This is a genomic window from Streptomyces sp. NPDC031100 (genome assembly GCF_055570785.1).
The window spans coordinates 169,309-210,505 of record NZ_JBVIGN010000006.1 but is presented as its reverse complement, the minus strand read 5'-3'; the positions used below and the strand labels follow the sequence as shown (position 1 = coordinate 210,505).

Annotated in this window: 42 protein-coding genes and 2 pseudogenes (1 of these 44 cut by a window edge); 22 read left to right on the top strand and 22 right to left on the bottom strand. The window is 72.5% G+C overall.

Annotated elements, in window-relative coordinates; all coding sequences use genetic code 11:
- Positions 1–319: 319 nt before the first annotated feature.
- On the top strand, positions 320–1,099 hold the full coding sequence (locus ACZ5DS_RS19165) for a lysozyme (protein WP_468240340.1): 780 nt from the start codon (positions 320–322) through the stop codon (positions 1,097–1,099).
- Between the two features lie 28 nt (positions 1,100–1,127).
- Here ACZ5DS_RS19165 and ACZ5DS_RS19160 read toward each other — a convergent pair whose 3' ends face one another.
- Complete coding sequence (locus ACZ5DS_RS19160) at positions 1,128–1,493, bottom strand: MerR family transcriptional regulator (RefSeq protein ID WP_468239784.1); 366 nt, start codon at positions 1,491–1,493, stop codon at positions 1,128–1,130.
- 106 nt (positions 1,494–1,599) lie between these two features.
- On the opposite strand from ACZ5DS_RS19160, the gene ACZ5DS_RS19155 reads away from it, so the two are divergent.
- The gene (locus tag ACZ5DS_RS19155) at positions 1,600–2,079 is read left to right on the top strand and encodes a hypothetical protein (protein ID WP_468239781.1); all 480 of its coding nucleotides are present in this window, start codon (positions 1,600–1,602) and stop codon (positions 2,077–2,079) included.
- A gap of 130 nt (positions 2,080–2,209) precedes the next feature.
- Here the strand turns inward: ACZ5DS_RS19155 and ACZ5DS_RS19150 are convergent, their stop codons facing one another.
- Positions 2,210–3,469 (bottom strand): MFS transporter, encoded by a 1,260-nt coding sequence (locus tag ACZ5DS_RS19150; protein ID WP_468239778.1) that lies wholly within the window; start codon positions 3,467–3,469, stop codon positions 2,210–2,212.
- A 254-nt stretch (positions 3,470–3,723) separates the two neighbouring features.
- Between ACZ5DS_RS19150 and ACZ5DS_RS19145 the strand changes: the two genes are divergently transcribed.
- Entirely contained in the window at positions 3,724–4,725 is a 1,002-nt protein-coding gene (locus ACZ5DS_RS19145) for a LacI family DNA-binding transcriptional regulator (RefSeq protein WP_468239775.1), read from the top strand.
- 71 nt (positions 4,726–4,796) lie between these two features.
- On the opposite strand, the gene ACZ5DS_RS19140 is transcribed toward ACZ5DS_RS19145, so the two are convergent.
- Positions 4,797–5,735: an alpha/beta hydrolase fold domain-containing protein gene (locus ACZ5DS_RS19140; protein ID WP_468239772.1), complete on the bottom strand. Its 939-nt coding sequence runs from the start codon at positions 5,733–5,735 to the stop codon at positions 4,797–4,799.
- Between the two features lie 276 nt (positions 5,736–6,011).
- The gene (locus tag ACZ5DS_RS19135; protein ID WP_468239769.1) at positions 6,012–6,710 is read right to left on the bottom strand and encodes a hypothetical protein; all 699 of its coding nucleotides are present in this window, start codon (positions 6,708–6,710) and stop codon (positions 6,012–6,014) included.
- Between the two features lie 145 nt (positions 6,711–6,855).
- Here ACZ5DS_RS19135 and ACZ5DS_RS19130 point away from each other — a divergent pair, with 145 nt between their 5' ends.
- Complete coding sequence (locus ACZ5DS_RS19130) at positions 6,856–7,080, top strand: DUF5959 family protein (RefSeq protein ID WP_468239766.1); 225 nt, start codon at positions 6,856–6,858, stop codon at positions 7,078–7,080.
- Between the two features lie 160 nt (positions 7,081–7,240).
- On the opposite strand, the gene ACZ5DS_RS19125 is transcribed toward ACZ5DS_RS19130, so the two are convergent.
- Positions 7,241–11,227 (bottom strand): CHAT domain-containing protein, encoded by a 3,987-nt coding sequence (locus tag ACZ5DS_RS19125; RefSeq protein WP_468239764.1) that lies wholly within the window; start codon positions 11,225–11,227, stop codon positions 7,241–7,243.
- A gap of 82 nt (positions 11,228–11,309) precedes the next feature.
- Between ACZ5DS_RS19125 and ACZ5DS_RS19120 the strand changes: the two genes are divergently transcribed.
- Entirely contained in the window at positions 11,310–11,708 is a 399-nt protein-coding gene (locus ACZ5DS_RS19120) for a hypothetical protein (RefSeq protein ID WP_468239762.1), read from the top strand.
- A 1-nt stretch (position 11,709) separates the two neighbouring features.
- A complete protein-coding gene (locus ACZ5DS_RS19115; RefSeq protein WP_468239760.1) occupies positions 11,710–12,663 on the top strand; it encodes a hypothetical protein in 954 nt (317 codons plus the stop codon).
- Between the two features lie 123 nt (positions 12,664–12,786).
- Here the strand turns inward: ACZ5DS_RS19115 and ACZ5DS_RS19110 are convergent.
- A pseudogene (locus ACZ5DS_RS19110) lies at positions 12,787–13,505 on the bottom strand (IS5 family transposase).
- 81 nt (positions 13,506–13,586) lie between these two features.
- On the bottom strand, positions 13,587–14,129 hold the full coding sequence (locus ACZ5DS_RS19105; RefSeq protein WP_468239757.1) for a HEAT repeat domain-containing protein: 543 nt from the start codon (positions 14,127–14,129) through the stop codon (positions 13,587–13,589).
- 123 nt (positions 14,130–14,252) lie between these two features.
- On the opposite strand from ACZ5DS_RS19105, the pseudogene ACZ5DS_RS19100 reads away from it, so the two are divergent.
- From ACZ5DS_RS19100 to ACZ5DS_RS19070, 7 genes and pseudogenes are all read left to right on the top strand, one after another.
- A pseudogene (locus ACZ5DS_RS19100) lies at positions 14,253–14,871 on the top strand (transposase family protein); the annotation flags it as partial.
- 435 nt (positions 14,872–15,306) lie between these two features.
- Positions 15,307–15,930, top strand: coding sequence for an RNA polymerase sigma factor (locus tag ACZ5DS_RS19095; RefSeq protein WP_468239755.1), 624 nt, complete (start codon positions 15,307–15,309; stop codon positions 15,928–15,930).
- Entirely contained in the window at positions 15,927–16,685 is a 759-nt protein-coding gene (locus tag ACZ5DS_RS19090; protein WP_468239753.1) for a hypothetical protein, read from the top strand. Before ACZ5DS_RS19095 ends, ACZ5DS_RS19090 begins: the two co-directional genes overlap by 4 nt.
- 13 nt (positions 16,686–16,698) lie before the next feature.
- Positions 16,699–16,875 (top strand): hypothetical protein, encoded by a 177-nt coding sequence (locus ACZ5DS_RS19085; protein WP_468239751.1) that lies wholly within the window; start codon positions 16,699–16,701, stop codon positions 16,873–16,875.
- Between the two features lie 127 nt (positions 16,876–17,002).
- A complete protein-coding gene (locus ACZ5DS_RS19080) occupies positions 17,003–17,530 on the top strand; it encodes a hypothetical protein (RefSeq protein ID WP_468239749.1) in 528 nt (175 codons plus the stop codon).
- Positions 17,512–18,042, top strand: coding sequence for a helix-turn-helix transcriptional regulator (locus tag ACZ5DS_RS19075; protein ID WP_468239746.1), 531 nt, complete (start codon positions 17,512–17,514; stop codon positions 18,040–18,042). Before ACZ5DS_RS19080 ends, ACZ5DS_RS19075 begins: the two co-directional genes overlap by 19 nt.
- 118 nt (positions 18,043–18,160) lie before the next feature.
- Positions 18,161–18,289, top strand: a complete 129-nt coding sequence (locus ACZ5DS_RS19070) for a hypothetical protein (protein WP_468239743.1) — start codon at positions 18,161–18,163, stop codon at positions 18,287–18,289.
- Between the two features lie 65 nt (positions 18,290–18,354).
- Here ACZ5DS_RS19070 and ACZ5DS_RS19065 read toward each other — a convergent pair whose 3' ends face one another.
- The 4 genes from ACZ5DS_RS19065 to ACZ5DS_RS19050 form a co-directional block, all read right to left on the bottom strand.
- Positions 18,355–19,386 (bottom strand): AI-2E family transporter, encoded by a 1,032-nt coding sequence (locus ACZ5DS_RS19065; RefSeq protein WP_468240337.1) that lies wholly within the window; start codon positions 19,384–19,386, stop codon positions 18,355–18,357.
- 269 nt (positions 19,387–19,655) lie between these two features.
- Positions 19,656–20,090 carry a DUF2267 domain-containing protein gene (locus ACZ5DS_RS19060; protein ID WP_468239740.1) on the bottom strand — a complete coding sequence of 145 codons (435 nt, stop codon included), beginning with the start codon at positions 20,088–20,090 and terminating at the stop codon, positions 19,656–19,658.
- Positions 20,091–20,106: 16 nt separating this feature from the next.
- Positions 20,107–21,537 carry a carotenoid oxygenase family protein gene (locus tag ACZ5DS_RS19055; RefSeq protein WP_468239737.1) on the bottom strand — a complete coding sequence of 477 codons (1,431 nt, stop codon included), beginning with the start codon at positions 21,535–21,537 and terminating at the stop codon, positions 20,107–20,109.
- Between the two features lie 33 nt (positions 21,538–21,570).
- Complete coding sequence (locus tag ACZ5DS_RS19050) at positions 21,571–21,732, bottom strand: hypothetical protein (protein ID WP_468239735.1); 162 nt, start codon at positions 21,730–21,732, stop codon at positions 21,571–21,573.
- Positions 21,733–21,955: 223 nt separating this feature from the next.
- On the opposite strand from ACZ5DS_RS19050, the gene ACZ5DS_RS19045 reads away from it, so the two are divergent.
- The 7 genes from ACZ5DS_RS19045 to hypE all read left to right on the top strand — a co-directional run bounded on the left by ACZ5DS_RS19045 (position 21,956) and on the right by hypE (position 29,947).
- A complete protein-coding gene (locus ACZ5DS_RS19045) occupies positions 21,956–23,668 on the top strand; it encodes an enoyl-CoA hydratase-related protein (protein WP_468239733.1) in 1,713 nt (570 codons plus the stop codon).
- Entirely contained in the window at positions 23,665–24,246 is a 582-nt protein-coding gene (locus ACZ5DS_RS19040) for a hydrogenase maturation protease (protein ID WP_468239730.1), read from the top strand. The genes ACZ5DS_RS19045 and ACZ5DS_RS19040 overlap by 4 nt, the downstream gene beginning before the upstream one ends.
- Positions 24,247–24,308: 62 nt before the next feature.
- Positions 24,309–25,031: a hydrogenase nickel incorporation protein HypB gene (gene hypB, locus ACZ5DS_RS19035; RefSeq protein ID WP_468239728.1), complete on the top strand. Its 723-nt coding sequence runs from the start codon at positions 24,309–24,311 to the stop codon at positions 25,029–25,031.
- A complete protein-coding gene (gene hypF, locus ACZ5DS_RS19030) occupies positions 25,028–27,436 on the top strand; it encodes a carbamoyltransferase HypF (protein ID WP_468239726.1) in 2,409 nt (802 codons plus the stop codon). Before hypB ends, hypF begins: the two co-directional genes overlap by 4 nt.
- A 3-nt stretch (positions 27,437–27,439) precedes the next feature.
- Positions 27,440–27,730, top strand: coding sequence for a HypC/HybG/HupF family hydrogenase formation chaperone (locus tag ACZ5DS_RS19025; RefSeq protein WP_468239723.1), 291 nt, complete (start codon positions 27,440–27,442; stop codon positions 27,728–27,730).
- Positions 27,727–28,872, top strand: coding sequence for a hydrogenase formation protein HypD (hypD, locus tag ACZ5DS_RS19020; RefSeq protein ID WP_468239720.1), 1,146 nt, complete (start codon positions 27,727–27,729; stop codon positions 28,870–28,872). Before ACZ5DS_RS19025 ends, hypD begins: the two co-directional genes overlap by 4 nt.
- On the top strand, positions 28,865–29,947 hold the full coding sequence (gene hypE, locus ACZ5DS_RS19015; protein ID WP_468239718.1) for a hydrogenase expression/formation protein HypE: 1,083 nt from the start codon (positions 28,865–28,867) through the stop codon (positions 29,945–29,947). Before hypD ends, hypE begins: the two co-directional genes overlap by 8 nt.
- 95 nt (positions 29,948–30,042) lie before the next feature.
- On the opposite strand, the gene hypA is transcribed toward hypE, so the two are convergent.
- From hypA to ACZ5DS_RS18970, 9 genes are all read right to left on the bottom strand, one after another.
- A complete protein-coding gene (hypA, locus tag ACZ5DS_RS19010) occupies positions 30,043–30,399 on the bottom strand; it encodes a hydrogenase maturation nickel metallochaperone HypA (protein ID WP_468239715.1) in 357 nt (118 codons plus the stop codon).
- Between the two features lie 7 nt (positions 30,400–30,406).
- Positions 30,407–30,556 (bottom strand): hypothetical protein, encoded by a 150-nt coding sequence (locus tag ACZ5DS_RS19005; RefSeq protein ID WP_468239712.1) that lies wholly within the window; start codon positions 30,554–30,556, stop codon positions 30,407–30,409.
- Positions 30,557–30,614: 58 nt separating this feature from the next.
- Positions 30,615–30,821, bottom strand: a complete 207-nt coding sequence (locus ACZ5DS_RS19000) for a hypothetical protein (RefSeq protein ID WP_468239709.1) — start codon at positions 30,819–30,821, stop codon at positions 30,615–30,617.
- 20 nt (positions 30,822–30,841) lie between these two features.
- Positions 30,842–31,438 (bottom strand): DUF5947 family protein, encoded by a 597-nt coding sequence (locus ACZ5DS_RS18995; protein ID WP_468239706.1) that lies wholly within the window; start codon positions 31,436–31,438, stop codon positions 30,842–30,844.
- A complete protein-coding gene (locus tag ACZ5DS_RS18990; protein WP_468239704.1) occupies positions 31,435–32,007 on the bottom strand; it encodes a NifU family protein in 573 nt (190 codons plus the stop codon). The genes ACZ5DS_RS18995 and ACZ5DS_RS18990 overlap by 4 nt, the downstream gene beginning before the upstream one ends.
- Complete coding sequence (locus tag ACZ5DS_RS18985) at positions 32,000–33,793, bottom strand: nickel-dependent hydrogenase large subunit (RefSeq protein WP_468239701.1); 1,794 nt, start codon at positions 33,791–33,793, stop codon at positions 32,000–32,002. Before ACZ5DS_RS18985 ends, ACZ5DS_RS18990 begins: the two co-directional genes overlap by 8 nt.
- Before the next feature lie 67 nt (positions 33,794–33,860).
- A complete protein-coding gene (locus ACZ5DS_RS18980; RefSeq protein WP_468239698.1) occupies positions 33,861–34,922 on the bottom strand; it encodes an NADH-quinone oxidoreductase subunit B family protein in 1,062 nt (353 codons plus the stop codon).
- A gap of 57 nt (positions 34,923–34,979) precedes the next feature.
- A complete protein-coding gene (locus tag ACZ5DS_RS18975; RefSeq protein ID WP_468239694.1) occupies positions 34,980–36,587 on the bottom strand; it encodes a hypothetical protein in 1,608 nt (535 codons plus the stop codon).
- A gap of 147 nt (positions 36,588–36,734) precedes the next feature.
- On the bottom strand, positions 36,735–37,631 hold the full coding sequence (locus ACZ5DS_RS18970; protein ID WP_468239691.1) for a LysR family transcriptional regulator: 897 nt from the start codon (positions 37,629–37,631) through the stop codon (positions 36,735–36,737).
- A gap of 61 nt (positions 37,632–37,692) precedes the next feature.
- Here ACZ5DS_RS18970 and ACZ5DS_RS18965 point away from each other — a divergent pair, with 61 nt between their 5' ends.
- The gene (locus ACZ5DS_RS18965) at positions 37,693–38,043 is read left to right on the top strand and encodes a DoxX family protein (RefSeq protein ID WP_468239689.1); all 351 of its coding nucleotides are present in this window, start codon (positions 37,693–37,695) and stop codon (positions 38,041–38,043) included.
- 121 nt (positions 38,044–38,164) lie between these two features.
- Here ACZ5DS_RS18965 and ACZ5DS_RS18960 read toward each other — a convergent pair whose 3' ends face one another.
- Together ACZ5DS_RS18960 and ACZ5DS_RS18955 are read right to left on the bottom strand one after the other, a co-directional pair.
- Positions 38,165–39,295 carry a PP2C family protein-serine/threonine phosphatase gene (locus ACZ5DS_RS18960; RefSeq protein ID WP_468239687.1) on the bottom strand — a complete coding sequence of 377 codons (1,131 nt, stop codon included), beginning with the start codon at positions 39,293–39,295 and terminating at the stop codon, positions 38,165–38,167.
- On the bottom strand, positions 39,292–40,413 hold the full coding sequence (locus ACZ5DS_RS18955) for an FUSC family protein (protein ID WP_468239684.1): 1,122 nt from the start codon (positions 40,411–40,413) through the stop codon (positions 39,292–39,294). The genes ACZ5DS_RS18960 and ACZ5DS_RS18955 overlap by 4 nt, the downstream gene beginning before the upstream one ends.
- Before the next feature lie 212 nt (positions 40,414–40,625).
- Here ACZ5DS_RS18955 and ACZ5DS_RS18950 point away from each other — a divergent pair, with 212 nt between their 5' ends.
- On the top strand, positions 40,626–41,197 hold the 5' portion of the coding sequence (locus ACZ5DS_RS18950; RefSeq protein WP_468239682.1) for an extracellular catalytic domain type 1 short-chain-length polyhydroxyalkanoate depolymerase. It continues 397 nt past the right edge of the window; 572 of the gene's 969 nt are visible here — the first part of the coding sequence; it begins with the start codon at positions 40,626–40,628; the stop codon falls past the right edge of the window.

The window sequence follows — 41,197 nt, the reverse complement described above, 5'->3', positions numbered from 1 at the left end:
CCCCACCCCCCCTAACTCGGCCCGCCCCCGCCCCCCCCCCCCCCCCCCCCCCCCCCCCCCTCCCCCCCCCCCCCCCCCCCCCCCCCCCCCCTCCTCCTTCCCCCCCCCCCCCCCCCCCCCCCCCCCCCCCCCCCACGACCATGCGGGCCCGGTCGCCGAGCCACCCGCCTGGCCTAAAGACCGGCCCGGAATGGCCGCGTTGGACGGCACCCGGAGTGCGGTGCGGACCCACGGCGGGTCAGATGGATGCGTGACAAGCGACATATCCCTTCGCCGCCGCTCACGCTGGTCCGTCACCGGCGTCCTGACCGGCCTGCTGCTGTCCCTGTCGATCCCCGCGGCCGTGCCCTCGCCGGCCGAGTCCCCGTCCCAGTCCCTGCCCCGGCGCGGCAGCGCCTACATGGGCATGGGCGTGCTCACCCACGACGGCGTGGACATCACCGAGGACGACTCGGTGAACGTCCCCCGCGCGACCCAGACCGAAGGCGTGGACGTCGCCAGTTACCAGGGCAACGTCTCCTGGTCGACCCTGTGGGGCAGCGGCGTCCGATGGGCGTACATGAAGGGGACGGAGGGGACGTACTACAAAAACCCCTACTTCGCCCAGCAGTACGACGGCTCCTACGGCATCGGCATGATCCGCGGCGCCTACCACTTCGCGATCCCGGACGCCACGGGCGGCGCCGCCCAGGCCGACTACTTCGTCGACCACGGCGGCGGCTGGTCCAAGGACGGCAAGACCCTGCCCGGCGTGCTCGACATCGAGTGGAACCCGTACGGCGACGACTGCTACGGCAAGTCCCAGAGCGCCATGGTCACCTGGATCCGCGACTTCCTGAACCGCTACAAGTCCCGCACCGGCCGCCACGCCGTCATCTACACGGCCACCAGCTGGTGGACGCAGTGCACCGGCAACTACGCGGGCTTCGGCGCGACCAACCCCCTCTGGATCGCGCGGTACGCCTCGGCGGTGGGGACGCTGCCGTCGGGCTGGTCGACGTACACGATGTGGCAGTACACCTCCTCCGGCCCGACGGTCGGGGACCACGACAGGTTCAACGGCGCGGTGGACAGGGTCAAGGCCCTCGCCAACGGCTGACCCGCCGTCGGGTCAGGAGGTTCACTGCTCAGCCGGCCCGGCCGGCCGCCCGCAGCGGGCATCCGGTACCGACGCGCGCTTCGAGGTCGGCCCGCAGAACCGCAAGCTCGGCCATGCGCGCGTCGATGACCTGGATCTTCTCCTCGAACAGCGCGGACAACGCCTCGGCCGCGTCCGGCGCGTCGCTCAGTTCCTCGCCGGTCCGCGCGATCTCGGCCAGCGAGAAGCCGAGCGTCTGTGCGGTGCGGACATAGTGCAGCCAGGTCACCGTCTCCGGCGGGAAGTCGCGGTAGCCGTTGGCCAGCCGTCGACCTGTGACGAGGCCGATCTTCTCGTAGAAGCGAATGGTGTCCTTGGTCAGACCCGCTTGCGCGGCGAGCTCTCCGATGCGCATGACCCTCCGCCGAACCGGGACTTGAGGACTTGAGGACTTGACCTTGGAGAGTACTCCACTGTTTACCGTGAGGCGTCGCTTCCACGAGACCGGCAGGAGCCTCGTCGTGATCCGTTCTTTCGTCCCCTCCGGCCACGCCTATCTCCGCGTCGTCCGCGCGAGCGCCTGGTACGACCTCGTCGTCACAGCGGGATTCGCCACGCCCTGGACCTACGCGCTGGTGCACGACGCGCTGTCCTCGCTGGGCGGCGCCCTCGGGCTGGGCGGCCTGCCCGCCCTCGACCCGATGCAGACCCTGTACGCGAATCTGATGGGTTCGGTCGTGGTGGTCTGGGCGCTCCTGCGGATCGTCAGGCCGCTTCCGGTGCACGGACTGCTCGACGGAGTGGCGCGCACCCTGTTCGCCACATGGCAGGCGTACGCCGTGGGCCACGGTGCACCGCGGCTGCTGTTGCCCTTCCTCGTGGTGGAGGCGGCCTTCGGTCTCGCTCAACTCGCGCCGTGGCGGCGGGCACGGCGCACCGACCTCATGGCCGACCCCGCCGGCCCGGCCGCCGCTCACCCGGCCGGCGCCGACGCCCGGTGATGCCCGGACGGCCTCGACCGACTCGGCGCCGCCTCCCGGCCGGGCGGGGCCGTCCGCCACGCTCACCTTCCAGGTGCCGTCCGTGCCTCCTCGAAGGGGTCGCCGTAGGGGGAGGAAGCGGGCGGCGGGCTCAGCGCACGCCGCGGATGGGCAGGATGGCCAGCGCGCCGAGCAGCGACAGGGCGCCGCCGAACAGGAACAGCGGGGTGTAGCCGCCGAGCGCGGTGACCACGGCGGACGCGACGAACGGCGCGACGATCTGCGGACCGGCGTTGGCGATGTTGAGCACGCCCATGTCGCGTGCGGCATCCTCCGCGCGGGGCAGGACGAGCGTGACCACGGCGGTGTCCACGGCCATGAAGCAGCCGAACGCGAGCCCGTTGAGCGCACTGAAGACGAGCATGCCCGGCCAGGTGGGCGCCAGCACCGGGACGACCATGACGAGACCGGCGAGCGCCGCGGACACGCCCACGAACACCTTGCGCCGGTTCCAGCGGTCCGACAACAGACCCCCGACCACGGTGGAGACGGCCATCGCCGCCATCGACACGGGGGTGAGAACGGCCATCGCCTCCGCCGGCCGCAGACCCTCGGGCAGCCTGATGTGGTCGTCGAGGATGTAGAGCTGGTAGCCGACGACGGAGAAGTAGCCCAGCACCATCAGCGCCCGGCCGATGAACGCCCAGCGGAAGTCGCCGCTGCTCAGCGCGGACAGAAAGACCGTCACCCGGCGGCGCAGGGGCAGCGACGGCGCGGGCTCGGCGCTCGGCTCGCGCGGGACGTCCCGGCACAGCGCCGTCAGCAGGACCGCGGCCCCGGCGGCGACGAGGCCGAGGGTGAGGTAGCCCGCGGAGAGATGGTCGGCGGTTCTGGAGGCGATCAGCACGCCCAGCGTGCCGCCGACGGGCAGCGCGAGGCCCACCAGGGCGGAGGCCGTGCCCCGGCGGTCGGCCGGGACGCGGTCGGGCACGATGGCGGTGACGGCGGCCTGGTAGACGTTCATGGTCGCCTGGACGAGACACCAGGCGATCCCGACCAGCAGGGCCGTGCGCACGCTGCCCAGGAGCGCGAGACCGGCCAGCGAGGCCAGAGCCCCGCCCAGCACCCAGGGGTTGCGACGCCCGGAGCGGTCCGACAGGGCCCCGGCGACGGGGTTGCACGCGGTGGCGAACACCGAGCTGACACCGCCGATCAGGCCGAGCAGCGCCACCTTGTGATGCGGGTCGATCGCCTCGACCTGCGTGGGCAGCAGGACGGACCCGACACCCATGTAGACGGCGTACATCGAGGCGTTGGCGACCAGCAGCAGCGCCATCAGGCCCCGCCGCCGGGACTCGGGGGCCCCGGCGGCGGCCGGCCGGACGTCTTCTGTCGGGGAGAGCGGGGTCATGTCGACTCCTGGGAATGAGGGGTTCGAGCAGGGAGAACGAGCCGGTGGGGGCGGCTCTGCGGGGGGAAACCGTGGGTGTCGGCTCATTGATTACACGAGTAACCTCAACGAGTGGGTCTTGTGTAGCACCCCGAGGGTCGGCATGAACAGAGGTGGTACGTCGATGAGGCCGGGTCGTTGCTTACTCGTGTTGCCAGACCCGCGTGTAACCTGGGGCTGTCCCGGGAACCGGCTGCCGGGGGCGGAAGGGAAGCATGGCGAGGAAACCGGCCGCTGCCGTCACCAGCGCCGATGTGGCACGGCTGGCGGGCGTCTCACGCGCCACCGTCTCCTTCGTGCTCAACAACACCCAGGCCCACCGGGTCAGTGGGGCGACCCGCGCGAAGGTCCTCGCCGCCGCGGACACGCTCGGGTACGTGCCGCACGCGGCGGCCCGCTCACTGCGCGCGGGGCGCAACAACCTGGTGCTGATCCCGGCCGCCGTGTCCGCCGTCGGCCGCCTGGTGAGCGGCTGGATCGACGACCTCCACACCGAGCTGGACCACTACGGCTACACCGCCGTCCTGCACGCGGGCCGGTACGCCGACCCTGTCACCGCGGCCCGCGCCTGGGCGGAGCTGCGCCCCGGCGCCGTGCTCGGGCTGGACGGCTCCAGCCTCACCGCCGGCAGCGTGGAGGTGCTGCAGCGGGCCGGTGTCCGCGCCCTGATGGCGTTCGCGCCGCAGCCCGTCGAGGGCGTCCATACGGTCGCCTTCGACGATCAGCGCGTGGGCGTGCTCGCCGCCGAGCACCTGGTGGCGAACGGCCGACGGCGCCTGGCCGTGCTCATGCCCAGGGAGCGGGGCCTGTCCGCGTTCGCCGCCCCCCGGCTGGCCGGCGCGCGCAGCGTGGCAGCCCGGACCGTGGCGACCGTGACCCCGGTGGAGATGGAGTACACGTACGCGTCCGCCGCCGAACTCGCCCGCAACTGGGCGGAGTCGCAGCTGGACGGCGTCTTCGCCTACAACGACGAATACGCCGCGCTGCTGCTGCGCGCCCTGCAGGACGAGGGCGTCGACGTCCCCGCGGACGTCGCTGTGGTCGGCTCCGACGACCTGGTGACGGCGGCCCTGCAGCGGCCGTCCCTGACGACGATCCGGCTGGACCCGCCCTCGGCCGCCCAGGTGGCGGCGACGCTGCACGCACTGATCGAGTACGGCACCGCCGAACCGCTGCCCGGCATCGAACCGGCCCTGGTGCGCCGCGAGTCCGCCTGACCGCCCGGCCGGCGGCACACGCTCACCGTCGGCCGGGCGGCGACGGATCAGGTGGCCGGGCGGTCAGGCAGTCAGGCGGTCAGATGGCGCCGCAGGAAGTCGACGCTCTCCGCGACGATGGCGGGCACCTCCGCCGAACCCAGGAAGATGTGGTCGGCCCCCTCCACGACGCGCAGTGTCACGTCGCCGCCCGCCCGCTGCAGCGCCGCGGCCAGCGCCTCGCTCTGGCTGAACGGGACGACCTGGTCCTCCCGGCCGTGGATCAGCAGGAACGGCGGCGGAGTCGTCCCGTGCACGTACGTCACCGGACTCGCGACGCGGGCGCGCTCCGGCCGGTCCTCCTCCGTTCCGCCGAGCAGGGATGCGATGGGGTCGGGGTACGGCGGCCCGCCCGGGACGGGCGGCAGGGTGGGCTGCGCGAGCAGCGGCTCGATGTCCGAGACGCCGTACCAGTCGACCACCGCCCGCACACCGCTGTCCTCGTCCGGTACGCCGTCCAGCCCTTCGAGGGCGGCTCCGCCGGCGTCCGCGCGGACGAGCCCGGCCAGGGCCGCAAGATGGCCGCCCGCCGACTCGCCCCAGGCGCCGATCCGCTCCGGGTCGATGCCGAAGAGGCCGGCGTGCCGCCGTACGTACCGGATGGCCGCCTTGACGTCGTGCAGCTGCGCGGGGAAGGGCGCTTCGAGGCTGTGCCGGTAGTCGATGCTCACCAGGGCCAGGCCGGCGCCGAGGACCGCTCCGTGCAGCAGCTCCACGGGCACGGTCGGCGGCGGATAGCGACGGTCGCCTTCCAGCCAGCCGCCGCCGTGGATCCAGACGACCGCCGCCACGGCGCCCTCCGCGGCCGGGACGTGGACGTCCAGCAGGCGCGGACGGTAGCCCGGCGTCCGGGCGTAGGTCAGCCCGTGGAAACGCCGTACGCCGTGGGTGTCGACGAAGGGCGGGGTGGGCGCCAGGAACGGGGGCGGGGGCCAGCCCGTGTCGACCGGGGCGGGCGCGGTTGAGGTCATGTCCGGGGCCTTCCGTGATCAGCCGGAGCGACTGCTCGGGTCTCGTGCTGGCGAGGATGTTACACGTGTAACTCTCGTCTTACGAGAGGGCGCGCGAGGGGTTCCGGAATCCGGTGGCGAGGGGTCCGGAATCCGGTGGAGAGCGGAGCGCGTCCTGGAGTCCTGACTGGGCTCACGTCAGCCCGCAGTGAGGTGGACGTAATCACCGCTGTACGTGGTGGTGCCGGCCTTGCGGAACTGCAGCTCGGCGCTCGCCGCCGTGTTCGCCGGGGTCCGTCAACGTCCGCTGCCGCGGCGGAACCAGCCCCGCTTGGGCGCACCGGCGGTGGGCGGCGCGCCGTACGGTGCGGTCGGAGGAGCCGGGTGCGGGGGCTGGTCCGGGCCCGGGAACGGGGGGAGTTGCCGGAAGCGTTCGTCGAGCGTGACCGTCGGGGTGATGCGGTTCAGCGCAGCCCGCACCAGTGTGAGCGGGTGGTCGGGGAACCGGGCGTCCCACTCCTCGTCGTCGGCCACGTGGCACGGCAATCCGCCGAACTCGCCCCCGGCGGAGTACGGGTGGGGCCGGAAGTAGCTTTCCGGCCCCACCTGGTCCGCCACTACGGCCTCGCGCAGACCGGTCATCCCGCCTTCCGCCGCCTGCACCTTCAGGACCGTGCTGCACCCGGCCTTGGGTATGGTCCACGAGCCGAGGAACGCCTGCCCGTGCGGTGCGCCGGGCAGGCGCACCTTGATCAGCTGACGGACCGCCGGGACACCGTGCACCGTGCCGGGCGCCGCCTCGATGAGCCCGCCCCCGTGCCGGCCCACGCCCGCCGCGAGCGCGGTCCGCAAGTGCTCGAACTCGTCCAGCGGGGCGGGCAGATCGGGGACGAGGGGAAAGAAGTGGACCGACAGCACGAGTCCTGTCGTGTCCGTCCACACGCCGGGCTCACGCGCGGTGAAGCCGGTCAGGTCCAGGCCGGTGATCGGAGTCATGGTGATCATCATGCCGGGTGTGGCGTCGCGCCGACACGGCCGAGGCTCAGTCGCAAGCCGCCTGAGAACTCCTGACGAAATGGGGTGGCAGCTGCGCTCCTGACAGAGCGACGATCTCCCGGTACTCGCCGATGACGGGGCAGCCATGGGCGACATCGCTCCGAGGGAGCTCATCTCTCTCGCTGATGACGAGGGGAACAGCGTCACCGTCGATGTGCTGGGGCACGATCCGGGACGGAGCGCCGGACTGGAGGCCGAGATCGTGGTCCAGACGCCCTTCGTGGAGGACGAGTCGGGGTCCATGGTCACCGTGCGGGTGCCGCTTGTTCCTCCGGACGACTGCGCCACTGGTCGTACGCCTGGTACCTGATCCACGAGATCGTCATCCGGGTCGTGGTGGGCCGGATCTGTGACACGCCGGTGACGTGGGCGCTCGTCCTCGCCCTGAGCCTCACCCTGTCGGCGGCCGCCTACCACTGGGTCGAGCACCCGCTGGAGCGGTGGCTGCGGCGGGTGGGGCCGGGGGTGGGTCAGGCGCCCGCGTGCAGGTACCCGGCCCAGAGCGACGGGGTGCCGGGGAACTCGTCGCGCAGCGCCAGGACCGACGTCCGGAGCGCGGCCGCGGAACGGGCGCAGTGCAGGCCCTCGGCGTCCGACAAGGACGCGTAGAAGCCCTTCGCCACCGTCTCGGAGATCACGTCGTCCACCTCCCACAGCGTGCCCACCACATGCCGGAAACCGGCCAGTTGGAACGCGCTGGTCAGGTGGATGGCCTCGTCCAGGAGATCCGGCGCGGCGGTGTACGTCGTCCGGCAGGCCGACAGATAGGCCAGCTCGGCCCGCTCCAGCGCCACGGAGGCGACCCCGGCGACGTTCAGCGCCCTCGTCTCGTGGTCCCACAGCAGCAGTCGGCTGCGCGAGGGATCGACGGCATCGGTGACCGCATGACACGCCAGGTGGATCACCCGGGCGTCGATGAGCCCGGCCAGGACCGCCGCCCGCGTGGCCGCACCGGTGACGACCGTCGGGTCCGGCAGCACCGCCGCCACCGCGGCCGCCTCCTCCGAGGCCCCGAACAGCGGAGGGGCACCCGGGGTGGCCGGCATGGCGACGATCAGCGAGCGCCCCGGCCCGCCACCGGCCGGCCGCGGGCGCCGGGCGTGCCGCAGGGCACGGATCGTGGGCGTGTACGAGGACACGACCCGGTCCAGGACCGTACGGTCACCGCCCCCGGCGGACTCGGCGTGGTGCCCGGCGGCGTGCAGCGGCAGCGAGCCCAGCAGGCCGCCGGGGGACCACCACACACGGGGCGGCTCACCGCCGCGCCCGGAACCCGGGCCGATGCCCAACGCCAGCAGGACCGGCTCCGCGGCCACGTCCCAGAGCCACCCCAGGATGCCGCTCAGGGTCCGCTGCGCCTCCCGTTGGGCACGCCAGTCGGTCTCCGGGTCCGCGACGACGGCGAGCGTGTGGTGGAAGAGGTCGGCCTGTGAGGTCAGCTCCGCGTGCGTGAGGCGGGGCAGCGGCAGGTGCCGCACACCGCCGCTGGTGACCAGGAGGGCGTCGCAGCGTGTCTCGTCGCAGTTGAACACCACGATCGGTCCCGCTTCCGCCGTGGCGAGGAGCGCCTCGGGCTCCGGCGGCCGGGCGAACGAGGCGAAGCCCTCCAGGCCGCGGATCTCCTCGATCGTGGCCGTGAGTTCGGTGGCGGCCCGGGGGCGGTCCAGGGTCCCGTCGTCCTCGCTGTCGAGGAGGTTGCGCAGGTGTACGAAGCGGTCGGCGAGCCCGGGATGGCTCCGCCGCAGGTCCGAGATGTCACCGCGGGTGTCCAGCATCTGGCTGAGGAGGACCGTGCGCCCCTGTTCCAGGATCTGGAGGGCGCTGCGCGCGGCGTACGGCAGGAGGGGCAGGTACGGCGCGTCCGGGCGCCGCTGCTCACCCGCGTCGAGGGCCGCGGCCGCGGTGAATGTGACCAGGGCTGAGTGGTCCTTCACCGCGTGTTGCTGATCGGCCCGCGCGATCCGGCGCGGGGCGGCGAGGGGGATCAGTTCGACGGCGTACTCCAGGAGCTCGAGAGCGGCCAGCACGTCCACGGGATAGAGCGTGAGCGCGGCCGCCCGTGCCGAGCGGATGCGATGGGACGCCGCGAGGGTCTCGCTGCCGGCCGCCTTTTCGAGATCGGCGACGGCCTCCACGATGCCGAAGGGGACCACCGTCCCGCCAGCGAGCTCGCTGAACGCCCGGAACAGCGGGTCCGGTTCGGTTGCCTCGGCCTGTTCCTTGTGGGCGATCCCCAGGTTGTGGTGGAACATCCCGAGGGCGGCGTGGTCGGGCGGTGCGAGGTCGACGACGCGCCGGCACAGGGCGACGAGGTCGTCCACATCGACCCGTTCGGGATTTCGCCGCCGCTCCTCCAGGAGTGCGCCCACCAGAGAGGTGAGCGTCGGCAGCGCGACCGGATCGTTCGCCGGTACCGCGTCGGCGGCGCGCCGTGCGTACACGAGGGCCTCGTCCAGATCGGCCGGTCCACCGCTGTGGCCATAACGGCGCAGGAGCGCGCTGCTGAGCCCCGACAGCACGATCGGCGCCTCGGATTCGTCCGGTTCGCACGACTCCACCGCGCGCCGCAGCATGTCCACGGCCTCGTCCAGTTGTGTGGAGTCACGGGTGCGGTCGAAGAGCTGCTTGAGCGCGAACCCGAGCCCGTGCAGCTCCCGGGCCCTGATGGCAGCGGCAGTGGCGTGCAGCCGCCGCAGCGTCCGCACGGCGTCGTTCAGGTCGTCGAGGCTGCCGGTGCGGGCGCCCCGTTCGGCCAGGGCCGTGCCGAGGAGGTACAGGGCGTCCACCCCGGCGGGGCCGTGGAGCTGGTCCTCACCCACGGCCCGCACGGCCTCGCGGTCGCGGTCGACCGCCTCGTCCAACGCGGCCAGGTCACCGGTGTGCTGGTAGAGGTAGACCAGCGACATGCCGAGCTGCACCAGCACACCGGGGCGTGCGGGATGGACGTCCGGGGCCGCCCCGAGCGCCTCGCGGCAGGCGGCGACCGCCTCCCGGAGTGCGTCGAGCCCCTGGCCCGCGCGGTACCGGGCGCGGTGCACCTGGGCGGCCAGCCAGCCGAACAACAGCACGCCGTCGGCCGAGGACACCTCGCGGACGGCGGCCGAACCCAGAAGCTCAGCGGCCTCGTCGAGGTCCTCGTGCCGGCGCGCGAGGACGTACCGGAACCACAGGGCCCGGGGGAGCGCCCGGGTCAGGACGGCCCGGAGGTGGGGCGACGCCTGGTGGCCGTCCCGGTCGGCCAGTCCGGCACGGATCACCGTGACGGCCCGCTCCACGTCGTCGGCGGCCGGCTGCCGCTCGATACGCTCCAGGAGGGCGATGGCCAGTTTGCGGAGAAGGTCCCAGCGGAGGGTGATGTCGTTGTCCGGGATGAGGGCCAGCGCCTGCTCGTGGGCGTCGACCACGACGTCCAGATCGTCCGGCCGTTGATCGTGCTGGTACCGCAGCCAGTAGGCGTTGGCCCGCCTCATCGTCACGTACGCACGTTCGTGCACCGTGTATGTGTCCGGCACCTCGCGCTGAAGCGCCGTCCACTGCCGGATCGCCTCGTCCAGGTCCGCCCTGTCGGCGCCCGTCGTGAAGCGCTCCTCCAGGCCTTCCGCGACCGCCTCCCGCGCGTACGAGCGCAACTCGGGGAAGTCCAGGACCGCGCGGCCCGCCGCCAGCACGTCGTCCCACCGATGTTCCGCCCGCGCACGAAGGACCCGGTCGCGCAGCAACGAGGCGAGCATCCCCATGAGACCGTCCCGGTCAGCGGTGGCGAGGGGCTCCCGCAGCGCGAGGACGCACGCCTCGAACGCGGTGCGCAGGTCGTCAGCGGACCCGGTGAGCCCGTGGCGACGGGCCAGGGCGATGGCGAGGTTGCCCCGGATGCCCGGCCCGCTCGGGTGGCCGGCCGGCGTGACCCGCGCGGCCCGGCTCAGGAGGCCGATGGCCTGCAACAAAGCATTGACGTCGCCCAGGACGTCGAACCGCGTGTACAGCACCGTTCCCAAGCCGCCCAGATGGACGCCGTACTGGTCGTTGTCCGGGTCGGCGTGCTCCAGCAGGAACCAGCACCATGCGGCGAGCTCGGACAGGTTCTCCCCGACGTCGCCCTCGCCGGTGAGGGCCTGGGCGAGCCGGGTGTGCACGTGCGTGCTGTGCGCGTCCGCGATCTCCGTCCTGAGACCGTCGGGGATGAGGAACATCCGGTCGGGGAAGAAGTGCGGAGCCAGCATGCGCACCGCGTCGTCGAGATCGGACTGCGCGCCGTGCCGTTCGTACCGGTGCCAGTACAGATGGCCGAGGACGGCCGTGACCTGCTCGTCCGTGGGATCGTCGGCGACCAGCCGCGCCAGGTCGGCCGTCAAGGCGGGGTCCGGGTCGGGGGAGGGCCCCGCCCACAGCGTCTGCAGGGCCCGTACGGCCCGCGCCAGCAGCTCGTCACGTGATTCCCGGCCCGGTTCGCCCGCCACAGTTCGCCCCCCCAACTACCTTCCACCGCCGCCCCGTTCATGCATGATGCCCTGAAAGCACCAGTGCGCGGAGGGAGTCGGGATGACGGAGGAAGAATCGACCGCAAGGGTCAGGCGAGGCCTGTCGTACGTCTGCGAACACCTCGACGCGCTGCGCGAACACCTGGCCGAACTGGGCCGGACCGAGGAACTCGACCGGTTGAAGCGAGCCGTCGTCGACGGGAACGAGGACCCTGCGACGCCGCTCGACGCCATCGACCGGATCGTTCGCGCGGACGGCGACGCGCGCGGCGCCTACGGGGCGAGCGCCCGCACGGTCCCCGAGCCCGGGCTCGTCGGCGTGGGGCCCGCCGCCGAAGCCGATGTCGCCTTCCTCTGCCCCCTGGGCGCCTGCGCACGCGTGGAGTGGGCGGAGCCCACGATGCGGGAGGCCCCGCGCTGCCGGATGGGCGGGGTTCCGCTGCGCTGGGTCAAGGGCTGAGATGGGCGGCCTGCTGACGGAACTGGGCAAACGCCTGGCGGAGCGATGGATGTCCCTGCTGGTGCTCCCGGGCGCGCTGTTCCTGGCCGCCGCCTTCGCCGCCCGGACGCTCGGCCACGCCCACGCCGTCGACCTGGACCTCCTGGTCGGCGAGGCACAGGCGTGGCGCCCGGCGCCCGGTGCGGGAGCCGGAGCGCGGCTCGCGGTGCTCCTGCTGGTCGTGGCGCTGCTGGCCGCCGCCGTGGGCCTCGTGGCCCAGACGCTCGGCTCACTCGTGGAGCGCCTGTGGTTCGCGGCCGACTGGGGCTCCTGGCCCCGGCCGCTGCGTGCCCTCGCGCGGTGGCGGGTGGCCAGGCGCCGGCAGCGGCGCGCCGGTGCCGTGGCCGCGTACGAGCGGGAGCGGCTGCGTTTCGGTGAGCTGCTGGCCTCCGGCACGCCCGGCGGCGGGAGGGACCTGGGGCCGGCCCGGCTCGCCGTGGCCCGCGTCTCGCCCGAGGAGCCCCATCGGCCCACCTGGTCCGGTGACCGGATGCACGCGGTCACCCTGCGCCTCGCCCGCGACCTGGACCTGGACCTGGCCACGGTGTGGCCCGCCCTGTGGCAGCTCCTCCCGGACGCCCCGCGCCAGCAGATCGAAACGGCCCGCGAAGCCCTCGACCGGGCCACCACCCTGGTGGCCTGGGCGGTCCTGTACGCGGTTCTCGCGGTCTGGTGGTGGCCCGCACTGCCGCTGGCCGTCGCCACGTACGTCACCGCCCGGCTCCGTATTCGCAGCGGTGTGGACGCCTACGCGGCCCTCATCGAGGCGTCGGTCCACGTGTACGTCGCCGAACTGGCCGAGCGCCTGCACGTGCCCGCCCAGGGGGTCGTCGGCAGGCGCACGGGCTGGGAGGTCACCTGCCTGCTGCAGGGCAAGCGTCACCTCATCGACCTGACGGCCCATGAACCCCAGTAGTCAGCGCCGGCCAGGCGGCGGGGGAGACGGTGGACCGCCCTTACGAGGTGTCCTCCGGACGACTGGATTGCTGACCACCGGCAGCGTTTGCAGCAGGTGCTGGATTACTGGGTTCCGATGCTGTCAGCGTAGAGAGACAAGCCGTCGCCGGCAGATGAGTGCGCATCCCAGGGTGAGGAAGGCTTCGTGGATGTCGTCGCGGATCTCCCGGCGGATCCGCAGACGGCGGAACCAGTGCAGGTGGGCGAAGGCTCGCTCGACCACCCAGCGTTGAGTGCCGAGTCCGGAGCCGTGTTCGGTGCCGCGTCGTGCGATCAGTGGCTTCATGCCGAGCGCGCGGACGAGGCGGCGGTACTTGTCGTGGTCGTAGCCGCGGTCGCCGAGCACGATGTCGGGGCGGCGCCGGGGCCGGCCCGGCTTGCCCCGAACGGACGGCACTGCCTGAAGCAGCGGGATGAGCTGAGTGACGTCGTTGCGGTTGCCGCCGGTCGGGGTGACGGCGAGCGGGATGCCGGTGGCGTCGGTGATCAGATGGTGCTTGCTGCCCGTCCTGCCCCGGTCGACAGGGCTTCGTCCCGTCTTGGACCCCCTCTTGACGCCCGGATGTGGGAGCCGTCGACCGCCGCCCGGGAGAAGTCCAGGGCGTTCGCGCTGCGAGCTCCTGCGGCAGGTGTTCCCAGGCGATCCCGGTATGCAGCACGAACAGGATGCCCTGGAACACCAGCCGGACCGGATGACGCTTGCGTCCCGGATGCCGGGCCCGCCGCTCGACCTTCGGTAGCAGCGGCTCGATCACCGGGCCACAACTCGTCATCCACCTGCCACGCCTTCGGCCGAGCCACCTCATACCCCCGGATCAACGCCCGCCGAGTGATCCAACCACCCCGAACATCATTTCGTTAGGAGTTCCAAGGGCTGTCCCGTTACCTGGGCGCGCGTGGGACGGTCCGTTCGTAGATGGTCCCTCCGGGGATGAACCAGCCAGCCTTCTTCCGGACGGCCGGGCTCGGGTCTTGCGCCTGGGACGCCCGCAAGGCGGCGACGGCTCGGGCATCGGTATGGGCGAACTTGCCGACGAGTTCGGCGGCCCTTACCCGCACCTGCGGGTCGGGGTCGGAGGCCAGGTGTTGCAGTGCGGGTTCGAGGACTCGGTCCGCGCCCGGCGCACACGTTTCGCCCTTGCACCGGTCGCAAGCCAGGGCATGGAACGCGGCGATCCTGACCTGGGTGTCGGGATCGTCGGCCATGGTGATGAGCTGGCCCATCGACTCGGTGTCGACCAGGTGGTCCAGAAGCCGGCAGCAGCCCGCTCGGACAGCCGCGCTCTCGTGGGACAGGCCGGCGCGGATGGCGCCCAGCGCGTCCTCCTTGCGACGCAGCAACTCCCAGTAGGCCGCCACGGCCCGTTGCGGGTCGCCCAAGCACGAGACGAGGGCTTCGTTGTCGGTCCTGACGAATCCGAGCATGACCTCAGTGTCGAACCGCGCAGGACAGCCAGGCAAAGGGATTTCGCCTCAGAAGAGGGAAGCGCGCCGTGCCACCGCCCAAGGCTGCCGTGCAGGTTGATCGTGCGGTGCGATGATCTCGGCGTGGCTGGTGTGATCACGGCGTCGGAGCCGTCCTGGATAGCCCCGTTCACCGGGCTGAGTCCGCGCACCTTCGGCCGGCTGGTAACAGCTCTGCGCCGCAAAGGCGCCGACACCGTGCGGCCTGGCCGGCCGTGGAGCCTGTCGTTGGAGGACCGGGTTCTGCTGGCGGCGGCCTGCTGGCGCACGAACCTGACGATGTGACAGCTCGCCCCCTTGTTCGGAATGTCCAAGTCGACCGCCGGCCGGGTCATCGATCACATCGGCCCACTGCTGGCACTCAAGCCGCGGCACCGTTTCCGCAAGGGCACCGTACTGATCGTCGACGGCACCCTGGTCCCTACCCGTGACCACACCATCGCCGAGCAGTCCAAGAACTACTGGTACTCCACCAACCACCAGGTCGTTTTTGGTCATCCCCCACCGCCGACCGCGCGGCGGCGAGCTGACCGAGTGGCAAGCCGAGCACAACCGCGAGCAGAAGCAGATCCGCGCCCGCGTAGAGCACGTCTTCGCCCGGATGAAGACCTGGAAGGTCCTTGGTGACTGCCGCCTCAAGGGCGACGGAGTCCACCACGCCATGCTCGGCATCGCCCGCCTTCACAACCTTCTCCAGGCCGCGTGGGCCAACCCGCCGACGGCTTGGCCATGTCCCGATCCGCCTGGAGATCGATTACGGGACGGCCCTTGGTCACTCTTCCTGATGCTTAGGGGTGTGCAGGGGAGTTCGCGGGCGGGAGGGGTGCTGGGCGGCAGGTGGGTGTGACGCAGAACACGACAGGGGTGCGTATTGCTGTTCGCCCGTTCCCTCCAGCGGGTTACACCTGGTCAGCGCACTACCGAGGGTGACTAGCGGTGCTTGTTGAAGGCTGCATGGTGCCCTTGTGTCGGGACGCTCGGTGATTTTTCCGGGACGGCCATGAGTGATCCGTCCGCCGAATCACTTAGGTAGGTGTCAGGCCCAACAGGCCGTCGGCGCACATGAGTTGGCGCCGGTCCCAGCCGACCCTCAATGGAGAGGAAGCCTGCGCATGTGCCTTGCCCACGGGAGGCCCGCGTGAGTCACGACGACGCCCTGGAGGGCGCTCCATCCCCTGCCCAGGGTGCCGGGCTGTCGCAGTCCATGTACCTGCCGCTGGGCCTGCCGCTGGACTTCGAGGCGTTCTACCTCGGTCACCAGGAGGTGTTCCACGCCTATGCCGAAGTCCACTTCGGTACCCGTGAGGCGGCCGAAGAGGTCATCCACGAGGTGTTCCTCCAGATCCATGCCGGCTGGACCGAACTGCTGAGCGCGGGCAACCTCGAGCAGGGCGCCTGGGCGATCGTCCGACGAGCCGTGCACGACCGCCTCGATCTGGAGGGGCGCGCGCCGGCCTTCGTCATCAACGGGCCCATCGCACAGGCGATGAACAAGGCACTGGCCACGGCCCGGGACAAGCTGCAGAAGATGGAGTCCAGCAGCGGCCTGTACGAGGCGATCGCGGACCTGCCCAACCGGCAGTTCGAGGTGATCGTGCTCCGCTACATCCTCGGCTACCCCACCTCCAAGGTCGCCTGGTACATGGGCATCGACGAACGCACCGTCGGCCACCACCTGCGCCGCGGCAAGGAACGCCTGCGCATCAAGCTGGGCCTGCCCGACGAACGCAAGAAGCCCAAGCAGAGGAGAGAAGGACCGTGACCACCACCCTCGACACCCTGCTGGCCGAAGCCCGGCTGCCCGTGACCGGCCCGCGCCGCTTCGACGTCGCCGCCGGCCTGCGGCGCCTCGCCGCCGACGCCTCCGTCCGCACTCCCACCGCGGAGATCGCCCGTGCCGCGCAGGCCGGCCAGCGCCTGGGCGTGGTGTGCCGGTGGGTGCTCAACGAACCGGCCGCCGCCGACCATGTCGCCAAGATCGCCGAAGACGCCGACCGCGGACCGCTGACGGAAGACCGCATGGACGTCGACGGCGCCCTCGTCTTCGCCTGCCTGCTCTACCTGACGGGGCATCCGGAGTCCGCCCAGTTCTGGTGGCAGCTCGCTGCGGGCGCCGGCAGCCGCGCCGCCGCCTACTGCCTGCACCTGCACCACCTGGCCGTCGGTGAATCCAAGCGGGCCTGGCACTGGTTCCACCAGCTCACCCACTCCATGGCGGACACCGCCCCGCCCGACGCGGCGTTCATCGAGGGCCTGGAGATCTTCGCCCGCTACGTCCGCACCAACGGCTCCCGTGCGCTGCCCCCCACCGGCCGCCTGGAGAACGAGGTCGACCGCCTCGCGGCGCGCACGCCCGGCTGCTCCGTCATCGTAGCCCGGCCGGACCGCCAACTGGTCGCCCGCCTGCAGGAGTTCACTGCGGGCAGCCGAGTCGGGCACCGAACGCAGGGGGATCCTGTCCCGGCCACCGGGTCCGAGGCCACCGGCCAGGCGGACTCACGCCACGACACCATCTGAGAGGGACGCTTCCATGAACCCCAGCCCCCGCCTGCCCCTGGCCGGCAAGAATCGGCGGGCCGCCGCCCGGACATGGTTCGCCCGCCGTCGGCGTACCGCGCTGGCGCACATCCTGCGCGGGACCTGCTACGGCATCGGTACCGGGGTCACCGGCCTCGTCTTCATGTGGGTGGAGCAGCGCCTGCTGTGACCTGCGCAGGGTGCAGACCGGCCCCAACCCTGGGCGGAGCCGGGTGAGACGGTCAGTGCGATCCGCGCCCGCACCACGGCCGACAAGCGCAGCGGCCTCACTGATCGGCAGGCCCGGAGACGCAGGGATGGATGAGGCGCGGGTCGTTGAGGTGTGGGTTCCCGGCGCCGAGCGGGTGGGCAGCGGATATCTCCTGTCCACACGCCTGGTGCTGACGTCGTATCACGTCGTGCAGGGCCTGGCCCCGGGTGATCCGGTCGAGGTCCGGCCCCTGGAGGTGCCGCAGCACACCTCGTGGCTGTCGGCGACCCTGCACTGGCCACGAGATGCGGTGGATCTGGATGCGGCACCCGAACAGGGCGCCGCCCTGCTGGTGATCGACGACGCGTCCGGCCCGATCAGCCCGCTGGTCGGGGCTGTTCGCTTCGGCCGGATCACGGTTGCGGACCGGGTCCCGTGCAGAGGGCTGGGCTTCCCCGAGGCGGAGGCGCGTTCCGGCAGACGACGCGACACCATGCCGGTGCGCGGCCACGTCGACGCCCTGCAGGCGCGTAGGTCCGGCATGCTCACCGTGCAGAAGGCCCTCCAGACCCGAACGCTTCATCAGGGCATTGCTGAGCGCGGTACGGTCGGCCCATGGCTGACGCGCGGCTGACCACCTCCTCCTTCCTGGTCCTCGGCATCATCGACAAGCTGGGCGAGGCCAGCGCGTACGACGTGAAGGTGGAGGCCGGCCGTACCGTCGCACCCTTCTGGTCGGTGCCGCACGCGCAGGTGTACGCCCAGTGCGACCGGCTGCTCGCGGCCGGGCTGCTGACCCAGGTGCGCCGGGAGAGCGGGCGCAACCGACGGGTGCTGGCGCTGACCGACCGGGGTCGGCAAGCCCTGGGACAATGGCTCGCCGACCCCGAGTTCGTCCCCGTCGAGGCCCGGGAGCGCGGCATCCTGAGACTGTGGTTCGGGGCCCGTCCGGAACTGCTCGCGCCCGTCCAACTCGCCGAACACGAGAAGACGTTGGGTGAGTACGAGCAACTGGCCCAGGACGTCGGTGAGATGCTGGCCCCCGGCCAGCGGGAGGCGCTGGAGTTCGGCATCCGCTACGAGCGGATGATGGTCGACTTCTGGGACTGGGTCCGGCGCCGGGACGAACGCACGACGGGTATCTGACCGTCCGCGGCTGACGGACCGTTGACCTCTGCGACAACGCCCTCTACCGTCGGTAACCCTTCGATAGTCCAGAAGAGACTATGACGGGTCCGATCGGGGCCCGAGAGGGGGAGTCGCCGTGCGTCCTTGGACGAGCAGTACCTGGCGCCGTGTCGCCACCGTGGCCGTGACCGCGGTGTGCGTCGGCTACGCGCCCCTCGCGATGGCCGACCTGAAACAGGACGGTACGACGGCAGGGAACGGCTGATCCCGTGTTCGGGTCGACGTCCATCAACTACTCGAAAAAAACGGGGTAGTTACGACGAAGCCCGCTTACGGCGGCGCCGCCCGCAGCGCGCGCAGCACCGACCAGAGCACCGAGATGAACGGCACGGCCACGACCGCCCCGATCACCCCCGCGACGATGCTGCCCGCGATGACCGACACCGCCACGACCAGCGGGTGCAGCCGGACCGCCCAGCTCATCACCAGCGGGTGCAGCACATGCCCTTCGAGCTGGCCGATCACCACGATGAGCACCAGCACCGCAGCCGCCGTGAGCGGCCCGCGCCCGGCCAGGGCGACCACCGTGGCCACCCCGAGCGCCACCGGCGAGCCCACCAGGGGCACGAACGCCGCGAAGAACTCCAGCAGGGTCAGCGGCAGCGCGAGCGGCACCTGCAGCACGATCAGGGCGATGCCGACGAGCACGGCATTGGTGGCCGCCACGATGATGATCCCGCGCGTGTACCCGGCGAACGTCCGCCAGGCCGCATGCCCCGCCCGGTCCCAGGCCGGACGGGCGCCGCTCGGCAGCAGCTGGTCGCGCGCCCAGCCCCACATGCGCTCGCCGGAGTGGATGAAGAAGACGGACGCGAAGAGCGCGAGCGCGCCGCCCGTGACCAGCTCGACGACGCGACCAAGACCCGAGAGGGCGCTGCTCAGCAGACTGGCCCGGTGCCCGGAGATGTAGTCGGTCACCTGACGCTGCAGCTCCGCGAGCCGGCCGGGACTGAGCCGGAACGGCGGACGCTGCAGCCACTCCTCGATCCGGTGGATCCCGCCGCGGAACTCGCTCGCGAGCTTGGCCGACTCGCCCGCCACCGCATTGCCGACGAGCGCCAGCAGGGCCAGCACGATCAGGAGGCTCCCGACGACGGCGACGGCGACGCTCAGCCGCCTGGGCAGGACGCGGTTGAGGAGATCGGTGAGGGGACGCAGCACCGACGTGCCGACCAGGGCGAGGAACAGGGCGACGGCGATGAGCTGGAACCGGCCGAGGACGCCGAAGACGCCGTACACGACGATGCCGACGAGGATGAGACGCCAGGAGTAGGCCGCGGCGATCCGCAGCCACGGCACCATGTGCAGGGCCACCGCAGCGTCCGGCCCGGAACGGGCGGCCTTCGGCAGCCGCACGGAGTACGCCGGCCGGCTGCCCGGCACCGCCGCGCCTGCCCGACGCCCCCGGCCCGACCGCCGGCCCGCATCGCCCACCACGCCTCCCGTCTCCGCCGTGCAACCGGATCCTGACTGCCAGTCACATGGAGAGAACGGTAAGCGCAAGCAGCGGGAGGGGACTGTGCAACGCGCGGTCGCGGGTGCATCGCTGCCGGGGGAGCGTCCGGTGGGCCTCAGCCCCGCTCCCCACCGCTCTCGACAGCGCGCTCCACGGGCAGCAGCTCCCGGATGTCCGCCGGCAGCGCCCCGGCGATCCGCTCGGTCAGCTCCGGGGCGAGGGCTGCGTCCAGCACCTCCAGTACGGCGGCCGCGTCGCGCAGGGCCATGTCCTCGTCCGTGCCGGCCCGGTCGGCGATCCGTCCGGCGAACACGGTCAGCCCGAACACCTCGCCCGAGGTGCCCGCGTCGGGGCCGGTCGAGGCGTCCGCCGCCTGGCGCATGTCCGCGGCCAGGTCCGGCGGCAGCTGAGCGGCCACATGGCGGGCCAGCCCGGACGGCAGCCGTTCCGCCAGCGTGGTCACCACGGCGTGTGTCGTCCGCTCCGCCGACCTCCGGTCGGGCAGCTGGACGAGCTCCTGCACCTTTGCGATCAGCTCGTCGTGATGCATCAGGCCGCTCCCTTCCTCACTCCTGCGTGGGCAGCCACGTCCCGTGCAGACCGAGAGGGACGCGGACGGGGATCCGCACGCGCGCGAGCGGTCCGGCGACGGGATCCTGCGCCGGGAAGACGAGCAGCCAACTGCTCGCGTCCGTACGGTCGGTGGCGAAGGTCAGCCAATAGCCCTCCCGGTCGTCGGCGCAGCCGGGGGCGGGTGCGAACGCCGGCTCGCCCACGGAGAGGTCGCCGCCCTGCCATGTCCGGGACGGCACGGCCGCGTCCCCGGTGTCGTACCAGCGCAGTGCGTCGAACTCGCCCGGCAGCAGCCCCGGGGTCCGTCCGCTGTCCGCGGCCGCGGCGACCTGACGGTGCCGGCGGCCGATCCGGCGGTCGTCGATGCGCGGGAACTCGATGCGCGCGTCGTCCAGGGGCGTACGGCGCATCCGGCCCGTGGCCGGGTCGATCACGGCGCTCCTCAGGTGGCTGCGGTTGGCCTCCCCTTCGGCCTCTTCACCCAGGGACAGCCGCGACCACTGCACGTACTGGAGGACCACCGTGCCGTCGCCCTCCGCGTCGTACGCGTTCACCGTGTGCCACAGCCAGAATGCCTCGTCGTGGGCCCAGCGCACCGGTGAGCCGTCGCGCGGGACCAGCGCCACCCGGGTGCCCGTCTCGGGGCGCCAGTCGATCAGCGAGCCGCCGCTCAGCGCCGCGGAGAGGTCGAAGAAGACCGGGGCGAGGACCAGCACCAGGTAGCGGGCGGTGAGCGCCATGTCGTGGATCATCATCGGCTCGTCGAGCCCGTCCACCGGGGTGGGCCCCCGGGCGACCGCACCGCTCGGCGCGATCAGCGACCAGGTCAGATACGGCGGCTGAAGCGCGTAGCAGAACACCGCCATCTCCCCGGAGACCGGATCGATCTTCGGGTGCGCGGTGATACCGCAGTGCAGGGCGCCGCCGAAGGTCTCCTTGCCGACCGTCTCCAGCTCCGGCGTCATGCGGAAGGGGCACGCGGACTCGGCGAGTGCCAGCAGCCGGCCGGCATGGCGGACCACGTTGATGTCCGGCAGGTCCTTGAAAGTGTGGGCGAGCTGCGGACCCACCTCGTCCAGGCCCGGCATGATCAGTGATTCGACGCCACCCCACAGGGCGCGGCCTGCCTTCTCCTCGGCGAGCAGGGCGGGGGTGCGCACGAAGCGGTTGCGGTAACCGGCCCGGCCCTGCTCGAAGCGGACGGCGTGCAGCATGCCGTCGCCGTCGATCGGATACAGGTACGAGCCGATCGGGGTGAACCGCGGATTGGGGCCGTTGCGCAGATAGACGCCGTCCAGGTCGCCGGGCAGCTCACCCTCGACCGCCAGGCCGGTCTCGTCCACCTCTTCCGTGACGGGGGCGAAGCGGCCCGACAGGTGGGCCACCCGTGAGGGGTCGAAGGGCCGTACGGCCGATGCGGTCATGGTGCCTCCCGGGACGGGGGCCGTGCGGACCGGTCAGGGCCGGCCGCGACGGGACTCGGGGTGGCGGCGGGTGAAGGCGACGGCCCGCACGAGCAGCGCCACCGGCAGGACCCGGTTGAGCCGGTCGTCCGCGACGGTGTCTGCACGGCCGACCGGTGCGGCCGTCCGGTCCCTGGTCGCGGAATCCTGTGCCATGGGATCACTTCCAGCGCGGGACGCGGGCCCGTGCGGGACCCGACCCGTTCTTCCATCGTGCCGCCGCGTCCCGGCACCCGCATCCGCGCCCGTACGGTGCGTCCGGCACCTGCTCGGGCCCCTCGCGCATGCGATCCGGATGGCGGAAGCGACCCGGCCGAGGTGGACGAAACGCCGCAGCGGTTCTTCACGGCACCCCGCGGAAGGACGAACATGCCGTGTCATGGACATTTTGCTCGTCGCGAGCGCGTTCAACAGCCTCTCCCAGCGGGTGTACGCCGAGCTCTCGGACCAGGGACACCGGGTGGACGTCGTCCTCGCCACGCACGGAACCGACGCGGTCCGGGCCGCGGTACGCGAACGGCGCCCGGAGCTGATCATCGCCCCGATGCTCAGGGCGGCCCTGCCCGAGGACGTCTGGCGGGAGCACACCTGCCTGATCGTTCATCCCGGCCCGCCCGGCGACCGCGGACCCTCCTCACTGGACTGGGCGATCGCCGAGCAGGCGCCGCTCTGGGGTGTCACGGTGCTCCAAGCCGAGGCGGCCATGGATGCCGGGGACATCTGGGCTGCGGAGCCGTTCCCCGTGCCGCCCGTCGGCAAGAGCGACCTGTACCGGGGCGAGGCCTCCGACGCCGCCGTGGCCGCCGTCCTGCTGGCCGTACGCCGGTACGCCGACGCCTCCTACAAGCCCCGACCGCAGACCGACGACTCCGTGCACGTCGTATGGCGCGACTTCTTCCGGCAGGAACGGCGCCGTATCGACTGGGCGGACGACAGCACCGAGACCGTCTTGCGCAAGCTCCGCGGCGCCGACTCGCAGCCGGGCGTCCTGGACGAGCTCCTCGGGCGCGAGGTGTTCCTGCACGGCGGGCACCCCGAGGACCGGCTGCGCGGCCGCCCCGGCGAACTCATCGCGACCCGGGCGGGCGCGGTCTGCCGGGCCACCCGCGACGGCGCCGTGTGGATCCCGGAGCTGCGCCCGCGCAAGAACTCCGGCGACCCGGCCCCCTTCCGGCGACCCGCCGCCTCCGTGCTCGCCTCGTACCAGCCCTCACTCAGGCTCCCGGCAGCCCCCCTGCCGCTCGAACTGTCCCCGGACCGCCGTACCTGGACCGACATCCGCTACCGGCAGCGCGGCGACGTCGGCTTCCTGACCTTCTCCTTCCCCGGCGGGGCCATGAGCACCGACCAGTGCCGCAGGCTGCTCGCCGCCTACGAGTCGGCCCTCGCCCGCCCCACCTCGGTCCTGGTGCTCGGCGGAGCCCGCGACTTCTTCTCCAACGGCATCCACCTGAGCGTCATCGAGGCGGCCGCCGACCCGGCCGAGGAGTCCTGGGACAACCTCAACGCGATGGACGACCTCGTCGAAGCGATCCTGCTCACCACGGACCGGCTGGTGGTGGCCGCGCTCGCGGGCAACGCGGCCGCGGGCGGCGCCATGCTCGCTCTCGCCGCCGACGAGGTGTGGTGCCGTACAGGCGCCGTTCTCAATCCTCACTACCGGCGGATGGGCCTGTACGGCTCGGAGTTCTGGACGTACACGCTGCCGCGTCGCGTCGGAGCGGACACGGCCCACCGGCTGACGACCGAGGCGCTGCCGGTCAGCGCCGCGAGGGCCGAGCGGATCGGGCTGGTGGACCGGCTCGTGCCGGCCGGGGCGCAGGACTTCGAGGCAGAGGTCGAGCGGATGGCGGCCGAGGCCGCCGCCGCTCCGGACCTCAAACGGCGCATCGCCGACAAGGCGGCGGCCCGCCGGTCGGACGAGGAGGCACGGCCACTGGCGAAGTACCGGCAGGTCGAACTGGCCCGTATGCACGCCGTCTTCTTCGACCCCGAAGCCCCCTACCACGCGCTGCGGTCGGCCTTCGTCCGGAAGGTGCCCGGCGGCTCCGTCCGCCCCCTCGCCACACCGGCCGCCGGAGACGTCCGTTGACCCCGCGGTTGCTGGTGGCCGGCGTCGGCAACATCTTCCTCGGGGACGATGCGTTCGGGCCCGAGGTGATCCGCGCCCTCGACCGGCGCCCGCTGCCGCCCGAGGTGCGGGTACGGGACTTCGGCATCCGCGGCATGGACCTCGCCTACACCCTGCTCGACGGCTGCGCCACCGCCGTCCTGGTCGATGCGGCACCGCGCGGACACCGCCCCGGCACCCTCACCCTGATCGAGGCGGAACCACCCGACGCAACGGCCGTACCCGAAGCCCACGGCATGGACCCGGAGAAGGTGCTGGCCCTGGCCGCGCACCTGGGCGACGATCCGTTGCCGCGGGTCCTCGTGCTGGCCTGCGAGCCCGGCGTCCTGCCGAGCGGCGACGAGGACATCCTGCCCGGGCTCAGCACACCGGTGCGCGAGGCGGTCGACCGGGCCGTGGACGCCCTGCACACACTGATCCCCGTCCTGCTGGCCGATCCCGCCGCCCCGGCGCCGCCGTTGGGCCGCCCGATGGAATCCGGGCCCCCGCACGCGGCTGCGCTGCCCGGCCTCGCGGCCGACGGAGCCGAAGATCGGTGAGACCCCGGGGCCGCACACGACGCGGCCGGGGCTTTCGCCTACGACTCCGAGGAGCTGCGCCCATGTGCCGGTCCGACGTCAAGCAGGCCGTCCTGGCGAAGAACGACGACCTGGCCGCGCGCCTGCGGGACGATCTGACCCGGCAGGGCGTGACGGTGGTCAACCTGCTGTCCAGCCCGGGCAGCGGCAAGACGGAACTGCTCGGCCGGATCCTGGCCCACGCGGTGGAGCGGGGCGTTCCGGTCGCCGCGCTCACCGCCGACCTCGCCACCGAGAACGACGCCGTCCGCCTCGCGCGTTCGGGTGCGCCGGTCCAGCAGCTGCTCACCGACGGACTGTGCCATCTGGAGGCCCGGCAGGTACGCGGGCGCCTGGAGGGCTGGCTGCCCGCGGACACCGCGCTGCTCTTCGTGGAGAACGTCGGCAACCTCGTCTGCCCGGCCGCGTACGACCTCGGCGAAACCCTGCGGATCGTGCTGATGGCGGTGACCGAGGGCGAGGACAAGCCGCTGAAGTACCCGACCGCGTTCGGCTCCGCCCATCTGGTCGTCATCACCAAGACCGACCTGGCCGAGCCGGCCGGGTTCGACGAGGCCGCCTTCCGGGCGAACGTTCAGCGGGTCAATCCGGGCGTGGACATCCTGGGGTCGTGCGCCCGCACCGGCGACGGCGTCGACACCCTCCTCGCCCACGCGCTCGCCGCCCGGAAGGGAGCCCCGCCGCACCGGCCTCCGCTCGCCCCGCAGCCGCACGGGCACCACCACGCCTCCGCCCCCGTCGCGTGACCGCGCCCGTCACCGGCCCGGTCCGCCGCCGCATCACCGTGCGCGGCACGGTGCAAGGCGTCGGCTTCCGGCCGTACGTGCACCGGCTGGCCGCCGACCTCGCGCTGGCCGGGTTCGTGAGCAACACCTCGCACGGCGTGCTCATCGAGGTCGAAGGACCGGCGGGCCAAGTGGGGCTGTTCTGCGACCGGTTGGCCGTCCAGCCGCCCCCGCTGGCGACCGTGACCGGCGTCGGCTGCGAGGACCTCCCCACGACCGGCGCCGCCGGCCCGTTCACCATCCGCCCCACCGAGCAGTCCACGGGCCGCACCCAGCTCCCGCCCGACACCGCGACCTGCCCCGACTGCCTGCGCGAGCTGGCAGACCCGGCCGACCGCCGCCACCGCCACCCGTTCGTCACCTGCACCCACTGCGGCCCCCGCTTCACCATCGCCACGGGGATGCCGTACGACCGCAAGGCCACCACCATGGCCGGCTTCCCGATGTGCCCCTCCTGCGCCCGGGAGTACGGCGATCCCGTCGACCGGCGCTTCCACGCCCAGCCCGTCGCCTGCCCCGACTGCGGCCCGAGGCTCCGCGTGTTCCCCGCCGACGGCGCGGGCCTCCGCCCGGCCCGGGACACGGACGCCCTGGCGACGGCACGGGCGCTGCTGGCCGCGGGCCGGATCGTCGCCGTGAAGGGCATCGGCGGCTACCACCTGGCCTGCGACGCCACCGACGCACGGGCCGTCGCCACCCTGCGCACCCGCAAGGAACGCGGCGGCAAGGCCTTCGCCGTGATGTGCGCCGACCTCGACACGGCGGAGCGCATCGCGGTCCTCACCGACGCCGCACGGGCCGCGCTCACCAGCCCCCGGCGCCCCGTCGTCCTGCTGCGCAGACGCGCGCAGACGGACGGCCTCCGCCTCGCCGACCAGGTCTGCCCGGGCAGCCCGCACGTCGGCGTGATGCTGCCCTACACCCCCGTGCACACCCTGCTGTTCGGGCTGCCCGGCGACACCCCCGGCCCCCGGGTCCTCGTCATGACCAGCGGCAACCGCTCCGGCGAACCCATCGTCACCGACGACGCCGAGGCCCTGACCCGGCTGGCCGGACTCGCCGACGCCTGGCTCGCCCACGACCGGCCCATCGCCTCCCCCTGCGACGACTCCCTGCTGCGCGTGCGCCCCGACGGCACCGAACAGGTGCTCCGGCGCTCCCGCGGCTACGTCCCGCGCCCGCTGCGCCTCCCGCTCCCGGTCCGCCCCGCGCTCGCGGCCGGCGGCGACCTGAAGAACACCCTCTGCCTGGGCGAGGGGGACCTCGCCTGGTTCGGGCCGCACATCGGAGACATGGGCGACCTGGCCGCCCTCGCGGCCGCCGAGCGAGCCGAACGGCACCTCACCCGCCTCACCGGAGTCACCCCGCACCTGGTGACCGCCGACCGGCACCCCGGCTACCGGTCGACGGGCTGGGCGCGGCGACGATCGTCCGAACTCTCCCTGGATCCCCCGACGTTGGTCCAGCACCACCATGCGCACATCGCCTCGGCGATGGCGGAACACGGTCTCGACGGCACCACGCCCGTGATCGGCGTCGCCTTCGACGGCACCGGATACGGCGACGACGGCACGGTGTGGGGCGGCGAGGTCCTGCTCGCCGACTACACCGGCTACCGGCGCTTCGCCCATCTGACCCCCGCCCCGCTGCCCGGCGGGGACGCGGGCGTGGCCAACCCGTGCCGGCTGGCACTGGCCCGGCTGTGGGCGGCGGGGCTGCCGTGGGAACGGGACCTGCCCAGCGCCGTCGCCTGCTCGGACCTCGAACTCGCCGTGCTGAAGCAGCAGTTGGAACGGCAGGTCGCCTGCGTGCCGACGTCCAGCATGGGCCGTCTCTTCGACGCCGTGTCGTCCCTGGTCGGTGTGTGCCACCGCGCCGGATACGAGGCGCAGGCCGCGTTGGAGCTGGAGGCCGCGGCGACGGAGGCGTGGCATGCGGACGCCGTGGCGTTCCGCTTCGGGCTCAGGACCGTCCGGCCACCCCGAGGGGGCCGGGGCCGAGCCCCGTCGCGCCTTGGCCGACTGAGCCGGGCGGGCACATGGGAAATCGAGCCCCCGCTCCAAGCCATCCTCGCCGACCGGCGGCGCGGCACCCCCGCCCCCGTGCTCGCGGCCCGCTTCCACCGGGGCGTGGCTCGGGCCGTCGCGGAGATCTGCCGGCGGGCCCGCGGAACGACCGACCTGACCGCAGTCGCCCTCACCGGGGGAGTCTTCGCCAACGCCCTGTTGGAGGAGGAGTGCACCGCCCTGCTGGCCCGGGACGGGTTCACGGTCCTCCGGCACGGCGAAGTGCCCCCGAACGACGGAGGGTTGGCGCTCGGCCAGCTCATGGTCGCGGGAACAGCAACCAACCACGAGACGGAGTGACCCATGTGTCTGGCAGTGCCCGGCAAGGTCGTGGCGATCGATGACGGCGCCGACCCGCTCACCGGGCTGATCGACTTCGGCGGAGTACGCAAGCAGGCGTGCCTCGAGTACCTGCCCGATGTGCGGGTGGGGGAGTACGTCATCGTTCACGTCGGGTTCGCGCTGCAGCGCCTGGACGAGGAGTCGGCCCGGGCGTCCCTGGAACTGTTCGAGCAACTCGGGCTGCTGGAGGAGGAGTTCGGCGACGCCTGGCAGCAGGCGGCCCGGCAGGAGAGCGGGAGTGAGGTCCGGTGAAGTACATCGACGAGTTCAACGACCCCGACCTGGCGCGCCGGCTGCTGGACGAGATCCGCGCCACGGTCACCCGGCCGTGGGCGCTGATGGAGGTCTGCGGCGGCCAGACCCACTCCATCATCCGTCACGGGATCGATCAACTCCTGCCGGAGGAAGTGGAGTTGATCCACGGTCCCGGCTGCCCGGTGTGTGTCACGCCGCTCGACGTCATCGACCAGGCGCTGGAGATCGCCGCACGCCCCGAGGTGATCTTCTGCTCGTTCGGCGACATGCTGCGGGTGCCCGGCACCGACCGCGACCTGTTCCGGGTCAAGGGCGAGGGCGGTGACGTACGGGTCGTGTACTCGCCGCTCGACGCCCTCGACCTCGCCCGCAGGAACCCCGGCCGGCAGGTCGTCTTCTTCGCGATCGGCTTCGAGACCACCGCCCCCGCCAACGCCATGGCCGTGTACCAGGCCCGCCGGCTCGGCCTGGACAACTTCAGCCTGCTCGTCTCCCACGTCCGGGTCCCGCCGGCGATCGACGCCATCATGTCGGCCCCCGCCTGCCGGGTGCAGGGCTTCCTCGCCGCCGGGCACGTGTGCAGCGTGATGGGCACCGCCGAGTGCCCGGACCTGGCGGAGAAGCACCGGGTGCCGATGGTGGTCACCGGTTTCGAACCGCTCGACATCCTGGAGGGCATCCGCCGCGCGGTTCACCAGCTGGAGCGCGGGGAGCACCGGGTGGAGAACGCCTACCCCCGGGCCGTGCGCGACCAGGGAAACCCGGCGGCCCTACGCATGCTCGAGGAGGTGTTCGAGGTCACCGACCGCAACTGGCGCGGCATCGGCCCCATCCCGGCCAGTGGCTGGCGCCTGACGGACGCCTACCGCGCCTACGACGCCGAGCACCGCTTCGACGTCGCCGGCATCCGCACCGAGGAACCCGCCGCCTGCCGGGCCGGTGAGGTGCTCCAGGGCCTGATCAAGCCGACCGAGTGTGCCGCCTTCGGCGCGACCTGTACCCCGCGCACCCCCCTGGGCGCCACCATGGTCTCCAGCGAGGGCGCCTGCGCGGCCTACTACCTGTACCGCCGGATGACCGACAGCCCGGCACCGCAGGGATCCCGCATCCCGCAGGAGGAGATGAACCCCGTTGGCTGACCTTGCCATCGAAGCCACCGAAGCGGCCGCCGACCCCGCGAACTGGACCTGCCCCGCACCCCTGCGCGACCAGCCGGTCGTGGTCATGGGCCACGGCGGGGGCGGCGCCCTGTCCGCCGAGCTGATCGAGCAGGTCTTCGCGCCCGCCTACGGCAACCCCACCCTGGCCGCCCTCACCGACTCGGCCGTCCTCGACCTGGGCGGTACCCGGCTGGCCTTCTCCACCGACTCCTACGTCGTACGGCCGCTGTTCTTCCCCGGCGGCAGCCTGGGCGACCTCGCGGTCAACGGCACCGTCAACGACCTGGCGATGAGCGGCGCCCGTCCCACCCACCTCTCCACGGCCTTCGTCCTGGAGGAGGGCGTGGAACTGGCCGTCGTCGCACGCATCGCCCACGCCATCGGGGCGGCGGCCGAGGCAGCGGGGGTCACCATCGCCACGGGCGACACCAAGGTCGTCGAGTCCGGACACGGCGACGGCGTCTACGTCACCACCGCCGGCGTCGGCCTCGTCCCGGAGGGAGTCGACATCCGCCCACAGCGTGCCCGGCCGGGCGATGCCGTCATCGTCAGCGGCCCGATCGGTCTGCACGGCGTGGCGATCATGAGCGTACGGGAGGGGCTGGAGTTCGGGGTCGAGATCGCCTCCGACACCGCACCCCTGGCCGGCCTGGTCGCGGCCATGCTGGCCGTCACCAACGACATCCACGTCCTGCGCGACCCCACCCGGGGCGGGCTCGGCGCGTCCCTCAACGAGATCGCCCGCGCCTCCGGCACCGGCGTACGGCTCCGGGAGCGCGCCATCCCGGTCCCGGAGGAGGTCGCGAACGCCTGCGGCTTCCTCGGCCTGGACCCGCTGTACGTCGCCAACGAGGGCCGGCTCGTCGCCTTCGTGCCCCCGCAGCAGGCCGACGCCGTGCTGGCGGCCATGCGCGCCCACCCGCAGGGTGCGGGAGCGACGCTCATCGGCGAATGCGTGGAGGACCATCCGGGCATGGTCGTCGTCGCCACCGGGCTCGGCGGCACCCGGGTCGTGGACCTGCCCCTCGGGGAGCAGCTGCCCCGCATCTGCTGAGGCGCCAGGACAGCGGCGCCCCCCGCCTGAGCCCCAGCCACCAGGACAGCAGCCGACCCCGCCGGAGCCCGCGGCACCGGCGGGGTCGACCGTCGTCAGAGCCGGTCCGCGACCGGCTCGACGCCCGTGATCTCCAGTTCTCGCCCGCTGCGCAGGTCCTGCGAGGGCCGGTCGCAGCGCGGGCACCAGAAGAACGGCGGCATGCCCACCGCGAACTCCTCCGCGCACCCGCCGCACCAGGCCCGCGCCGTCACCTGCTCGACGACGAGCCGGGCCGCGGCGAGGGCCGTGCCGTCCCGGGCCACCTCGAAGGCGAAGTGCAGCGCGTCCGGCACGACACCCGCCAGCTCCCCGACCCGGACGGTCACCACCGACACGTCGCCGGCGCCGTCCGCCCGGGCGATCTCCTCGGCCTGCTCCACGATCGCGGTCGCGATCGACAGTTCGTGCACGACAGGCTCAGGGGTAGCGACGGTTCGCGCGCAGACCACCGGTCATCCGGAAGATCCGCAGCTCGCGCACCACGCCGGGCAGCTCCTTCAGGAACAGGGCCAGCGCCAGACCGCCCACCATGGCGGCCTGTGCCATCAGCACCTGGCGTCCGGACATCGCCGACCTCGCTCTCCTCGCCGTTCGGCTGTGCTTCATCACCGTCACTCCCGCTCCCTCATCCCGGTGAGATGTTGGGCATGACGTCCAGCAGGGCGTCATGCCGCTTCGAGTGGATCCCGGTGGAGCGGCGCGCGTCGGCGGTGCCGTCCTCGTGGTGTCCGCTCTGGTGCGCGTAGGGGCCCTGGTTGCCCTGGTGCAGGCCCGGCACATGACGGGGCGTGTCGGGCCTCGCCTGCGGGCGGCCCACTCTGATGGTGCCCATGGTGGTCTCCTTTCTGGGCTTCACGACCGCTCGGTGAGCTGCGCGAAGAACCGCTCCACGGCCGGCCAGACCCGCTCGCCGCCGGACAGGCCCCGCCACTCCCTGCGCACGAGGGCGACCATCCGGAAACAGTCGTCGACCGGCACGATCCAGTGTTCGTCGAGGCCCCGCACGGTGTTCACCAGGAGCGCCTCCACATCGGGTGCCATGGACGCGAGCTGCGGAAACGCGGCGGTCAGCCGCTGCCAGGCGGCCGCGTCCACCTCCCAGCGCATGGCCCCGGCCGGGCTCGGCCCCTGCGCGGTGACCGTGCCGTCGGAACGCGGCACGAAGAACACCAGGCCCACCGGTACGCCCAGCACCGCCGTGTCGACCGGCGGCAGCCGGAGCCGGCGCCGGGGCACGAGCCGGTGGCGTCCCTCGCCCGTCCCGCCGTCGGCGAACAGCACCGAGCAGGGCCTGCACACACACCGCACCTCGTCGGCCGAGGTGTCGTACAGATGGGGGTGCTCGCCGTCCATCGGGGCGGCGCACAGGTCGCACCCCTCGGCCTGCGCGGTCCCCGCCCGGCCGGTGGCCGAGCGGATGACGCGGGCCAGTGCTCCGTCGACGGTCACCGCGCCTCCTGCGGCTGCGGTGCGGTCCGGCGCTTCAGCGTCGTCAGGGGAACGAAGGCGGGAGCCGCCCGGCGCTGGGCGGCGACCGGCTCCACGGTCTCCAGCTCCGGGGCGACGGCCAGCACCGCCGCGCGGACGGCCTCGGTGACGTCGGCCGATCCGCCGCCGCACCCGGAACCGCACCCGCCGCCGGCGTTGACCCGCACCCGGGCGGTCCGCCCCTCGACGCCGGCCCACTCCAGGTCACCGCCGCGCTTTTGGACCGCCGGCCGCAGCTTCTCGACCGCGCGGGCGGCCCGGCGCTCGGCGGACTCGGGATGGATGGCGTGCAGCACCAGCAGATGCCCCAGCAGCTCGTCGTCGGCCAGGCGCTCGTGCAGCCGCTCGTCCGCGAGGTCCAGGACCCGGGCGAGCGCCTCGCCGTAGACCTCGGTGAGCAGCGACACGGACTCCAGCGCCTCGCGGGCGGCCGGTCCGGGCGCGGCCTCCAGCCCGGCCAGCACCTCGTCGAGCCGGGCCAGCCGCGCCTCCACCGCCGGGTCCGGGAGCCGTACGGCCGGATCAGCCATGGCCCGCTCCGTACGTGGGCGAGTGCACCGTCGACAGCGTCTTCCCCTTGCCGACGTACATGTGCACCCCGCACGGCAGACACGGGTCGAAGCTGCGCACGGTGCGCATGATGTCGACGCCCTTGAAGTCGTCCGGCCCGTTCTCCTCGAAGACCGGCTGCCCCTGGACGGCGTCCTCGTACGGGCCAGGGGTGCCGTAGACGTCGCGGGGGCTGGCGTTCCACGGGGTCGGCGGGTACGGGTGGTAGTTGGCGATCTTCTTGTCGCGGATCACCAGGTGGTGCGAGAGGACGCCGCGCACCGCCTCGTGGAAGCCGCAGCCGATCGCCTCGTCGGGCACCTCGAAGTTCTCGTACACCTTGGTGTCCCCGTCGCGGAGCATGCCCATCGCCTCCTCCAGGAACTGCAGGGCCATGGCGGCGGCGTAGGCGACGAAGTACGGCCGGGCACGGTCCCTTTCGATGGTGTTGCTCCACTGCGGGATGCGCCACTCGAGCGTGGTCTCCGGCAGCGAGTCGCCCTTGGGGAGCGAGATGCGCACGCTGTGGCCGGTGGCCTTGACGTACGGGGTGTCGACCAGACCGCTCAGCGCGGTTGTCCACAGGCGGGCGAGCGGTCCGCCGCCCGTGTCCAGCGCGAGGTGCTCACCGGTCTCCGGGTGGTGCCAGCGCGGGCTCATCACCCAGCTGTACTTGCCGTCGAACTCGCGCTTCTGCGGCACCGGTACGGTGGTCTGGTTCCACGGGTGGCGCATGTCGACGGGGTTGCCGAGCGGGTCGTGGGTGACGAAGGGCTGCTCGTTGACCCAGTCCTCGTAGTAGGAGCTGCCGAGCATGATCCGCAGACCGAGGTTGATGTCGATCAGGTCGTTGGTGACCAGCTTGCCGTCCACGACGATGCCGGGGGTGACGTACATCGCCCTGCCCCACTCGTTCATCGTCGCGTAGCGGTAGTCGACGACGTCCGGGTTCTGCCAGGCGCCCCAGCAGCCGAGCAGGATGCGGCGCTTGCCGACCTCCTCGTAGCCGGGCAGGGCCTCGTAGAAGAAGTCGAAGACGTCGTCGTTCATCGCCACCGCCTTCTTGACGAAGTCGATGACGTGCATGAGCCGGCTGAGGTAGTCGGTGAAGGTGTTCGGCTGCGGCATCGTGCCGACCCCGCCCGGGTACATCGTCGACGGGTGGACGTGCCGCCCTTCCATCAGGCAGAACATCTCCCGGGTGACCCGGCTGACCTTCAGGGCCTCCTTGTAGACCTCGCCCTCGAAGGGGTTGAACGCCTTCATGATGTCGGCGATGGTCCGGAAACCGTGGACGTCCCCGCGAGGCGCGGTGGTGCGCTCGGCACGGGCCATGACACCGGGGTTGGTCGCCTTGACCATCGCCTCGCAGAAGTCCACGAACACCAGGTTGTCCTGGAAGATCGTGTGGTCGAACATGTACTCGGCCGCCTCGCCGAGGTTCGTGATGTGCTCGGCCAGCTTCGGCGGCTTGACCCCGTAGGCCATCTGCTGGGCGTAGTTGGAGCACGTGGTGTGGTTGTCGCCGCAGATGCCGCAGATGCGCGAGGTGATGAAGCCCGCGTCGCGCGGGTCCTTGCCCTTCATGAACACCGAGTAGCCGCGGAACAGCGACGAGGTGCTGTGGCACTCCACGACTTCCCGGTTGGCGAAGTCGATCTTCGTGTAGATGCCCAGGTTGCCGATGATCCGGGTGATCGGATCCCAGGACATGTCCACGATCTGCGCGGGCTTGCGTTTCGTGGACCGTGACTCGGTGGTCGTCATCTGCGGTACTGCCCCTCGCTGTTCGGGTTCGGCGGGTCGGTGGCGGGATGCGGGAAGGACGCGGCGGTCACGGGCGGTAGTGCGGGTTGTAACCGCTGGTCAGCTTCCGCTTGTTGTGGCGCCACTTGGGTTCGTGGTTCACGGCGTCGTTGGTCAGGCCGCGCAACCGGCGAATGACTGCTCCGTACGGTTTGACGAGCGTGGTCGACAGCGTTGCGCCCGGGGGCTCGTCCATGAACGGCATGAACGCGTCGGGGAAGCCGGGCATCGTGCAGCCGATGCAGATCCCGCCGACGTTCGGGCAGCCACCGACTCCGGCCATCCAGCCCCGCTTGGGCACGTTGCAGTTGACCACAGGTCCCCAACAGCCCGTCTTCACCAGGCACTTGGGCGAGTTGTAGTCGAGGCCGAAGTCGGCCTGCTCGTAGTACGAGCCCCGGTCGCAGCCCTCGTGCACGGTCTTCCCGAACAGCCACTGCGGACGCAGCATGTGGTCCAGCGGGGGCGGGGGAGCCGAACCGGCCGCGTGCTGGAGCACCCAGATGAGGGTCTCCATGAAGTTCTCGGGCTGGATGGGGCAGCCGGGCACGTTGACGACCGGAAGCCCGGCCTGCGACGTGAACTCCCAGCCCAGGTAGTCCGCGAGACCCATGCAGCCCGTGGGGTTGCCGGCCATGGCGTGGATGCCGCCGAAGGTGGCGCAGGTGCCGGCCGCCACCACCGCCCAGGCCTTCGGGGCGAGTTGGTCGATCCACCAGTTGAGGGTCTGCGGCTCACCGGTCTCCGGGTCGTTGCCGAAGGACGTCCAGTAGCCGTCCCCGTCGATGATGTTCTGGTTCGGGATCGAGCCCTCGATGACGAGGATGAACGGGGACAGCTCGCCGCGGGCCGCCGCCCGGTACGGGGCGAGGAAGTCCTCGCCGCCCAGGCTCGGCGAGAGCACCTTGTTGACCAGGTTGACCTTGGGCAGGCCCGGGATGAGGCCGAGCACCACGTCCTCGATGGAGGGCTGGTCGGCGGCCGTCAGCGAGACGGTGTCGCCGTCACAGCTCATGCCCTCGGAGATCCAGAGGATGTGGATCTCGTCGATCCCGGTGCGCTCCTCGGTGGTACTGCTCTGGGTGCTCATGTCGTAGGCCTTTGCTGCAGTCGGTCACGGAGTCGGACATCGGCGTGCGCCGTCGGGTCAGGGGCGTCCATCGAGCCGTCCCTCCTCCGGCCCGCCGGCCGGACGTCGGGGCCGCGGGGACTGCGGCCGGGGTGGGTGGACCGGGTCCGCGGGGCCGGGCGCGCCCGCGCGTGCGAGCGTTTCGGCCCCGGGACCCGGCCGGCCGGCGTGTGCGAGCGGTTCGACCTCGTCGGGCCGGAAGTAGTGGAAGCGGCCGTACCAGCCGTGCAGTTCGGCCGCGGGATCGTCGTCGACCGTCACCGCCAGGTGCACGCTGCCGTCGACGTCGTGGAAGACCGCCGCCACCCGGGCACTCCGGCCGGCCAGGAACATGTCCTGGGCGTCGGCACCCCGGCCGCGCGGCCGCAGCCGCACCCGGCTGCCACCGCCGACCGGGACGCCGTCCACGAGCACCGTGTCGGTCGTCGGGGACAGTCCCTCGTCGGCGCCCTCCTGCCACCAGGCGGGCCGTTCCTCCTGGACCGTGGGCGTGGCCGGGGTGAGCGAGCGGATGGCGCCGTGGAGCCGGGCGAAGACCTCCCGCGGCATGGTGTCGACGCGGTCGAGGATCTGTGCGGCACGCGGGTCGGTGGCCCGGGCCTCGGCCTTCTCCTCGTCCGTCAGCAGCATCGTGCGCAGCGTCAGGATCTCGTCGATCTCCGCCGCGTCGTGCAGGTCGCCCGGACTCTCGGGCGCCACCTGCGGGCGGTCCGGGAGGATGATCGGGGAGGACAGGACGACCCGACCGACGGGCTCCGCCTCCTGCGGCTCGCCGCCGAGGACGGGAAAGGTGAACGCGTTACGGCACGTGCGCGCGGGCAACTCAAGGGCAGCGGGCGGGTCGATCAGCGAGACGAACTCCACGCCCTCGCCGCCGAGGAGAGTGTGCGCGGCGAGCAGCGCCTGCCGCAGCGCGTCGCCCCGAGCGGCCCGGGCATCGGGCGCGTGCCCGGTGTTCTCGGTGCGCACGCGCAGCCGGCACACGTCGTCCGTGACCCGCTCGGCCACGACCGTCGTCCGCGCCCGGACCTCCTCGCGCCGCCGCACCACGCGCCCGGCACCCCCGGGCAGCGGCTCCGCCTCCTCGCCGAACGGCGCCCCGGCCGTCGCGACGCACTCGCCGCGCAGCAGATCCTCCAGCGGCCACTCGAAGCGGATCTCGCGCGGCACCGCCTCGTCGAAGGTGAGGTGGGCCGTCCCGTCGTCGGTCCGCAACGACTCCACCGGGCGGAACCGGCCGTCCGCGCCGGCCTCCTGCACCTGCTTGTGCCGCATCTGCAGGTAGCGCATCCGCACCCGGACGACGGCCCCGGGCCGCTGTACGCGCAGGAGGCACTCGGTCTGCTGGTACCAGGAGTCCGCCGAACCGGAGATGCCCGGGGTGACGGGGCCGTCCGCCTCCACCCAGTTCCGCGGCAGCAGCCCCCCGAACTGCCAGCGGACACGGTTCTTGGCCGAGGAACGCCGGTACGGGTAGAGGAGGTAGCCCTCGTAGAGGACGGCATCGGCGACGCCGCTCAGCTGCGCGAAAGCATCAGCGAAGGCACCGGCGGAGACGTCGTACGACACGTCGTCGTCCGCCACGGCGGCACGCGCCGTGCCCCGCACGTCGCCCGTCCGAGCCATTCCGCCTCCTCGTCAGAGATGCACCCGCGCATCCCTTCCACCACGTTCACACCGCTCACGGGCCCTCGCCCTTCCGGCGGACCGGTATTGGTCCGGGCAGGGGACGAGAACACACGGAGCGCCCTACGGTGGGGGCGGTCGGGCGGCTCAGGCTCGCTGCGCGAGCTCGAGGCAGCAGCGGACGAAGTCCTGCACCACCGGATTGCGGTCGTCGGCGGGGGCCCAGGCGACCGCCACCTGCGTGGGGCTCACGCCGGTGACCGGCCGGTAGACCACGCCGGGGCGGGCGTAGAACCGTGCGGCGGACTGCGGCGCGAGGGCGATGCCGTACCCGTTGGCGATCGCGCTCAGCCAGTCGTCGGGCTGCTCGGTGACCGCGCCGATGTGTACGGGGTGGCCCTCGCGCTCGTCGGCGGCCAGCCAGAAGTCGCGCCACGCGCCGGTCTCCGGCGGGGCGGCGACGAACGGCTCGTCCCACAGGTCGCGGAAGGCGATCGTGTCGCGCGCGGCCAGCGGGTGCGTGCTGGGCAGGGCGACCCAGCGCGGCTCACCGAAGAGCGGCTCGACGCGCAGGGCGTCCTGGCCCGGGAAGGGCAGTCGCAGCAGTGCGGCGTCCACGTCCCCGGTGGCGAGGCCGGCGCTGGGATTCGTCCAGGCCGCCTGGCGCAGCTCGGTACGCCACCCCGGCCGGCGTCGGGCGAACGCGGCGACGATCTCCTGCGTCGCCTCGTTGGCCGCGCTCGCCACGAACCCGACGCGCAGCACCCGGGCGGCCTGCCGGGCCGTGGCCTGCGTCGCGTGCAGGGCGGAGTCCCACGCCGTGAGCACCTTCGGGGCGAGGCGTGCGAGTTCCCGGCCGGGCCCGGTCAGCGTCATCCCGGCCCGCGAACGGTCGAACAGTCGTACGCCGAGCTGGGTTTCCAGCTGTCGGATCTGCTTCGTCAGGGCCGGCTGGGACACGAACACGCGCTCGGCCGCACGGGTGAGACTGCCCTCCTCGGCGACGGCCAGGAAGGAGCGCAGGAGGCGTGTGTCGACATCCATTCCACCAGGTTATAGATGCAGGTATTGGACGGCGCGTCGGCTTCCCGGCGAGGGTGGGGACATGGAACTCGCCTACATCGTCGTCACCTGTGCGGCCGTCCTCGCCAACGCCGGTATCGCGGCCGCCGACCTCGCCAAGGCGCCGTTCGTGCTCGCCAACTCGGGCGCGGTCGGCGTGCCGCCGTCCTGGATTCCGCCTCTCGCTGCGCTGAAGGCGGCCGGGGCGGCGGGACTGCTGCTGGGACTGCTGGGCCTGCGCCCCCTGGGCGTCGCCGCCGGCATCGGCCTGGCCCTGTTCTACGCCGGCGCCGTGGCCTTCCACGTCCGGGCACGCGTGCTCCACACCATCGCGTTCCCGGGCCTGTTCCTTGCCCTGGCGACGTGCTCCCTGACCCTGGCGGCGCTGCGGTAGGCGCCGCCGCATCCCCGGCGGGCGAGTGGTCACCATCCAGGTCGGACACGAGTTTCCCGAACAGGTCAATAGCCGGCAACGCCGTCAGTGACCGTGGGCTCACGCCGTAGAGCCTGTGGGCTCATGGCAGCCGTTCGAGTGCCACCAGCGCCGCGTCGTCGCCGAGGTCGCCGTCGACGTGGTGGAGGAGGGCGTGACGGAGGGCGGAGACCATGGCCGGCAGGGGGCGGTGGGCGTGGGTGCGGGCGTGAGCGGGCAGGTCGTAGAACCGGCCCAGGCGGTCCCGGGCTTCGATGAATCCGTCGGTGTAGAGGAGGAGCCGGTCGCCCGGGGAGAACGGCACCGTCTGTGCGACCGGTTCCGCGTTCAGGAGGTCGCCGAGCCCGAGGGGTGCCCCGGGATGGCCGGGCTGGTGGGCGCGGACCTCGCCCGCCCGGACGACGAGCGGCTCGGGATGACCGCAGTGGACGATGCGGGCCACCGCCTCGCCTGGCGGGAACTCCACCAGCAGCGCGGTCGCGAACCGCTCCGTGAACAGCGCGCCCGTGCCCGGGCCGTCCAGCGCCGCGATCTGCCGCCGAGCGCGCATGTCCAGCCGCTCGGCCACCGTGGTCAGGGACGCCTCACGGTCGGCCAGTTCCCGGAACGCGCCGAGCAGGGCCGCGGAGGCCCCGACGGCCGCCAGCCCTTTGCCCCGCACGTCGCCGATGAGGATCCGGGTGCCGTACGGCGTCTGCAGCGCCTCGTAGAAGTCGCCGCCGATCCGTGCCTCCGAGTCGGCCGGGAGATACACGCCGCACAGGGCCAGCGAACGGATCCGGTCGGGGAGCGGGTGCATCAGCGCCCGCTGGGCGGTCTCCGCGACGGAGCGGATCCGGCGCAGCTGCCGTTCCCGGCGCTGCCGCAGGGAGCAGGTCGCGAGGGAGGCGAGTCCGACCACGGTCAGGGTGCCCAGGATGACGTCCGAGTCCGGGCGGCCGAGCTGGTCCGCGATCAGCTGCAGCAGCGCGGTCACGCAGAGCGCCGCACCGGCCAGGGTCGCCGTCGCCCACAGGGGGAGCAGGGCGGCGGCCAGGACCGGCACGGCGGCCATCACCGGCGAGACGTGCAGCCAGTTCGGCGTGAGCAGGTCGGTGAGGGCGACGACCACCAGGAGAAGGACGGGGGTCAGTGCCAGGAGGAGACGCGATCTGGTCGGCGTCCGGTCCGGCGACGTGGTTCGGGCGCTGATGTGCGGGGGGCGAGTGGTCATCGTCGCGGTGAGGGCCGGAGCGGGCCGATCGCCCGGTGGGGACGGCCCGGCGGTCGGGTGGGGGCGGGCACGGACGTCGTCAGGCAGGACAGGACCGCGTCCAGATGACGGACGAGATGGCGGTCCTCCTCGCGGTCGACCGGGGGATCGCAGCCGGGCCTGCCGAGCCGCGCGAGGGCGTGCCGTGCGGCGGGCAGAGCCGGGTGGGGCCGCCCGCCCCGGCAGTCGTAGACGCACAGGGCTGTCGTGCGCAGCAACCGTGCGTACGGCTGTGCGAACCCGTCGGCGGGCGCGGGGCTCCCCGGCTCGGGCCGGGGCACCGCGGGCTGCGCGTCCAGCAGCCGTCCCGTGGCGCACACCTGCTGCTCCACGTCGGCCAACGCCCGCAGGACACGCCCGTCCAGGTGCCAGTGGCGGCGCCGTGCCGTGGGCCGTACGTTCCACCGCACGCTCTCGTGTGCCTCGTCCACGGCGGTACGGGCCTGAGCGAGCGCGGTGTCGAGTTCGTGCTCCCAGGCGGAGCCGAGCACGTTCCGCGGCCGTTCCCGCCGGGTGACGGCGTCGGCCAGACCGTCGAGGTGGCGGGCGAGCAGGGCGCGGAGTCTCTCCAGCGCCCGCTCCGCCGACCGCACCCGCACGGCCGGGAACAGCAACGCGCTGCACGCCAGACCGATGGCTATGCCCAGCATGATCTCCGCGACGTGGGAGACCAGCTCGGCGGGATGCCGGCCGCGGACCAGCGCGAAGGTGATCAGGGCCGTCGTCGGCAGATGCAGCCCGTGGTGGCCGAGGAACTCGCGACGGGCCAGCAGGGCCGAGGCGAAGACGACGATCCCGAGCCCCGCCGTGCCGGGCTCGACGTACAGGGCGGCCGGTACGGCGATGACCACGCCGAGCAGGCATCCGGCGGCGTACCGGGCCGCCGCGGCGACCGTGCGCACCACCGTCGCCTCGACGATGAGCAGTGCCGCCACGGCGCCCACATAGGGGTGGGCCGTGTGCAGCACGGTCACGCACACCTGCCAGGTCAGCCCGGCCGCCACGGTCGCCCGCGCGGCATCGGCGCAATCGGTTCGGCCGAACGGCATCGCCAGGGCGGACTTCCGTGCGCTGCGCATGCCTTCCGTGCTCCTTCCCTCGGCCCGACGTCCCGAGCCCGCCTGGACGGGCACGGCACAACAGCCGCCCAGGGTAATCGGACAAATGGGGTATACGGCAAATAAGAAATGTGTCAGGTCTCGTCGGTGCACGGGTGCGCCCACTCGGAGCAGGCGCACTGTGGTGTCCGACCCCATAGCGCCCCTGCGTCAGGCTCCTACCATCTCCGGGCATGCAGACCAGAGCCGCACGCCTCACAGCCGCCCTGGTGGCCCTCGTGGCCGCCCTGGCCGCCGGACTCCTCACACCCCGCACGGCGGCCGCTGCCGCCTCCCTCACCGAAGTCACCGGTTTCGGCACCAACCCCGGTGCGCTGCGCATGTTCCGCTACGACCCGCCGGACCTGCCGGCGAACGCCCCTGTCGTCGTCGCCCTGCACGGCTGCACCCAGGACGCCGGATACGCCGCCGACAGCGGCTGGACCACGCTCGCGGACCGCTGGCACTTCTCCGTCGTGGTCCCGCAGCAGTCCACCGGCAACAACCTCAAGAAGTGCTTCGACTGGTTCCAGCTCGGGGACATCGAGCGCGGCGACGGCGAGGCCGCCTCGATCGCGCAGATGGTGGACCGCCAACTCGCCGACGTCCAGGGCGATCCCTCGCGCGTGTTCGTCACCGGCCTGTCCGCCGGCGGCGGCATGACGGCGGTGATGATGGCGACGTACCCGGAGAAGTTCCGCGCGGCCGGCATCGTCGCCGGACTCCCGTACGACTGCTCCAACGCGGCCGGCGGACCGTACCCGTG

Coding starts and splice junctions, on each gene's coding strand:
- ACZ5DS_RS19080 (WP_468239749.1), top strand. CDS start 17,003: ATGGATGAGGCGCGGGTCGTTGAGGTGTGGGTTCCCGGCGCCGAGCGG.
- ACZ5DS_RS19115 (WP_468239760.1), top strand. CDS start 11,710: ATGGGCGGCCTGCTGACGGAACTGGGCAAACGCCTGGCGGAGCGATGG.
- ACZ5DS_RS19075 (WP_468239746.1), top strand. CDS start 17,512: ATGGCTGACGCGCGGCTGACCACCTCCTCCTTCCTGGTCCTCGGCATC.
- ACZ5DS_RS19055 (WP_468239737.1), bottom strand. CDS start 21,537: ATGACCGCATCGGCCGTACGGCCCTTCGACCCCTCACGGGTGGCCCAC.
- hypB (WP_468239728.1), top strand. CDS start 24,309: ATGTGCCGGTCCGACGTCAAGCAGGCCGTCCTGGCGAAGAACGACGAC.
- ACZ5DS_RS19120 (WP_468239762.1), top strand. CDS start 11,310: ATGACGGAGGAAGAATCGACCGCAAGGGTCAGGCGAGGCCTGTCGTAC.
- ACZ5DS_RS19025 (WP_468239723.1), top strand. CDS start 27,440: ATGTGTCTGGCAGTGCCCGGCAAGGTCGTGGCGATCGATGACGGCGCC.
- ACZ5DS_RS19105 (WP_468239757.1), bottom strand. CDS start 14,129: ATGCTCGGATTCGTCAGGACCGACAACGAAGCCCTCGTCTCGTGCTTG.
- ACZ5DS_RS18960 (WP_468239687.1), bottom strand. CDS start 39,295: ATGACCACTCGCCCCCCGCACATCAGCGCCCGAACCACGTCGCCGGAC.
- ACZ5DS_RS19085 (WP_468239751.1), top strand. CDS start 16,699: ATGAACCCCAGCCCCCGCCTGCCCCTGGCCGGCAAGAATCGGCGGGCC.
- ACZ5DS_RS18985 (WP_468239701.1), bottom strand. CDS start 33,793: ATGACGACCACCGAGTCACGGTCCACGAAACGCAAGCCCGCGCAGATC.
- ACZ5DS_RS19000 (WP_468239709.1), bottom strand. CDS start 30,821: ATGGGCACCATCAGAGTGGGCCGCCCGCAGGCGAGGCCCGACACGCCC.
- ACZ5DS_RS19065 (WP_468240337.1), bottom strand. CDS start 19,386: ATGGTGCCGTGGCTGCGGATCGCCGCGGCCTACTCCTGGCGTCTCATC.
- ACZ5DS_RS19130 (WP_468239766.1), top strand. CDS start 6,856: ATGGGCGACATCGCTCCGAGGGAGCTCATCTCTCTCGCTGATGACGAG.
- ACZ5DS_RS19160 (WP_468239784.1), bottom strand. CDS start 1,493: ATGCGCATCGGAGAGCTCGCCGCGCAAGCGGGTCTGACCAAGGACACC.
- ACZ5DS_RS18990 (WP_468239704.1), bottom strand. CDS start 32,007: ATGGCTGATCCGGCCGTACGGCTCCCGGACCCGGCGGTGGAGGCGCGG.
- ACZ5DS_RS19050 (WP_468239735.1), bottom strand. CDS start 21,732: ATGGCACAGGATTCCGCGACCAGGGACCGGACGGCCGCACCGGTCGGC.
- ACZ5DS_RS19005 (WP_468239712.1), bottom strand. CDS start 30,556: ATGTCCGGACGCCAGGTGCTGATGGCACAGGCCGCCATGGTGGGCGGT.
- ACZ5DS_RS19060 (WP_468239740.1), bottom strand. CDS start 20,090: ATGCATCACGACGAGCTGATCGCAAAGGTGCAGGAGCTCGTCCAGCTG.
- ACZ5DS_RS19150 (WP_468239778.1), bottom strand. CDS start 3,469: ATGACCCCGCTCTCCCCGACAGAAGACGTCCGGCCGGCCGCCGCCGGG.
- ACZ5DS_RS18965 (WP_468239689.1), top strand. CDS start 37,693: ATGGAACTCGCCTACATCGTCGTCACCTGTGCGGCCGTCCTCGCCAAC.
- ACZ5DS_RS19045 (WP_468239733.1), top strand. CDS start 21,956: ATGGACATTTTGCTCGTCGCGAGCGCGTTCAACAGCCTCTCCCAGCGG.
- ACZ5DS_RS19135 (WP_468239769.1), bottom strand. CDS start 6,710: ATGACTCCGATCACCGGCCTGGACCTGACCGGCTTCACCGCGCGTGAG.
- ACZ5DS_RS18955 (WP_468239684.1), bottom strand. CDS start 40,413: ATGCGCAGCGCACGGAAGTCCGCCCTGGCGATGCCGTTCGGCCGAACC.
- ACZ5DS_RS18975 (WP_468239694.1), bottom strand. CDS start 36,587: ATGGCTCGGACGGGCGACGTGCGGGGCACGGCGCGTGCCGCCGTGGCG.
- ACZ5DS_RS19145 (WP_468239775.1), top strand. CDS start 3,724: ATGGCGAGGAAACCGGCCGCTGCCGTCACCAGCGCCGATGTGGCACGG.
- ACZ5DS_RS18980 (WP_468239698.1), bottom strand. CDS start 34,922: ATGAGCACCCAGAGCAGTACCACCGAGGAGCGCACCGGGATCGACGAG.
- ACZ5DS_RS18970 (WP_468239691.1), bottom strand. CDS start 37,631: ATGGATGTCGACACACGCCTCCTGCGCTCCTTCCTGGCCGTCGCCGAG.
- ACZ5DS_RS19140 (WP_468239772.1), bottom strand. CDS start 5,735: ATGACCTCAACCGCGCCCGCCCCGGTCGACACGGGCTGGCCCCCGCCC.